The organism is Sporosarcina sp. P26b, from assembly GCF_002743245.1.
In the GTDB taxonomy this organism is placed as follows: Bacteria; Bacillota; Bacilli; order Bacillales_A; family Planococcaceae; genus Sporosarcina; species Sporosarcina ureae_C.
On record NZ_PDYW01000018.1, the window covers coordinates 1 to 53,769 of the forward strand.

Consider the following 53,769-nt stretch of genomic DNA (forward strand, 5'->3'; position numbering starts at 1 on the left):
AAGATCTTACCCTTTTAATCAAGCTAGTAAACCATGGATAGTGCATGGGATGCGGGTTATAAATTTACTATCAATTCTTAAGTTGACAGCTATGGGCTCAAGCCACGCCCACCGGAAAGCGTCCCCAGCTGGAGCTTCAATCCCGAACCACTAGCCAAATTAACTCTTTCCTCCAGACAAAAAAGCCGCGAACAGTTGCGTTCGCGGCTTCGTAATTATTTATTATACTTCAAAAAATGCTGCGCGCTTGTCGGCTTCTAGAATCGTACCGATGAAGAACGAACCGAACACGCCGTAGCGTGCGCTGACTTCGTCAAAACGCATTTCGTACACGAGTTTCTTGAACTGCAACACGTCATCAGAGAACAACGTGACGCCCCACTCGTAATCATCAAAACCGACTGAACCGGAAATGATTTGCTTCACTTTTCCTGCATAGCCTCGGCCAATCATGCCATGGCTGCGCATTAAACTCTTACGGTTGTCCATGTCGAGCATGTACCAGTTATCGTCGCCTTCGCGCTTCTTGTCCATCGGATAGAAACAAATGTATTGGCTACGTGGCAATTCAGGATACAAACGTCCGCGCACATATGGATTCTGGTACGGGTCTTCGTCCGACTCGCCTGCAAGGTAGTTCGACAACTCGACTACGGATACATAAGAATAAGCTGGGATCGTATAATCGGCGATCGTTAATTTATTGAATTCTGCCTCTAATTGTTGAAGATCATCCATTGTTGGACGTAATGTCATAAGCATGAAATCTGCTTTCTGGCCAATTACCGTATAAAAAGCATGGCTGCCTGTTTTAGCGTCATCCGCTTCTTGCATACGGTCCAAAAATGTTAGAAATTCATTGACTGCTGCCTGGCGCTCTTCTTTTGAAATCAGTTTCCAAGAAGCCCAGTCCATCGTACGAAAATCATGAAGTACATACCAACCGTCTAATGTAATAGCTGCTTCGTTCACTTGAATTCAGTCTCCTTTTAAATCAAAGTAGTTTCTTTTTCAAGTGTATCATAAACGGTCTGTGGTCGTTAAGGAATAAGATGGCGCGTACGTTATATACGATAAAAATATGCACTAATCCGACAACTGTCTGAAAACTTGGAATTTCTTAGTGAATTAATTTAGATTTTCAGGTATGATGAATAGGAAAATATAACAAAGGGTGGGAATTACACATGGCAGATCTTTTTGAAGGTATTCGTAAAACGTTGGAAGGCAAAGGAAAGACCATTGTATTGCCTGAGGGGGAAGACGTTAGAATACTAGAAGCGGCTGTACATCTTCAGCAAGAGGGGATCATTACACCGGTATTATTAGGTAATGAAGAGACCGTAAAAAAAGTGGCGCAAGACGGTGGTTTCGATATTTCCGAAATTCAGTTGATCGATCCTGCAAGCGCTTCCTATTTTAATGAGTTAGCGGAAAAGTTCGTGGAACGTCGTGCTGGGAAAGTCACAATTGAACAAGCACGCGAGCAATTGAAAGATGTAAACTATTTCGGAACTATGCTAATCTATACAGGACGTGTAGACGGTTTGGTGAGTGGGGCTGCACATTCGACGGCAGATACAGTTCGTCCGGCATTGCAGATCATCAAGACGAAACCTGGCATTACTAAAACAAGCGGTGCTTTCATTATGATGAAGGAAGAAGAGCGTATGATCTTTGCAGATTGTGCTATCACGGTAAATCCAACAGCGCAAGAGTTAGCTGAAATTGCGGTGGAAAGTACGAAGACGGCAAAGGCATTCGGAATCGATCCGCGTGTGGCAATGCTTTCATTCTCGACTAAAGGTTCTGCTGTAACAGAAGAAACGGAAAAAGTAGTAGAAGCCGCTAGAATTGCAAAGGAATTGGCACCTGAACTATTGATTGACGGAGAATTCCAATTTGACGCAGCGTACGTACCAAGTGTAGCCGCGAAGAAAGCCCCTGAATCCGTCATCAAAGGCGATGCAAACGTCTTTATTTTCCCAACTTTGGATGCCGGCAACATCGGCTATAAATTGACTGAACGTCTTGGTGGATATGAAGCGATTGGACCGATTCTTCAAGGCTTGAATGGTCCTGTCAACGATTTGTCACGCGGCTGTTCTGCAGAAGACGTGTACAAATTGTCTATCATCACAGCAGCTCAAAGCCTATAATTACAGGCTCCAAGTTTGTGAAACGTCTACATACAATCCAGATTAACAACTATAGGAGAACTAGACATGTCACAAGATAAACATTTATTGAATCAACCGGCTTGGCGCTTTATCGACGAATCGATCTCGGCGCGTAATCGTTCAGCGCTTGAATCTTTCGCCATGGACGATACATTATGTCAATTAGTCGGACAGCAAAAAAGTGTCCCCGTCGTTAGAACATGGGTGCACGATCATACAGTGGTCTTAGGAATTCAAGATCATCGAATGCCTTACATCCAGCAAGCAATGGAAGGAATAGCGCAGCACGGCTATCAGTCGATTGTCCGAAATTCAGGTGGCCTTGCCGTGGTATTAGATAATGGGATATTGAATATCTCGCTCATTTTTTCGGAACAGAAATCTTCAATTGATATTCCCGTAGGTTACGAAGCGATGCTGTCGCTAGTTCAGTTGCTATTTCCAGAACTCGGCGAACGGATTAAAGCTTATGAAATCGTTGGTTCGTATTGTCCAGGTTCATACGATTTAAGTGTGGATGGCAAGAAGTTCGCAGGCATTTCCCAACGTCGTCTACGCCAAGGAGTCGCTGTACAAGTGTATTTATGCATAGAAGGCAGTGGATCTGAACGTGCGGAGATGATTCGAGAAGTCTATGAGACGGGATTGCAAGGTGAGCAGACAAAATTCAGCTATCCTGTGATTCAGCCTGATACTATGGCGTCGTTATCAGAAATTCTTGATACGCAATTGACCGTCAATGAAGTAGTCATTCGCCTACAGTTATTATTGCGTTCGTTGACAGACGATGTGCGGCATGGCGGCTTGACGGATGAAGAAATGGAATTGTACGGCTTTTATTTGCAACGGGTCTTTGAACGAAATCAAAAGATGTTATCATAGAACGAAAAAAGCTGCCAATCAGTTATCGATTGGCGGCTCTTTTGATGCGACTAAATTTCCATTTGGCTCCATTTTAAATAACGGTGCGATGTGTTCGCTTTCTTCATTCAATGCGATTAGTCTACGTGCTCGGTTCATGATCTGGACGAATTGCTCGTAATCTTCTTTCAACGTTTTGTTCTCTTTTTTCAGATTGTCTATTTGTGTTTCCAGCGTTTTCATTTGCTCGGTCGCTGTTTTTGCCGTCTGTCTCCAACGAAGTGCATCTGTATCTGCACCACCGTTATGATGCATGCGAATTAAATACGCGATGACGGTATCGAGGGATAGGGCGGATAGGGGAACCTGGATTTTTTCCTGGCCATCCGGACCTGCTTCTGGGTTGTACATTTGCTGGTTGCGTCTTTTAAAATCTGTACCTAGCACACGCAACGTTTGCTTTCTCTCTTTCTTTGCTTCGGCGAGTTCTTCCTCGTATTCTCTTCGTACGACAGCGTTCCATCTGAATCCGCAAGCCGCGGCTGTTCGGTTTAGTGCGTCGCCTACTTCCTCAAATGCACCAAGCTGTGTACTTCCTTCTCTTACATGTCGTAGCACCGTCTCTGCCAATAATTCATCGTCCCGTTCTAACCAAGCATCTTGTCTAACTTTCACCATCTCCATGCCTCCTGTCTTGTACTCTCTTTCTACTGCCATTATGACCACGAAACGAATCTTTTATTCAGAGAGTTACAAAATTCTATGAAGATGGTAATAAAATGGGCAGATTTTTTGGATGAGTGGGAGTTAAGTAAAGTTAGCGGGGGTAGGCTGGCGGGGTGTTGGGGAGGGGATTTGCGCTCTAGGCGGACGCGTTCGGGAGGGTGGGCGGTGAACCACACCCCTAGTGCAAAGATGTGCTCCTAACGCTACGCTTTTACTCGCAAAAGCCGTACTACGCTACGGCTTTCGCTTCGCTCGCCGGGTGTTTCACCTGTCCCACTGATCCTCCCCGAGTCGCCGCCTCCTAGTGCAAAGATGTGCTCCTAACGCTTCGCTTTTACTCGCAAAAGCCGTCCTCCGCTACGGCTCTCGCTCCAATCCCTTACGTTGTAAGCGGGTGATACTTCTTGTTGTGCATTGAAGTTGGGATTGTAATCTGCTTAGAACTTGAACTTAAATAGGTTTAGTCACAATAATAACTTACATATTAACTCCAGGGAGCAATCTAAGTAACTCCCACTCAATAGGTAGGATGGAAGCGGAAGCTGGTGGCGACTCCTGATGGATCAGCCCGATCAGGTGAGACAACTAAAGGAACGCAGTGACTAGTTGGCTCACCGCGGGCCCATAGGAAAGCGTCCGCCAGCTGGAGCTTCCATCCCAAAGTAGACACTAAGTCACTCTCTTCTATAAACACATTCCAACACCAACCGTTTAAAATCCGTCATAGAGTACTATGTCACCTCACGTCGTTTTTTGTTATACTGTAACGAATGAAGGATGAGGTGACGACATGACGTACCAATACGAAAAATTGCCCGAGGAGAAAGTGTTCAAAGACCCCGTGCACCGCTACATACACGTCCGCGACCGCGTAATCTGGGACCTGGTCAACACGCGCGAATTCCAGCGCCTGCGTAGGATCCGCCAACTCGGCACCACGTACCTAGTGTTCCACGGCGCAGAACATAGCCGCTTCCAGCACTCGCTTGGCGTCTATGAAATCGTCCGACGCATTCTTGACGACGGCTTCAGCTTAAGAGAAGAGTGGGACGAAGAACAACGACTCGTTGCCCTATGTGCAGCGCTGTTGCATGACCTCGGACACGGTCCGTTTTCTCACGCATTTGAAAAAGTATTCAATCTGGATCACGAACAATTCACTCAGAAAATTTTATTGGAACAGACAGAAGTCCATGAAGTGCTGCGTCGTGTGTCGCCAGATTTCCCACAAAAAGTTGCAGATGTCATTGACAAAACGTACCCGGATAAATTGGTCGTTAGCTTGATTTCCAGTCAAATTGACGCGGACCGCATGGATTATCTTCAGCGCGATGCGTATTACACAGGCGTTTCGTACGGCCACTTCGACATGGAACGTATTTTGCGCGTCATGCGTCCAACTGAGGAACAAGTAGTCATTAAACATAGCGGTATGCACGCAGTGGAAGATTATATTATGAGTCGTTACCAAATGTACTGGCAAGTGTATTTCCATCCAGTGTCACGTAGCGCAGAAGTGATTCTGATTAAAATTTTGCATAGAGCGAAGTTTTTATTCGAAAACGGGTATGCATTTAAGCAAGAGCCGATGCATTTCATTTCATTTTTCGCGCAAGAGTTCAAATTGAAAGAGTACATAGCCCTTGATGAGGGCGTGTTATTGACGTATTTCCAGCTGTGGATGGAAGAGAACGATACGATTTTAGCTGATTTATGCGATCGTTTCGTGAACAGACGTTTATTTCAGTATGCGGAGTTCGATCCGGCAGTGCAGTATATGAAATTCGGAGAACTCATCACGCTATTCAAAGAAGCTGGGCTCGATCCGGAATATTATTTGGTGACGGATTCTTCATCTGATTTGCCTTATGACTTTTACCGTCCGGGTGAAGAGAATGAGCGTGTTCCGATTTATTTACAACTAGAAAATGGTGATTTGCGTGAACTGTCGCGCATGTCGGATGTGGTAGAAGCGATATCAGGAAAACGCAGAACAGACCATAAAATTTACTATCCTGAAGATTTGTTGATAGATGGAAACCCGTTGCATGAGAAGATTTTGGAATTGTTGAGAGGTTAAGAGAGGGGTTGCGGGACTTGCTGCAAGAGCATGCAAAAATCGTTCAGTTTATATCGTTGGCGAATGAAGTAAATGGCCGTAAGAAGATGCAAAAGATGGTGTATATATTGAAAAAGATGAATTTCCCTTTCGCGGAGAAATACGAACTCCATATGTACGGTCCTTATTCGGAAGAACTGACATTGCGAGTGGAAGAATTATGCGAGATGGGTTTTTTGGCAGAACGCTTTGAGGACAAGGGGTCATATAAGCAATATTGCTATCAAGTGACGGATGAAGGCTCTAAATTCATTTCGACAGCAGACGCACCAAAAGAGCAGCTGCCGGGTTGTATTGAGCGATTGAATGAAAAGTCGTCTCGATTTTTGGAACTTGTTTCGACGTTGTTGTTTTTCGATCAACTCGATAAAGAGGATCAAATTGCTAAAGTACGTATTGTGAAAAATAAATTGAACTTCACCGATCAGGAAATGGAACAAGCTTTTGATTTCATTGAAGAGATGCAAGTAAGTTCAGTAGGTTACATGTAGCAATAAAAAAGGATTCTCACGATGAGAATCCTTTTGCTGATTTTACTGTTCACTCATAAGTTTTCCATTTTTAAAAAGATGGTTTTTTGGCATTTCTTCAATGAAAACTGTTACGCTATCAGTAGTAGCACCAGTTGTTTCTACAACCGCTTGTGTAACCTTTTCACATAGTGCACGTTTTTGATCGTCTGTGCGACCTTCAAGCATTTTTACCGTTACGTATGGCATTTCATTTCCTCCTTAGCAGAAAATTCAGGTATAGTACATATAATAACAGAGACGGAGGGCGATTTACATGGCAAGTGAACAAAATTCAAAACCGAAGTTAGGTTTTACTATCATAAAAAATGACCCGACAGACGGTCATAAGGGATTCGGTATCGGGTCACTATCATTGGAAAACATCTCACCCGTGATCATCGATGTCGAAGAAGGTACAGCGCAAGTGGAAATGGGCGCTATGCATGCTCGCAGTGATACGGAGCGCGGAATCAAATTTACGACAGATCGCAAAGATTCTGAAGGTGGAAAGCCGTACTGGTTAGTTTGGGTTACCATTGATTACCGTGAAGAAGGACCGTATTATGCAGGAATTACGGCTTGTGAGATGGTGGTCAACCGTGAAAAGAGACGCGGCTATAAATTACTGGCAGATCACGTCAACCGCATGGACAAATCAATGAAGCGTAAAATCATGGTAGACGATATGGATGATCGTTCAAAAAAGATCTTGAAGGACTTCCTACAATCGCATAATGCGGAACTATGGGAACGCAGTACACCTGAATTACACGAAGGTTTACGCACAGAGTAAGTTATAAATTTATTGGAATCAAAACTTCAAATCTCGTCAAATAAGTCAAAAATGTGACAATTTGCATTACCTACTCTTTGAGGTTGAATGTCTGCATAAAAGGAAGTAAACTAAATATACAGCTTTGCGCTGTAATCTAGGACACCCGTTATGCAGACAATTGTTTGATAAAACACAAACCCAAGCAGTGCGGATTCATTCGATCACTGCATATCGGTCAAAAAAGCCACACTCTCCGCGGATACGGAGAATGTGGCTTTTTTCAATGGATAGAGAAGTGGGGCGCTATTGCTACTGCTACTGCAAATGCTCAATCGGAGGCTTTATCCGCCCTATCACGGCCGCTAACCGCCCTATCAGAGCGGCCGAGCGCTCTATCAAGCCTGCTATTCGCTCTATCAGCCACGTCGACGGCTCATACAGCACGCGCAACCGCTCTTAGCTCATCCCATTCTCACTATCACTTCACTCATCATCACTCAAAAAACGAAAACGGGAACAACTCCATTTTAGAATTTTCCTCTTCTCCAGAATGTTGTTCTCTCAACGAGCGATCCGTACATAACTTTTTCGGAACATCCTTATCCTTCACATAGACTAATCGTTGTTTTGGACACTCATTGACTGCAATTCCGCCAGTTTCGATATCGACAATGACACCTTGCACGCCAGAAGGGGGGAGGAATGGCTGTGGGGCTGTCCCTTCATGCGCGGCTTCCATGAAATCAATCCAGACTTTTTTGGAGACAGACTTATCTTCCAAGTCCTCGAGCTGTTTGCCGCGGTCGAAGCCTGTCCAGATGCCCGCTGTCAAGGTGGGAGAGAATCCAATTAAATACTGATCGGATATCGTTGTTCCCGACTTCGCTGCATAAGGTCGTGTTTGTTTCGGGCGCATCGACAAGCCTGTAGAAGTTAAATAATCATTAAAGACGGGGTCGAACATACCTGTCATTAAATGCGTCAGCACAAACGTGTCTTGTTCCGACATCACTTGCTTCGGTTTCTTTGAAGAATGCTCATAGACCAGTTTTCCGTTCGCATCCGTAATCGATAGAATCAATTGAGGTTCGACTTGTTTACCTTTTGACGCAATGCGATTATACGCTGTCGTCATCTCAAGCAATGTCACATCGGAAGTTCCGAGCGCGACCGCTGGGGATTCAGGAAACGCGACATCGACGCCAAGTCGCTGCGCCATTTTCGTATATGGCTTGTAACCGACTTGCTCAAGCGTTTTGACTGCATAAATATTATCCGATATCGCAATCGCCTGTGCTAATGAAATCGGCTTCGCCGCAAATTCTCCGTTAATATTGCTCGGCTCGTAGGTTGAACGACCGTCATCATACGTAAATAGCGTCTTTTCTGCCGTCATGAAGGTTAACGGATTCATCCCTTTTTCGAGTGCAGCCGCATAGAGAATCGGCTTCATCGCAGATCCTGGCTGACGTTTCGCTTGTGTCACACGGTTGAAGGAGCTATCACCAAAATCCACACCGCCGATCATCGACGTGACGAATCCTGTGTCAGCAGCCATAGAAATGAATCCAACTTGCAGATCATTTGCTGGCATTGCTTGTTTAATGGCTTGTTCCGCCGCTTGCTGGTGCTGTTGATTCAACGTCGTTCGGATTTGCCAGCCACCTTCAGCAGGTACTCGCCCTTTAGACGCGAGGATGTCTTCCGCCTGTTGCCATGCAGCATCCAAAAAGTATGGAGCCACTTGTTTCATATCTTTCCAACTCTCTGTCTTCAGCACGATTCTTTCTTCGACCGCGCGTTCCTTTTGCGCAGTTGAAATATAATCATATTCCTCCATTTGATCAAGTACGAGAAGTTGGCGGTTGCGAGAATTCTCTGGGTTATCTAAAGGTGAATAAACGGAAGGTCCTTTTGCGATGGCTGCAATCGTAGCGGCTTCTTCCAATGTCAGCTCTTTCGCGGCTTTGGAGAAATAAAATCGACTAGCAGCTTCCACGCCGTACATTCCATGCCCGAAGTAGACGGTATTTAAATAACCTTCCAAAATCGTATCCTTGTCATAGAAAATTTCCAGTCGATAAGCAAACAGCGCTTCATGGATTTTCCGTGTCCAAGACTTTTCGTGCGTCAAATACAAATTCCGCGCATATTGCATAGTAATCGTACTCGCACCTTGTGCCTTACTCATTGTTTTGACGTCTTTTAGAACTGCACCAGCAAGTCGTTTATAATCGAATCCATTATGTGAATAAAATTTCTTGTCTTCCGTTGCTACAAAAGCTTCCGTAAGAAAAGGAGATATATCGGACAGCTTCATCCAATAACGTCTATGTTGTGAAAAATGATCCCCGATCTGATGTCCACTATGATCGAGGAACAATGAAGCCTTTGGTACGCTCAGTGAAGGCGCACCAAGTACTTGAGCATATATTCGAAGGGCGATTAAGACAGTTACGATTGCAGCTATGGACGTGATCGACAGGGATAATGCAACCCTTTTCCACTTTCTGCGATTTGTTGATTTTATATAATCGGTACGTTTCATTGCTCATCACATCCCGTTCCATTCAGTGTCTTTTGACAGTATGGTACGGTTCTGGACGGATTAAACGGACTGTGAGAAAAGTTTAGATGCGTAACATTGAAACTGGTGTCGGAAGAAGTGTATAATGAGTGGATATATTTACTTAAGGCGGTGAACGAATGGAAGCGCTAAAAATGCAAGTTCAGCTCCGTTCCGTTATTCAACATCCAGATCAGCAAGCAGAAACGCATACGATGCAGGCAACTGGTGAAATCATTGAGAAAAAAGGACAGGCGTATTTATTATTTGAAGAACGAACTGAAGGTATGCCAGCAGTCCGGACGACCGTGAAATTACATGCTGAAGATGCCTTCATCATGCGCAAGGGCGGCGTACAGATGCGATTGCCTTTCAGACAGGATGACATACGCTTCGGTACATATGGCAATGGTCCTGCAGTTATGGATTTAGCCGTTCGTACGAATCAACTGGAGTGGGTACCTGGACGCTTTACGGTAGCGTACGACTTACATTCAGATGAAAGTTTATTAGGGAAATACCATTTGACAATAACCTACTCGGAGGTAACACAATGAATGCAGTAGAGCAGATTCAACATGAAATTAAAGAAGCATTGCACCAAGCCATTGAAAAAGCACAACTAGTAGAAGGTGCAGATATTCCAGAAATCAAACTGGAATCACCAAGAAGTAAAGAAAATGGAGACTATGCAGCGAACATTGCGATGCAGTTGACGAAACTAGCGAAAAAACCACCACGTGCAATTGCGGAAAGTATTCTAGAGAACTTGGATACGACGAACACCGCAATCGACTCTATCGAAATTGCTGGACCTGGTTTCCTCAATATCCGTTTGAAAACAGACAGTCTTGGAGATATCGTGAAATCTGTCCTTGACCAAGGAGCAGATTACGGACGTTCAGACAGCGGACAGCAACAGAAGATCCAAGTTGAATTTGTCTCAGCAAACCCAACAGGCGACTTGCACTTAGGGCACGCACGTGGGGCTTCACTAGGGGATTCATTGTGTAATATTCTCGATAAAGCAGGCTATGACGTAGCGCGCGAATACTATATCAATGATGCGGGTAATCAAATAAATAACTTAGCGTTATCTATTGACGTTCGGTATTTCGAAGCGCTTGGATTAGAAAAAGAAATGCCAGAAGACGGCTATCGCGGTGCAGATATCATCACAATCGCAAAAGGCCTGGTTGAACAATATGGCGACAAGTACGTCCATGTGTCAGAAGAAGAGCGACTTGCATTTTTCCGTGAGCACGGCTTGAATATCGAATTGGACAAACTGAAAAAAGACTTGGCAGATTTCCGCGTTCATTTCGACCACTGGTTCTCGGAAACGTCACTATATAACAACGGCAAGATCGAAGTTGCGCTTACTAAACTTCGTGAAAATGGCCATGTCTATGAAGAAGACGGTGCAACTTGGTTCCGCTCGACTACATTTGGTGACGACAAAGACCGTGTACTGATCAAACAAGACGGTTCATTCACATACTTAACTCCGGACATCGCTTATCACCAAGATAAACTGAGTCGCGGATTTGATAAACTCATCAACATCTGGGGAGCAGACCACCATGGCTATATTCCGCGTATGAAAGCAGCGATTCAAGCACTTGGCTATGACCGCGATACGCTAGAAGTAGAAGTGGCACAAATGGTTCAGCTCTATAAAGACGGAGAAAAGTTCAAGATGAGCAAGCGCACAGGAAAAGCGGTCACACTACGTGAACTCGTAGAAGAAGTCGGCCTAGACGCTGTACGTTATTTCTTCGCGATGCGCTCAGGTGATGCACAAATGGACTTCGACTTGGACTTGGCTGTTTCCAAATCCAATGAAAACCCTGTGTACTACGCACAATATGCGCACGCGCGTATTTGTTCGATCTTGCGTCAGGCGAAAGAGCAAAACGTCGTGGCGTCGACAGAGAACGTCACGCTATTGCAAGATGAAAAAGAATTAGAGTTGTTGAAGAAGCTTGGAGATTTCCCAAAACTCATTAGCGACTCGGCTCGCATGCGTGCACCGCACCGTGTGACGACGTATATCCAAGAGCTAGCAGCAAGCTTCCATAGTTTCTATAATGCGAACAAAGTGTTGGATCCTGAGAACAAGGAGCTTTCCGAAGCACGCTTGGCTTTGATTACGGCAACGAAAACGACGATTGCGAATGCGTTGAAATTGGTAGGCGTCGAAGCACCTGAAAGAATGTAATATGTTGAAAGTGGCCAAGCGGGTTTACTGCTTGGCTTTTTTGTTTTCGCTTTTTGAGGAGGAAGGGGAGAGCAACGTTTCGCTGCGTTCCAGGCGGACGCGTTCGGGGGGCTCATCGCGGCCCCTCAGGAAAGCGTCCCCCTGCTGGAGCCTCACTCCCATACCCCATCCAATCTCCGCCTAACCCCTGTACAACCAACACTATTATCGCTATAATAAGTCATAATTACATATCTTTCGAAAAGGTTCTCTAATTAACGAGATGAAAAGCGAAATCGGTTCAAATCCGATGCGGTCCCGCCACTGTACGTGCTATGCACAAGCCAGGTCACCTGCCTTTTTAAGAAAATGAAGTTCCGCAGCAACCTACGAGGATAGGTACAGTGGAAGAAATCACACCCTGATTTCATCCCACCTCATCCTTCGACCTATCGAAGGGTTTTTTTAATGTCTGCGGATCGCGTAATGAAACACACATATCAAAGGAGGAACACACATGAAGAAGTTTTGGCAACTTTTGCTGATGGCGATGCTTGCGGTACTTGTACTTGCAGCATGCGGCAACGACAGCAAAAAAGAAGAAACACCGGCAGATGAAAATCCAGCTGGCGAAGAAACGAAAACAGATACACAATCAACGGATACAACAAGTTATCCATATACGCTGACAGATGCAGCGGGCGAAGAAATTACATTGGAACAAGCACCTGAAACTGTAATTTCATTAATTCCAAGCAACACAGAAATTTTATTTGGTATCGATGCAGGAGATAAAGTAATCGCTGTAACAGAAAACGATGACTTTCCTGAAGAAGTAGCAGAACTTGATACAGTAGGGAACTTCACGGTCAATGTGGAAAAAGTGATTTCATTGCAGCCAGAAGCAGTATTTGCACACGAAATGATGATGGGTTCAAGTGAAGAAGGTTTGAACCAAATTCGTGACGCTGGCATTCCAGTGATCGTCGTTCCGAATGCGGGTACATTTGACGAGACGTATGCATCGATTGAAATGATTGGTGAAGTGATGGACAAAAATGCAGAAGCTAATCAAATCGTCGAAGATATGAAAACAAAAATTGCAGATATCGAAAAGAAAGCAGCGGATATTACAGACAAGAAGCGCGTGTTTGTTGAAAACTCCGATGCACCTGAGATCTATACACCAGGAAAAGGGACGTTCCCACAGCAATTCTTGGATATGATTCACGCTGAAAACATCGTGACAGAAGAAGGTTGGATTATGATCAGCCCTGAAACGATTGTAGATGAAAATCCGGATGTTATTTTGGCTATGTATAGCTACGTTCCAAACGTTGTAGAAAATATTAAAACGCGTGACGGGTTTGATGCGGTGACTGCGATCAAAGAAGATCAAGTCATTCAACTGGATGAAGATATCACAAGCCGTACAGGTCCACGTTTAGCTGATGGATTAGAATTATTTGCGAAAGCAATCTATCCTGAGGTATTCGGTGAATAAAACCGCTCTCGCCTATGTCGTGTCGATTGCCACATTGCTTGTGGCAATCTGGCTCGGCGTATCGATCGGTACAGTGAAAATACCAATAGAGACGCTATGGAATCATTCAGATGCGACTGCAAGTAATATATTGTGGAAGATCCGGATGCCGCGTGTATTACTGGCAGGAATTGTCGGTGCATCACTTGCTATTTCAGGAGCCGCTTTCCAAGGGCTACTGAAAAATCCATTAGCTGATCCTTACACCCTCGGAGTGTCATCCGGTGCCTCTGTCGGCGCCGTGATCACACTCTTTTTTGGTATTTCGCTACCGGTACTTGGCGCATTCACCTTACCCGTATTTAGTATGATCGGTGCCGCAGTGACGATGTTTCTAGTAATCGGTTTCGCGCGTCTGGTTGACCGTTCAATGAAAATGGAAACGATTATATTAACAGGAATCATATTTGGTTCATTCCTTGGCTCGGTACTGTCGCTGATGATTGCATTAACGCAAGAAGAACTCCGCCAAATTGTAGGTTGGTTGCTTGGTAGCGTATCGATGCGTGGATGGAAATATATTACGATGGTTCTGCCATTTTTCATCATCGGATCGTTCATGTTGTGGCTGAATCGTCGCGAATTGAATGCTTTACTATTTGGTGAAGAACGTGCGCATCACCTTGGAGTCAATGTAAAACAACGTAAGTTAATGATTCTGCTTGGTGGTTCGGTGTTGACGGGTTCTGCCGTGGCGGTGTCGGGAACAATTGGTTTCGTCGGCTTAGTTGTACCGCATATGACACGGATGCTTTGGGGTTCCGATCATCGACACGTTCTACCGTTATCTTTATTCAATGGGGCCTCGTTACTCATCATTTGTGATCTTGTGGCACGAACGATTATTTCGCCGGCTGAATTACCGGTCGGTGTCATTACGGCATTCATTGGCGCTCCGGTGTTTGCTTATATCTTTTATAAACAGCGTAGAAAAGGAGCGATGTGACCATGTTGCAAGTGGAAAATTTATCGGGAGGCTACGGCAAGGAACCGATTGTGCGAAATGTGTCGTTCCACGTGGAAAAAGGAGAAGTTCTTGGGATTCTAGGTCCGAATGGTAGTGGTAAATCTACGTTATTGAAGATTATTTCGGGAATTTTGCCGAAACAAAGCGGCAAGGTAATGATAGCTGGAAAGCCTTCTGGCGCGTATACACAAAAGCAATTTGCCCAACAAGTAGCGGTCCTTCCACAACTCCATGCCCATGCGTTTTCACATACAGTGAAAGACACCGTGGCACTTGGCCGTTATCCATACCAGTCCGGAATTTTCTCGAGTTGGTCGGAGCTGGACGAGCAAGCTGTACAGGAAGCGATGCACCATACAGGCGTCACACGATATGAAAATACTCCAATTGAATTATTATCAGGGGGCGAGCAACAGCGCGTATTCGTTGCCCAAGCACTCGCTCAGCAAGCGCCTATTTTATTATTGGATGAACCAACGAACCATCTTGATATCGCGCACCAGCAACAATTGCTCGATACAATCCGCAATCAAGCAAGACAGAAGGGGATCACGGTCATCTCGGTCTTTCACGACATTAACTTGGCTGCTCTCTATTGTGATCGCTTGTTGTTGTTGAAGAACGGGGAAGTCGCATCGATCGGCGTGCCGCAAGATGTCGTACTCGAACAAGAAATTCATGAAGTGTACAATGCACGCGTTAAAACACAGCCACACCCCGAAATGCCGAAGCCTCAAATGACGCTATTGCCGAACTTGCAAGAAAAGGTGGAGCTGTTTTGTGTAAAGAAAGCAGACGTTTCGATTCAGCGAGATCACGTATTATTGCAATCAAGCCAGCCGCTAAAGACGATTTCCTCTGCAGTACATAATGCAGGCCTTGGCTGGTACCGGACGTTTGTCAATCGAGGTGTACGTGCGGATTATATGATCGATGATGTACAGCGCGAGAACACCGAATACTTGCGCGCGCTAGGTTATCATCTAACAGACACGGTCGCCATGATGACTGCAGTCAGTCCTGAACATGTTGAAGTCGAAGAATACGAAGGGGAATTCGGTTCAATCGTTGTAGTAGTAACAGCGGGTATTGGAAACGCTGTCGACGTCTCGAAGTCTTGGTTACGAGAAGATATTCCGTACATCGGTACAATCAATACGTGGGTATTCATTAATGGCGAATTAAGTGAGGAAGGGTTCGTTCAGGCGTTGATCACAGCGACCGAAGCGAAAGTGAAAGCACTGCAAGACGAGAAAGTGAAGGATCCCGAGTCTGGAACGCTAGCAACCGGTACATCGACCGACAGTCTGTTGATTGCGTCTACACAGCAAGGAACGTATTTGCCTTATGCCGGACCGATTACGCAACTCGGAAAACTGATTGGTAAAGGCGTTTACGAGTGTACAGTTCGGGCTATTCACTCCTATCGTTTAGCAGTAGGTGATGACAGATGATTCCTGCTCATTTCATTGCGATCGCGATCGGCATGGTGCTCGACCGTCTCATCGGAGATCCACCCAACTGGCCGCATCCCGTGAAGTTGCTCGGTACGACAATTGGAAACTTGACGAAGCTGTTGAATAAAGGTCGCATGCGTACAATTAAAGGTGCCATACTCTGGCTGTTTGTTTGCATGACAACGTTTCTACTCGTAATCTGGCTCGTCAGTATCGCCTATCGTCTTCATTTGCTAGTAGGTATCGCAGTCGAAGCGTTGCTTATTGCGGCAGGACTTGCACAAAAAAGTTTGCGTGATGCAGCGCTTGAAGTTTACAAACCATTACAATCTAAAGGTTTGAAAGAAGCACGTGAGAAACTAAGTTGGATTGTGGGTAGGGATACGAAGAAGCTCGATGAGAGTGAAATATCACGCGCCACGATCGAAACTGTTTCAGAAAACACGTCTGACGGTGTCACCGCTCCGTTATTTTGGGCATTCTTGCTTGGTGCGCCTGGCTTGTGGCTATATAAAGCGGTCAATACACTCGATTCCATGATTGGCTATAAAGATGAGCGCTATCGTGAATTTGGAAAAGTTTCAGCGCGTATGGATGATCTCTTTAACTGGATCCCTTCAAGAATTACAGGATTGCTCATTCTATTATTCACTCCGAATGAAGGCGGGCATTCATTGAAACAGCGGATTAGCGGTTGGTTAGGTGATGCCAAAAAGCATATGAGCCCCAATAGTGGCTATTTGGAAGCGGCTACTGCTTGGCAACTCAATATTCAGTTAGGCGGTAGTAGTACATATCGAGGTGTAGTATCAAAACGGGCGATACTTGGTCCGGCAGTCATTGCGAATAAAGAACATATCCGCTCCGCTACCTATCAAATGCAACTTGTGTCTTGGACATTCTGGTCGCTAGGCACAGTACTAGGAGGGATTTTCTATGCGATTGCCTGAACATGGCGCGAACAGCAAACGATTATATGCATCAATGAATATTCCCCTGCCTGAAGAAGTGCTCGATTTTAGTGAAAACTGTAATCCGGTAGGGCCACCGCCATCCATAGTGGAGGCTTGGCCAGAATTACTCACTACGCTCAACAGCTACCCAGATCCGGACGGACAGCCTTTCCTTTTTGCGGTTTCGACTTTTCATCAAGTCGAAGAACGACAAGTACTCGTTGGTAACGGTGCAGCGGAACTTCTATCATTATTAGCGGGCCATTACCGAGGGAAACGAGTATTGCTGATTGATCCCACGTTCTCTGAGTATCGTGCTACGCTTATAGCGAACGGAGCGGAAGTAGTATCGCTTCAGGCTAATGAGACAGACGGTTTTCAATTGCCAATGCAGCGTATTCTTGAGTCGTTACCAAAAGTGAATGCAATCTATATTTGCACACCGAATAATCCGACGGGTATATTGCCTACAAAAAGTGAGTTACTGAAGATTATAGAAGCCGCTAAAAAGAGTGGAACAGACGTCGTTCTGGATGAAGCATTCATTGATTTCGTCGATGAAGCAAAGTCCTTCATTTCGCAAGTGGCTAACTATCCGAACTTGTTGATAGTACGTTCGATGACGAAAATGTACGCGATACCGGGCATCCGTTTAGGATATTTGATCGCCCATCCTAAGCGTATCGAATCGCTGAAACTGCGGGCGTCACATTGGCATGTGAACGGGCTCGCCGCTGAAATCGGTGTATGGTGTTTGCGTGAAGACGCTTATCGTGAGCAAGCGATTCAACACGCACAAAGAGAACGATTGAAAATGAAACAGTTTTTGCGCTCACATGATTGCAAAGTACTTGATTCCTCAGCAAATTATCTCGTCATGAAACCGAAACAAGATGGGAAAAAACTTTATCACGATTTATTAAAACAAGGCATCGTCCTTCGCCATTCGGAAAACTTCCGCGGGATGGATGGACGCTGGTTACGTATTGGCATGAAGTCCGAAAAGATGATGGACACACTGCGGGAGGCGATGGATCAATGGTTCAAGGAACAGTAACATTCATCAGTGGTGGAGCGCGTAGTGGGAAAAGTGCGTATGCAGAACGTCTTCTTACGGATCAATCAGCAGGCCGTCTTGTCTATATCGCATCCGGCATAGCATCTGATGACGAAATGAAGCAACGGATCGATAAGCATAAAGAAGATCGCCGAGACGCGGACTGGCTGACGATTGAACAACCGAAGAATCTCTATGAAGCGTTGCCGTTTTTGCAACCGGGCGATCTTGTACTCTGGGATTGTCTGACGACTTGGCTCGCCAATGAATTGTACGAAGGATACGATGAAGGCACACCTTGCGTTCATCGACCAGGGTGCTTGGAACAAAAACAGAAACAATTACTTCATACGATTGGACAAATGAACGAAGTCGTCGCTCATCTAGTCATCGTATCTAACGAAGTCCTCGATGAGTGGGTGCAATACGGAGAAGAGACGGAAATCTACCGCCAAACGATCGGCACATTGCATCAGCGAATCGTTGAGCTAGCAGACCAGGCGATTGAGATGGACCACGGGATTCCAATTGTTTGGAAAGGTGAGAAGCTATGAACGGATTAATGATCGTCGGCACAGCGTCAGACGTCGGCAAGACGATGATTTGCACTGCACTATGCCGATTGTTTTCGAATGAAGGCGTTCAAGTAGCACCTTTCAAATCACAAAACATGTCAGGCTTCTCCGAAACACTAGCAGACGGACGTGAAATCAGCCGATCTCAATTTCAGCAAGCAGAAGCGGCTCGCACGGAACCGATTGTTGAAATGAATCCTATATTGATGAAGCCAGGAGAAGACATGAAGGCAGATGTTCTATTTATGGGCGTACCACTCGAGAGGGTAGACGGACAATACTTTCGAAAAGAGTGGTTCGATAAAGGACTCGAAACCATTCAGCAAGCGCTAGATTATTTATCCGATCACTACGACATGCTAATTATTGAAGGGGCAGGAAGTACTGCAGAAGTGAATTTGATGGATCGTGAGCTAACGAATATGCGCGTAGCGGAGCTCGCGGATGTACCGGTCCTACTCGTAGCGGACATTTCTAAAGGCGGTGCTTTTGCATCGATTATTGGCACACTGCAATTACTATCGGAAGAACGACGTCGACGCATCAAAGGTATAATCATCAATAAGTTTTATGGGGACGCCTCTTATTTCGAAGGTGGGGTACAGTTCATTGAAGACTATACAGGTATTCCCGTTGTAGGGGTCATACCCATCCTAGAAAATCATGGCATACCAGAAGAGGACATGAACCGGGAGACGCTTCCCGCATTGGAAGGTATAGACGTTTACGAACAATGGGCTACTCACGTAAAAAAACATATCAATTGGCCGTTAATTCAGACCATGTTGGAGTAAAGGGGCGAGAAGATGAATAGCATTTTACTAGCGCTCCAATTTTTCACGTCGCTGCCTGTCCATAAAGAGTTACCGCTCGGGAAAAAGGAAGTATCGGGCATGTATATCGCTTTGCCGTTTGTCGGTGGTGGTATTGGAGTGTTACTCGCGGGAGTTGCATACATAACGAGTGATTTCAATAGTTTTCTTGCGGCTGTACTGATCTTGTTGGCAGGACTGATTGCAACGGGCGGCTTACATGTAGATGGCTTTGCTGACCTTGGCGATGCGTTCTTTTCCTATCAGGATCGGGAAAAACGTCTGACGATTATGGATGACCCCCGGCTCGGTGCGTTCGGCACGTTGTCGCTACTCGTTTTACTCTGTTTGAAAATCGGTCTGTTCATTGAAATCCTACAGCTCGCAAACGGTTGGGTATTGCTCGTGGCGGTGCCGATTCTTTCTCGCGCAGCTTTAGTCGCGTATTACACGCTGACGAAAACCGCAAAAACAAGTGGTATAGCATACTTTTTCAAAAAACATTTCCTACGTGGACGCATGTTGCTCGCTTCAAGCACAATCAGCATCGTGACAGTGGTTTTAGTAAGTATTCAATACCGTTCATTTGTACTAATTCCCGTCTTGCTACTCGTGATTTGCTTGTCTATTTGGCTATATAATCGCTGGACGATCAAACATTTTGGCGGTGTTACAGGGGATCTATGCGGTGCATTTATTGAAGGAATGGAGGTTTTATTATGGCTCGTCCTTATCGTTTATTTCTCATCCGGCATTTAAAATCGACTTCGAACGGAAATGGGCAATACTGCGGCTGGACGGATTGTGATTTGATTTCAAATGAAGGAGATCCAATCGAATTTCCGGTCGCTGTGCCGCATGTTTTTTGCAGTGATTTAAAGAGAACGATTCAAACGGCCGCCATCTATTTCCCACAAGCGACTTTTGAAGCGGATCCGCGCGTAAGAGAATGTAATTTCGGAGATTTTGAAGGCAAGACTTATGCGCAATTAAAAAATGATCCCGACTATCGTAATTGGCTGAATGATCCGTGGCATGTACCGCCACGCAACGGCGAAAGCTTGGGACACGTAAAGTCACGCGTGCTGGATGCGTTAGCCGAATTACCAAGTGACTCGGTTGTCGTGACACATGGCGGCGTGATCCGGGTAGTGCTTGATACGTTCACGCAAGACGACCGATCATTTTGGGACTGGGATGTATCGAACGGCTCAATCTGGCAACTCGAGTGGGCTAGTAAGGAAGAGTTCAAGGAGGGGAAGCCATGCACGTCTTTATCGGAGGTGCCTATAACGGCAAAACAGACTATGTAAGACGTTGGATTGGTGACAAGGCGGCATGTTTCTGTACAATGGATACAACCGCGACGGCCAAGCCTAGTGAATCACTTGTTATTAGTGGCTTACATGAGTGGTTGATGCATACCGATAAAACGGAGGCAGAAGCACGCGATGCTGTACAGCAAATAATTAGCTCCGACACAGTTTTTATTCTAACCGACATGGGTCGTGGCATCGTTCCTCTTGACGCCAAACAGCGAGACCTTCGCGATCGGTGCGGCCGGTTATATCAACACTTATTTGCGGAAGCAACAAACGTCACAAGAATTTGGTACGGTATTCCACACACAATCAAAGGAGTGAAGTGAAATGAAAATTTATACGAGAACGGGCGATAAGGGAACGACGGCTTTAATTGGAGGACGCGTAGCAAAAGACGACTTGCGCGTCGAAGCATACGGCACGATCGATGAACTGAATTCATTCGTCGGCAAGGCGATGACGGAACTCGACACAGAGAAATTCGCGGACATCCTAACTGACCTTGAAACTATCCAAAATGAATTATTCGACGGTGGCGGTGACTTGGCGAACGTCATGAAAGAACGCCACTACAAGCTCGACGAAGAGCCGATTACAGTTCTCGAGCAACGAATCGACAAGTTGATGGAAGAAGCACCTGAACTCGAACGCTTCATCCTTCCCGGAGGATCACCAGCTGCTGCAACATTGCACATCGCGCGTACCGTAACCCGCCGAGCAGAACGCGTGACGGTTACACTAATGAACGCAGCAGACGACGTTTCACCAGTCGTCGTGCGCTACTTAAACCGTCTTTCGGATTACCTATTCGTAGCGGCACGCATTGTAAACGCACGTCTAGGAATTGCAGACAACGAATATGTCCGCAGTGCCAAAGTATTCCGCACAAGTGAGAAAAAAGATAAGTAATTGCAGGGGAAAAGGGATGACAGGCTGAAGCTGTCATCCCTGTTTTTGTGTGTCGCTCTATTGAGTGGCGTGACCGCTCTATGCGGACGTTTGAGTGCTCTATCCGGCCGCGTGACCGCTCTATGCGGATGTTTGAGTGCTCTATCCGGCCGCGTGACCGCTCTATGCGGATGTTTGAGTGCTCTATCCGGCCGCGTGACCGCTCTATGCGGACGTTTGAGTGCTCTATCGCGTCACATATCCGCTCTAAGCCGACGTCCGAGTGCTCTATCAGGCCGCGTGACCGCTCTATGCGGATGTTTGAGTGCTCTATCAGGCCGCGTGACCGCTCTATGCGGATGTTTGAGTGCTCTATCCGGCCGCGTGACCGCTCTATGCGGATGTTTGAGTGCTCTATCCGACCGCGTGACCGCTCTATGTGGATGTTCGAGTGCTCTATCCGGCCGCGTGACCGCTCTATGCGGACGTTTGAGTGCTCTATCTGGCCGCGTGACCGCTCTATGCAGACATCCAAGTGCTCTATCGCGCCACCTACTCGCTCTATCAACTCCCACAATCACACTCGAATCACATCATACAACTTCGCAAACTCTCTCATACTCAAAATCTTCGGCACGGGGTACAACGGATTGGCTTCAGACGCCGCTCGTTCGACCATCAGCGGAATATCTTCCTTCACGATCCCTTCCACCTGCTCAGGGATCCCCATCAAACGGTTCAACATGCGAATTTCCTCAATAAACTTCTCCGCCTTCATTCGTTTCGTATCCGAACGACTCGTAATTCCAATTAAATCAGCCAACTCTGAGAGGGGCTCATAGACAGTTTTTCCATAATACTCGAGCACGTGTGGCAAGATAATTGCATTCGCTAATCCATGCGGCATATTATAAAATCCGCCGAGTGTATGCGCAATTGCATGCACATTGCCTACGTACGCCCGTGTGAATGCCTTTCCAGCCAAATAAGAAGCCCGCTGCATATTTGTTCGTGCAGTTAGATTTTCACCATTACGATACGCTTCATATAAATTTGCAAACACCAACTGCACCACTTCGCGACTATCTTTCCATGTTTCCTTCGTATTACTGTTACCAATATACGCCTCAACTGCATGTGTCAACGCATCAATACCGGTGGCAGCGGTAATCGAAGGTGGCAACTTGATGGTAAGTAGGGGGTCGAGCACTGCGTAATGTGGAATCAATGAAGTATCGCTGATCGCATACTTCTCATGCGTCCTGCTATTTGTCACCACCGCGGCCAATGTTGCTTCGCTTCCAGTACCTGCAGTTGTCGGTACCGTAAACAACGTCGGAATTCGCTTGCGCACATGGAATAAACCCTTCAGTTCGGGAATATGTTTATTGGGTCTGGCAATGCGTGCACCGACCGCTTTCGCGCAATCAATTGGTGACCCGCCACCAAACGCAATCAACGCCTCGCATTCGTTCGCTAGATACAACCCACGCGCTTCCTCAATATTATCAATTGTCGGGTTCGCAACCGTCTTGTCATAGACTAAGTACTTGATGCCGAATGAATCAAGTCCAACGAGCATGACATCTAGTAAACCAAGTTTCGCAATATCACGGTCTGTAATAATCAGCACGCTACCAATTCCGAGACTCTTCACCTTACCGGCAAGCCCCTCCAGGCTCCCAGGACCAATGAGTAGCTCAGGTTCACGCCATGGCAATAAGTACATACCCGCCTTGAGCCCGTTTTGAAATAAACGTGCGTATAATCGATACATAACCAAAACCCCTCTCCAATGCGCACAGCACATTATGAAAACGTTATCATTAATCGGTAAAATTTGCTATATTGATATATAGTGAAAAGCGAATAATTTCAAAAGTGAAGCTGATGGGGGATTTCAAGTGAAAAGATGTGCTTCCAACGCTTCACTTTTACTCGCAAAAGCCGTTCTTCGTTACGGCTCTTCCCGCAAGCCCATGGGAAAGCGTCCGCCAGCTGGAGCTTCCATCCCGTCATACTTACAACTTCACTCACTACTTTCAGCACTCACGGGGTAAAGGATTGGAAAAGTCAACCTACTCAAAGAAAAATAAAATTTCGAAAAACTGTTGACTGAATGATCATTCATTATTACACTATACATAGAATATAATTGAAAGCGGTTTCTCATTAGGGGTTTTACAGAGAAGCAAAGGAAGGGGAGAAAGAGATGAACACACTACTCATCGCAAACTGGGTATTATTTGTAGCAGTCGTCGTATACGGCTTCGGTCTATTCCTATATCTATTAAAAACCCGATACGAATTCATTCGACTGGGGAGAAAAGAAGAATTCGACAACGACATCAAAGCGCGTTTGAAAAAAATCTGGGTCTATGTATTTGGACAAAAGAAACTATTGAAAGATAAAAAGAGTGGGGCTATTCACGTCATGTTCTTCTATGGCTTCCTACTCGTACAATTTGGCGCTATCGACCTGATCTGGAAAGGATTAAAGCCGGGTTCACATCTGCCACTGGGCCCGTTGTATCCAGCATTTACATTCTTCCAAGAGATCGTCGTATTCGTCATACTAGTAGCGGTCGTCTGGGCATTCTATCGTCGTTACATGGAAAAGCTCGTTCGTCTAAAACGTGGTTGGAAATCAGGTCTAGTTCTTATTTTTATCGGACTACTGATGCTCTCCACACTAGTCGCAAACGGCGCGAACATGATTTGGCACAATGAAGGCACGACATGGACAGAGCCAATGGCGTCAATCATCGCAACGGTGTTCAGCGGAGTACCTACAGGCGTAGCCGTCACGATATTCTTTATCGGTTGGTGGGTACACTTACTGACATTGCTGACGTTCTTAGTGTATGTGCCACAATCCAAGCACGCGCACTTGATCGCAGGTCCAGCAAACGTGTATTTCCATCGCTTGGATCACGCAGGTCGTTTGAAGCCTATCGATTTTGAAGCGTTGGAAGAAATTGAAGACGAAGAGGACATGCCACCACTAGGTGTTGGTAAGATCACGGACTTCACACAAGCGCAAATGATCGACTTTTATGCATGTGTAGAATGTGGACGCTGTACGAATATGTGTCCTGCAACAGGTACAGGTAAAATGCTGTCACCGATGGACTTGATCACGAAACTTCGTGACCACCTGACAAACACAGGAGCGATCATGACGAAGCAACAGCCGTGGGTACCTCAACTCATGTTTAAAAACTCACAAGGAAATCAATTGGCACTCGCTGCTACGGCAGAAGGAATGACAATGGATGAACTATACAATCCTTCATTGATCGGCGATGTCATCACAGAAGAAGAGATCTGGGCATGTACAACGTGCCGTAACTGTGAAGACCAGTGTCCGGTTATGAATGAACACGTAGATAAAATTATCGACCTTCGCCGTTATCTTGTTATGACGGAAGGGAAGATGAACCCGGATGCACAGCGCGCGATGACAAACATCGAACGTCAAGGTAATCCATGGGGTCTTAACCGTAAAGAGAAAGAAAACTGGAGAGATGCACGTCCAGACTTGCACATCCCGACAGTGAAAGAAGCGAAAAAAGCTGGAGAAGACTTTGAATACTTACTATGGGTAGGTTCCATGGGAGCATTCGATAACCGCTCACAGAAAATTGCTCTATCGTTCGCACATTTATTGAATGAAGCAGGGGTAAGCTTCGCGATTCTTGGTAACAAAGAGAAGAACTCTGGGGACACACCACGTCGTCTCGGAAATGAATTCTTATTCCAAGAGCTCGCTACAGCGAATATCGCAGAATTTGAAAAAGCGAACGTTTCAAAAATTGTTACAATCGATCCGCACGCTTACAATATTTTCAAAAATGAATACCCTGACTTCGGTCTGCAAGTCATCGTGAAACACCATACTGAATTACTTCATGAATTGGTGATGGCAGGCAAACTAGTACCGAAACATGCAATCGATGAAGTGATCACATTCCATGATTCTTGTTACTTAGGACGCTACAACGATGTCTATGATCAGCCGAGAGAAATACTTAAAGCGATTCCAGGTGTTACACTCGTTGAAATGGAACGTAACCGTGAAGACGGTATGTGTTGTGGAGCTGGTGGCGGAATGATGTGGATGGAAGAAGACACAGGGCAGCGCGTTAACGTTGCACGTACTGAACAAGCGCTGGAAGTCAGCCCAGGAATCATCTCTTCTGGATGTCCGTATTGCTTGACGATGCTATCCGACGGAACGAAAGCAGTTGAAGTCGAAGATCAAGTCGGCACTTACGATATCGCCGAACTATTAGAACGCTCTATTTTTGGAGAACACGAAACAGTGGCTGAACCTGAAGTGGAAGAACCTGTAGTAGAGGAAGAAGTAGTTGTACAAGAAGAAGTGCTTGCAGAGCCTGAATTGGCTGTAACGGTTGAAACAGAGGATGAAGCACCGAAAAACGACGATGGAAAACAAGATTAAAATTATTGCGAATACCGTGTAAATACCGTACAATTAAGAGTATCTAAAACGCTAACATGCAACTGAATAGATAAATGAGAGGGTCTTCGTGCCCTCTTCTTTATTAAACAAATATCGAGCGAGCGTTCAGTCAGTACACAAAATAGGAGGAATTTGAAAATGAGAACAGTAATCTTACAAGGTGCTAGAACACCATTTGGAAAACTAAGCGGTGCATTGCAGTCCCAAACAGCAAGTGATCTTGGTGGTATCGCAATAAAGGAAGCGCTTTCACGCGCTGGAGTACAAGGCGATGAAGTAGACGAAGTCATCATGGGAACAGTATTGCAAGCAGGCCAAGGTCAAATTCCTTCCCGTCAAGCAGCTGTCAAAGGCGGCATTCCATACGGCGTTAAAACAGAAACAATTAACAAAGTATGTGCTTCAGGCATGCGCAGTATCACACTCGGAGATCAGCTCATCCGTCTTGGCGATGAGACGACAATCGTCGCAGGCGGTATGGAATCTATGACCAATGCACCGTATTATGCAAATGTCCGTTCAGGTTTGAAAATGGGCGATAGCACATTGGTAGACGGCATGATCTATGATGGACTGACATGTTCATTCTCCGAAGGCAATGTCCACATGGGCACATACGGAAACAGCACAGCAAACGACTTCTCTGTGAGCCGTGAAACGCAAGATAAATGGTCACTGCGCAGTCATGAACGTGCGCTTGCAGCAATCGATAACGGATTATTCGCAGAAGAAATCGTTGGAGTCAGCATTCCACAACGTAAAGGCGATCCGATCGTTGTAACGGAAGACGAAGGTCCACGTAGAGGTAGCTCGCTTGAAGCGCTAGCCAAATTGCGTCCGGCTTTCGGTAAAGAAGGCAGTGTCACAGCAGGAAATGCACCAGGCATCAATGACGGAGCGTGCGCGGTTGTCTTAATGAATGAAGAAGAAGCGAAAAAACAAGGCAAAGAGCCACTTGCGGTCATCCTCGGGCACGCAGAAGTCGCGATCGAACCAGAACGTTTCCCTGAAACACCAGGTCACGTCATCAAGGCATTACTTGAGAAAACAGGTAAAACTGCAGACGAAATCGATCTATACGAAATCAATGAAGCATTCGCAGTCGTTGCGCTGGCTAGCTCACAAATCGCTGGGCTCGATGAAGAAAAAGTGAATGTCAATGGTGGAGCAGTCGCACTAGGACACCCAATCGGTGCGAGTGGAGCGCGTGTTGTGCTTACACTAGCGAATGAATTAAAACGTCGTGGTGGCGGAATCGGTATCGCAGCAATCTGTTCAGGTGGCGGTCAAGGGGATGCCATCATGATCGAAGTACCTAAAACTAACTGATTGGGGGATTCCAAATGACAATTGAACATGTATTCGTAATCGGTGCAGGACAAATGGGTGGAGGAATCGCCCAGGTCTGTGCACAAGCGGGCTATCAAGTGACACTTCATGATCTAAATGAAGAAGCGTATGATCGAGGTTTTAAGGTCATCACGAAGAACTTGGAACGCAATGTGGAAAAAGGTCGTATGACAGAAGAAGAAAAAGAAACGGTTCTAGGCCGTTTCACGAAATCGACTGATATGCAAAATGCCAAAAATGCCGATATCGTCATCGAAGCGGCAGTTGAAAATATGGCGGTTAAATCAAAGATCTTTGCAGAACTGGATGAAATTACGCCAGAGCATACAATTCTTGCGACCAATACGTCTTCGTTGCCAATCACAGAAATTGGTGCAGCAACAAAACGCCCAGGTAAAGTAATCGGCATGCACTTCATGAATCCGGTACCGGTCATGAAGCTCGTAGAAGTCATCCGAGGACTCGCAACAGATGATGATGTCTATCAAGCGGTCGAAGACATGACGAAAAAGCTCAATAAAACACCAGTTGAAGTGAATGACGCACCTGGATTTGTTGCAAACCGTGTGCTGATGCCGATGATCAACGAGGCGATCTTTACATTATACGAAGGCGTCGCAACGAAAGAAGCAATTGACGATGTCATGAAAATGGGGATGAATCATCCAATGGGGCCCCTGCAGTTGGCAGATTTCATTGGACTCGATACATGCCTCTATATTATGGAAACACTGTATGAAGGATTCGGCGATTCAAAATACCGACCATGTCCATTATTGCGTAAGTACGTGAAAGCAGGCTGGTACGGTAAGAAAACAGGTCGCGGTTTCTATACCTACGAATAAATTGATTAAGCTGAAAGCAAGAGGTGAGAAGGATGGACTTTACATTAACAGAAGAACAACAAATGATGCGCCAAATGGTTCGTGATTTCGCAAAGAACGAGATCGAACCTTGGATTCCTCGGATGGAAGATGGGGAGTTTCCACGTGAACTACTAGAGAAAATGGGCGAGCTTGGATTGATGGGAATTACAGCGCCTGAACAATATGGAGGTTCAGAAATGGACTTCCTGTCATATATCATCGCGATTCACGAACTATCGAAAGTCAGCGCCGTCATGGGCGTCGTGTTGTCTGTCCATACTTCTGTTGGAATGAATCCAATCCTCTACTTCGGTACGGAAGAACAAAAGAACCGCTACTTGCCGAAGATGGCATCAGGTGAATACCTTGGTGCATTCTGCCTGACAGAAGCATCTTCTGGGTCAGACGCAGGTTCATTGAAAACAAAAGCTAAGCGAGTCGACGACCATTACGTGATCAACGGCTCTAAAATGTTCATTACAAACGGTGGAGAAGCAGATGTCTACATCGTCTTTGCCAACACGGCTCCTGAAAAAGGAACGTACGGCATCACCGCATTCATCGTCGACCGAGATACACCGGGATTATCGATTGGCAAAGACGAAAAGAAAATGGGCCTACATGGATCACGTACCGTCGCGCTGAGCTTCGACAATATGAAAGTACCTGTTGAAAATAGGCTTGGTGAAGAAGAAGGCGGCTTCAAAATTGCCATGGCCAACCTCGACGTAGGCCGAATCGGAATCGCAGCCCAATCACTAGGCATAGCAGAAGCCTCACTAGAAGCCTCTGTAGATTACGCAAAAGAACGCGAACAATTCGGCAAACCAATCGCCGCCAACCAAGGCATTGGATTCAAACTAGCCGACATGGCAACCGCAACAGAAGCGGCCCGCCTACTAGTCTACCGCGCAGCGTGGCTACGAACAGAAGGCAAACCATGCGGCAAAGAAGCCTCCATGGCCAAACTATTCGCATCCCAAGCAGCCGTAGACAACTCCATAGAAGCCGTCCAAGTATTCGGCGGCTACGGCTACACCAAAGACTACCCAGTAGAACGCTACTTCCGCGACGCAAAAGTATGCCAAATCTACGAAGGCACAAGCGAAATCCAAAAAGTAGTCATCGCCAAGCACGTTACGAACTAACAAACTGTCAATGCACGGTTCGACCCTCAATTTAGGCGAACAGCGTAATATTTATTAAAATATACTAATTTCAATGACATTACATTGCTTGATAGATTTATACGTAGGGATTGGAGCGGAAGACGGGCGACTCCTGCGGGAATAGCATGAGCCTTGAGACCCCGCAGGTAGCGAAGCGGACGAGGAGGCTCAAGCCATGCCCGCGGAAAGCGTCCCGTCTGGAGCTCCAATCCCCAACCACTATCCAAATTAAAGCTTTACGTAATCAGAACCGAGATTTTATTAACCAAACATAACAAGGGGTGGGAGAACAATGGACTTTAAATTATCAGAAGAACACGAAATGATTAGAAAAATGGTACGCGACTTTGCACAAAAAGAAGTAGCACCAACCGCAGCACAACGAGACGAAGACGAAACCTTCGACATGGACATCTTCCACAAGATGGCCGAACTCGGACTCACAGGCATTCCATGGCCAGAAGAATACGGCGGAATCGGCAGCGACTTCCTAGCCTACGTCATCGCAGTAGAAGAACTATCCCGTGTCTGCGCATCCACAGGCGTCGTCCTGTCCGCACACACATCTCTAGCAGGATGGCCACTATACAAATACGGCAACGAAGAGCAAAAACAAAAATACTTACGTCCACTTGCAGAAGGTTCGAAAATGGGCGCATACTGCCTAACAGAAGCAGGTTCAGGCTCAGACGCAGGTGGCATGAAAACTACGGCAAAGCTTGACGGTGACGACTACGTGCTAAACGGCTCGAAAATCTTCATCACAAACGGCGGAATTGCCGACACATATATCGTCTTCGCTGTAACGGATCCCGAATCCAAACATAAAGGAACGAGCGCATTCATTGTAGAAAGCACATTCGAAGGTTTCTCTGTAGGGAAGAAAGAGAAGAAAATGGGTATTCGTTCATCGCCTACAACAGAAGTTGTACTCGAAAACTGTCGCGTACCGAAAGAAAACCTTCTTGGGGAAGAAGGCGACGGATTCATTATTGCTATGAAAACACTTGACGGTGGACGTAATGGGATTGCAGCTCAAGCAGTCGGCATTGCACAAGGCGCACTCGACGCTGCTGTCGATTACTCAAAAGAGCGTACACAATTCGGTAAGCCAATCGTTGCGAATCAAGGTATCAGCTTCAAATTGGCGGATATGGCAACTGCGACAGAAGCTTCTCGTCTATTGACATACCAAGCAGCATGGCTTGAATCCAATGATCTGCCATATGGTAAAGCATCTGCCATGGCCAAACTAATGGCTGGCGATACAGCGATGAAAGTGACTACTGAAGCGGTTCAAGTGTTTGGCGGCTACGGTTATACGAAAGATTATCCGGTAGAACGCTATATGCGTGACGCGAAAATTACGCAAATCTATGAAGGTACACAAGAAATTCAACGTCTCGTCATTTCTCGTATGCTGACGAAATAACAGGGGGTCTACCCAATGCCAAAACATGAAGTGAAATCTACTGTCAAAGATGAAGAGCTTATTCAGAGGAGACGCGAACAAATTAGTCGAGGCGCTGTTAAGCTGTTTATCAACAAAGGGTTTCACCGTACGACAACACGTGAAATTGCCAAAGAAGCCGGCTTCAGTATAGGGACGCTGTATGAGTATATCCGGACAAAGGAAGATGTTCTGTATCTCGTCTGCGACAATATTTACAATGAAGTCAAAATCCGTCTTTCCGAACTCGACACGAATGATAAAACGATAGAAGGATTGCGCGTAGCAATTTCGCGGTATTACGAAGTGATCGATCAAATGTCCGATGAGTTCCTCGTCATGTACCAGGAGTCAAAATCCTTGCCGAGAGAAGCATTGCGCTACGTTCTAACGAAGGAGCTGGAGATGGTTGAGCAATTCGAGACAATCATCCGTCGATGCATGGAAGCGGGAAATCTGCGTATTGGACCGGATGAAGTATCGTTGACGGCGCACCATATTTTAGTATCGGGTCAAATGTGGTCGTTTAGAAGATGGGCACTGCGCAAAGAATATTCATTGCAACGCTATATCGATATACAAACAGAGCAAATTATCAAAGGGCTTGAAAAGTAAAACACTTGCAGACTCCGCTGTGACGAGTTCACAGCGGCGGTCGGCATGTACGAAAGGCGGAAGGCAAATGGCAACTGAAGAAATATATAAACCGAAACATCATATTCGTTTTGTGACGGCATCCAGTTTATTCGATGGACATGATGCATCCATCAATATTATGCGGAGAATTTTACAGTCTACAGGAGCAGAAGTCATTCACCTCGGACATAACCGATCGGTTGAAGAAGTTGTAAACGCTGCCATTCAGGAAGATGTACAAGGAATTGCGATGTCATCCTATCAAGGTGGCCACGTCGAGTACTTCAAATACATGTATGATTTGTTGAAGGAACGAGGTGCTTCCCATATTAAGATATTCGGCGGTGGTGGAGGAGTCATCATCCCGAAGGAAATCAAAGAGTTGCATGATTACGGTATTGAGTGGATCTTTTCGCCAGAAGACGGTCGAAAACTAGGTCTGCAAGGTATGATTAATAAAATCATGGAACTATCGGATTTCTCCACGACTCCCGAAAGCGAAGAAGCCAACCTGGAACAACTGACAGCAGAAACGCCAGGTATCCTAGCCAATCTAATCACATATGTTGAAGAAAAACATTTGAATAAAGACGAAGCGACGGAGCAGTTGCTTGATCATGCACGCTCCATGTCGAAGCAAACGCCGGTACTTGGAATCACAGGAACAGGCGGAGCGGGTAAAAGTTCATTGACAGATGAATTGATTCGACGTTTCTTACGCGAATTTCCTGACAAAAAAGTTGCGATTCTTTCCGTTGATCCAACGAAACAAAAAACAGGGGGCGCGTTGCTTGGTGACCGTATTCGTATGAATGCGATCTTCAATAACCGTGTCTACATGCGTAGTCTGGCAACACGAGGATCTCGCTCTGAGCTGACAACTGCCATTCATGATGTGCTCGATGTCACAAAAGCAGCTGGCTATGACTTAATCATCGTCGAAACAAGCGGAATCGGGCAAGGAGATGCGCGCATCACGGATATTTCCGACGTGTCGATGTACGTGATGACGAGTGAATTCGGTGCACCGACACAACTTGAGAAAATCGACATGATCGACTTTGCGGATTTGATTGTTATCAATAAATTCGAACGTAAAGGTTCAGAAGATGCATTGATTCAAGTACGCAAGCAATATCAGCGCAGTCACTTACTGTTTGATAAGGATCTTGAAACGATGCCTGTCTACGGTACGATCGCAAGCCAGTTTAACGATAAAGGCACGAATACATTGTTTGCGGCGCTTGTCGATAAACTGAATAAAGCAACAGATTCCGACTGGACGACAAGTTATACTGACTTCGTCACGAATCAAAAACAAACGGTCATTATTCCACCTGACCGCAGCCATTACTTGCGTGAGATCGCATCTACTATCCGCAACTATCATGCGAAATCCAAGGAACAAGAAGAACTGGCGCGTCGCGTGTTCCAATTAGAAGGTGCTATAGAAGCTGTAAAAGAAGCCGATTCCAATGAAGCACTACTGGATTCATTGAACAGCTTGAAAGCGGGCGTCGAAGAGCAACTGACATCCGAAACGAAGCGCACCATCAAAAACTGGGGGCCGCTGCGCGAGTCTTACGAGCAGGATGAATATATAACCAAAATCCGTGACAAAGAGATACGCACGGCGCTCAACACGATCAGCCTGTCTGGTTTGAAAATCCCGAAAGTGGTCTTGCCGAAGTATAAAGACTATGGAGAAATCCTTCGCTGGGTAAACAGCGAAAACGTTCCAGGTTCATTCCCGTACACAGGAGGCGTTTTCCCATTCAAGCGTGTAGGTGAAGATCCACGTCGTCAGTTCGCTGGTGAAGGAACACCGGAACGTACGAACCGTCGTTTCCATTACGTATCAAAAGATGATGATGCGAAACGTTTGTCTACGGCATTCGACTCCGTGACGTTATACGGTGAAGATCCAGACGAACGCCCTGATATTTACGGGAAAGTAGGAGAGTCCGGAGTAAGTATTTGTACGCTAGAAGATATGAAGAAGCTTTATGATGGCTTTGATCTTTGCTCGCCTATGACGTCTGTTTCGATGACAATCAATGGACCGGCACCGATAGTTCTGGCGATGTTCATGAATGCGGCTGTTGATCAGCAAGTACGCAAGAAAGAAGAAGAATTAGGTCGTACGTTAACGGTAGAAGAGTTCACGGAAGTACGCGAGATGACGTTCCAAACAGTTCGCGGCACTGTGCAGGCAGATATTCTAAAAGAAGACCAAGGACAGAATACATGTATCTTCTCTACAGAGTTTGCTTTGCGCTTAATGGGCGATATCCAGCAGTACTTCATCGATAAAAAAGTTCGTAATTATTATTCTGTATCCATTTCGGGCTACCATATTGCAGAAGCGGGATCGAACCCGATTTCTCAACTGGCTTTCACGCTTGCAAACGGCTTCACATATGTCGAGTACTATTTAAGCCGCGGAATGAATATCGACGACTTTGCACCGAACTTGTCGTTCTTCTTCTCAAACGGTCTTGATCCAGAATACACAGTAATCGGTCGCGTCGCACGTCGTATCTGGGCGATCACAATGCGCGATAAATACGGTGCGAATGAACGCAGTCAGAAACTGAAATACCATATTCAAACATCTGGCCGCAGTTTACACGCGCAAGAAATCGACTTCAACGACATCCGTACGACATTGCAGGCATTAATGGCATTGCAAGATAACTGTAACTCGCTGCATACTAATGCGTACGACGAAGCGATCACGACACCGACGGAAGAATCTGTTCGTCGTGCAATGGCGATCCAGATGATCATCATGAAAGAACACGGCTTGTCGAAAAACGAAAATCCGCTACAAGGCGCATTTGTCATCGAAGAACTGACTAGTCTAGTAGAAGAAGCGGTATTGCAAGAATTCGATCGCCTGAACGATCGTGGCGGCGTACTCGGGTCCATGGAGACTCAATACCAGCGCGGTAAGATTCAGGAAGAGTCGATGTACTACGAAATGAAAAAGCACTCGGGCGAGCTACCGATTATCGGTGTCAACACGTACTTGAATCCGAATCCGCCGTCTGAGGAAGATATTGACAATATGGAAATTGCACGTGCGACTCAGGAAGAAAAGCAGATTCAAATCAGTAATCTGCGTGCATTCCATTCGACACATGCAGACGAGTCGGAGCAGGCACTTGCGAGACTACAGGAAGTGGCGGTCACTGGCGGCAACGTCTTCGCTGAGCTAATGGAGACGGTCAAAGTCGCAAGTCTAGGCCAAATTACCAATGCTTTGTATGAAGTAGGCGGCCAGTACCGACGTAATATGTAACGCGTCTCGAAAAGGGGATGTCACAGAAGCCATAACTTCTGGCGGCATCCTCTTTTTTTAATGGGTATGTACTCATTTAAGTTCAAAAGCAATAGCTTTCGAATAGTAAATGAATTTGTGTGTACGAGGGGATGGAAGCTCCAGTTGGCGGACGCTTTCCCATGGGCTCTCGGTGAGCCGACCAGGTCGCAAGCTCCCTTTTGGTTGTCTCATCTTTCGAGCTGATCCATCGGGAAGAGCCGTAGCGAAGAACGGCTTTTGCGAGTAAAAGCGAAGCGTTAGGAGCACATCTTTGCACTTCGCCACCAACTTCCGCTTCCATCCTACGTCGAGAGTACGGATACTTAGATCACTCACTGTAGGTGGTGTGTAAATTATTGCTTTGTTTTAACTTCTTTAGATTCAAGAACTAATGTTTAGAAGTGTATTACAAAACTTACTTTAATGACTAACAAAAAGTATCAACCACTCTCATTGCAAAGGGATTGGAGCGAGAGCCGTGGCGGAGTACGGCTTTTGCGAGTAAAAGCGCAGCGTTAGGAGCACGTCTTTGCACTAGGAGGGGCGACTCCTGGAGGATCAGTTCGCCGCGAACCCTCAGGAAAGCGTCCCCTCCGAAGCGCAAATCCCCACCCCAACACAATTTCCGCCAATCAATTTCAAAGGGCAGATGTAATCCAATAAATTACTTGAATTTCATTCCAACTCATAGTGGATAAATTAGCAAGTTAGTCAGTATAATGGAAACAACGAAGAAAAGGGGCGTGCTGAATGTGAGATGGTACTACCACGCAATTATAATAACTCTCTTAATTACGCTCACACTCATCTTCTACAACAACGGACTCGGCGCAATCCCCTTCACCATTGCGGCAGTCTACCTGGGGTATTTGACCATATCTGAGTATAGAAATATAAAGAGAAGTAAAAGAATGTAGCATATTGGAAGAAATAACGTATATAATGTACACTATGCTTATATGCTACAAGATAAAAAACGTTGATCGGCCAAATCATTCACTGACTTGGTCGGTTCCGCGTGTGATTGATAGAAGAAAGGACGTGCCATACATTGAATATCCATGACATGACGCAAGAAGAACTACTCGAAGAATCATTAATCAATATTACGCACCAAGTACTAACAGAACGCCGCGAATCCCTCACATTGGCAGAATTGATGGAAGAGTTCCGTAAACTTACAGGTATTACGGAAAAAGAATTGAAGGAGAAAGTTCTTCAATACTATACAGACTTGAACATCGACGGCAGATTCCTAGCTATCGAAGAAAATCGTTGGGGACTGCGTGAATGGTACCCAGTTGACCAGATCGAAGAAGAAACTGCACCAGTTGTAAAAGTACGCAAGAAGAAAAAGAAGAAAAAAGATTATGACGAAGACGATATTGAAGAAGACGATGACGAAGAAGAAATCTTCGATGAAGAATACGTTGAACTTGGCGAAGAAGACGATGACGTGGATGACGAAGAAGATGAAGAGGATGTAGTTGAAATCGAGGAAGATTTAATCGATCCTGATGACGACCTAGAAGTGATTCCTGAAGAAGAACTCGATATCGATGAAGAAGATGACGAGGACGACGAAGAAGACGAAGAGTATGAGGAAGAGAAATAATCGGACTTGACTTTTAGTGCCCAAAAATATAAGATTTGGATGGGCTCCTGAAAAGGACACATGAATTCGTGTATACGCGCTCCTTATTGTAGTTACGCTACAAACGGGGCGCTTTTTTGATTTTATATTGACCCTACTAGCATGGAAAAAGAATAAATGGAGGCACTACACATGACAAAATATATTTTTATTACAGGCGGCGTCGTCTCTTCTTTAGGTAAAGGTATCAACGCAGCATCACTTGGACGTTTACTTAAGAATCGTGGTTTGAAAGTAACGAACCAAAAGTTTGATCCCTATATCAATATTGACCCACGCATGATGAGTCCGTACCAGCACGGTGAAGTTTTCGTAACTGAAGACGGAGCGGAAACGGATCTTGACATCGGTCACTACGAGCGTTTCATCGACATCGAGTGTAACCGTTACTCCAACGTAACGATGGGGAAAGTCTATGATTTAGTATTACGTAAAGAGCGCTCAGGCGAATATAATGGTGCAACTGTACAGGTTATTCCGCACATTACCAATGAAATCAAAGAATTGATTAAACGTGCCGGCCAAACATTGAATGCAGATGTCGTCATTACAGAAATCGGTGGTAGTGTAGGCGATATCGAATCATTGCCGTACCTTGAAGCGATCCGCCAATTGAAGACAGATCTTGCAAAAGATGATGTGATGTACATCCACAACACGCTTATTCCTTATTTGCATGCAGCGGGTGAAATGAAAACGAAGCCGACACAACATAGCGTAAAAGAATTGCGCAGTCTCGGAATCCAGCCGAACATGATCGTTGTGCGAAGCGAATATCCAGTGCCACAAGAAATGAAAGACAAGATTGCGTTATTCTGTAACATCAAATCAGAAGAAGTAATCGAAGCTCTTGATGCGGAAACATTATACGAAGTACCTCTTCGTTTGCATGAGCAAAACATGGATCAGCTAGTTGTGGATTACTTAGGTCTTGAAACACCACAGCCTGAACTTTCTGAAGTGGAAGAACTAGTGAAGTTGGTTAAATCACTGAAAGAAACAGTGAGAATCGGTTTAGTTGGTAAGTATGTAGAATTGCAAGATGCATACATTTCCGCAGTAGAAGCTATGCGTCATGCCGGATATGCATTCGACGCGGACATCGATATTAAGTGGATCAACTCTGCAGATGTGACGTCTGAAAACGTAGCAGAACTTCTTGGAGATGTTGACGGAATTCTAGTACCAGGCGGCTTCGGAGATCGTGCTATCGATGGTAAAATCGAAGCTATCACGTATGCACGTGAACAGAAGATTCCATTCTTCGGTATTAGTTTAGGCCTACAGTTGGCGGCTACTGAAATCGCACGTAATGTGATTGGGCTAAAGACTGCTCATTCACTCGAGTTCGATACAGAGACAGAGCACCAAATGACAACGTTCCACCCAGATTGTCGTACAGCACGCGAAGCGGACAGCACATTACGTTTGGGTGCTCATCCATGTAAGGTGTCTGATAACACGAAGGCTTCTGCGGCATATGGTGAAGAGTTAGTGTACGAGCGTCACCGTCACCGTTATGAAATGAACTTGGCGTACCGTGCGCAATTGGAAGAGGCAGGTTTCATCGTTTCGGGAATCAGCCCGGACGGTCGCTTGATCGAAATTATGGAATTGAAAGATCATCCATACTTCGTCGCGTGCCAGTTCCACCCAGAGTTTGCATCACGCCCGAATCGTCCATCACCACTAATCCGCGAATTTATTCGCGCGGCGCTTGAGCATAAAAACTAAAAAGTATGCCCACAGAAGATTTTTCTTCTGTGGGCATTTTTGACTTTGGGTATTTAGAATCTTTGTAGAAGTTAGGGATAGTTTGAGAGTGCGAGGGGATGGAAGCTCCAGCTGGGGGACGCTTTTCCCAAGGGATCGCGGTGAGCCAACCAGTTCGCTAGTGCAAACGTGTGCTCCTAACGCTTCGCTTTTACTCGCAGCAGCCATCCTTCGCTACGGCTCTCGCTCTCTTTTGGTTGTCTCACTTGATCGAGCTGAACCATCACGAGTCACCGTCAGCTATCCGCTCATAGAATCCGTTTAAGCGCTCATAGAACACATTTTGCGCTCTATAGCACGCGCTGTCCGCTCTTTCAGACGCTACGAGTGCTCATGGATTCATCTAAGTGATCATAGAACCTTGATAACCGCTCATAGCCTCGAAAGTTCAACACCTTGCCAGCTACTATACGTCTACTCACTCAGATTTTGCACTACAATCTTAACTTCAATGCACAACAAAAAGTATGATCCACTCACCTTGCAAACCCTTACCCCATATCACAGCTCGTCATCTTCATCCGCCAACATATCATCAATCGACAGCTTCACTGCCTCATAAACAAACAACGCAGCAAGCGCATGGGGCTGGACAATTCTTTCGCCAGTAGGACCCGGAATCAGACCCTTTTTCAAACCTGTCGAAATATACGTATACGCAAGAGAAGCGAGCTCATTGTCGTCATCTTCCTTATCAGCAGCCAACACAGCGAATGGGATGAACTGCTCCGCCAGCTCACGTGCCAGCTCAAGCGCAGCAGGGTGATCGGCCTTTCGCACAAGCAACCACACGCGGTCAGCCGGTGTTAATGCCAACTCTTTTGTGTAACGAATCGCATCATCCAACGGTTCGACACCATCCAGTGCAGTCGCAGTAACAGCTTCCAATTCATCAAAAGCTGCTAAGACAATTCGTCCTTCGCCTACTACCGCTTGCGCCAATAAACGAGCAGTTTCTTCCATCGATTCTTCTTGACCTTCTGCAATTCTCTCCAGAAGACCTCTAATTTGTGTAGTTAATATTTTCACGAAAATCCCTCCAAAAGCTCAGTATATGGGAGAAAAGGAAGAAGTGCAAAATAGTTGACGAAAAATAGAGGAGTTGTTGGAATTTTCTTGAATAACATTACATAGACAAATAAAGTAGAGAAATAGAACCACACACAATTTTGCTGAAAATGAAATATCTTTGTATACAGACCGTAATAGTCGGGTTACAATAAAGTTTACAAAATTAAACAGGGGAAATAAGGTGATGGGGGATATGAAGATGAAACATTTACTAATTGTGGACGACCAGCCGGGGATCCGATTATTACTAGAGGAAATATTCAAACCAACGGGAATAATGACAGCGCTTGCATCGAATGGAAAAGAAGCGTTGGAAAAAGTCAGCGAACAACAACCTGACTGCATTTTGCTTGATATGAAGATGCCAGGCATGAATGGTGTCGAGGTCCTTCGAGAAATCCGAACCCTGTTGCCAGACGCGATTGTCATGATGATGACAGCGTATAGTGAAACCGAAATGCTGGAAGAAGCTAATAAACTAGGTATCGAACAACACTTTACTAAACCATTCGATATATTCGAAGTGCGTGATAGCGTGTTAAAAAGGTTGGAGTTACTAGACGTCTGATAGTAGTAATCATCGCATGAATTTGATATGCTAGTGGATAGAAATTAATATAATTAAAACACATAAAAAATTCGTGGAAACTCAAGGAGGAATTATACATGCCACTCGTCTCGATGAAAGAAATGATGATTCAAGGTAAAGAGCAAGGATATGCAATTGGTCAATTCAACCTAAATAACTTGGAATACACGCAAGCGATTCTACAAGCTGCTGAAGAAGAGAAATCGCCTGTTATTTTAGGTGTTTCAGAAGGCGCTGCACGTTATATGGGCGGATTTAAAACAGTCGTTATGATGGTCAAAGGACTAATGGAAGAATACGGTACGACTGTGCCAGTAGCGATTCATTTAGATCACGGTTCTAGCTTTGAGAAGTGTAAAGAAGCGATTGAAGCAGGCTTTACTTCTGTTATGATCGACGCATCTTCTAAGCCACTTGAAGAAAACATTGAAATCACGAAAAAAGTGGTAGATTTCGCACAGCAACATAATGTATCAGTAGAAGCTGAACTTGGCGTAGTAGGCGGTCAGGAAGACGACATCATCGCAGACGGCGTTATTTATGCAGATCCGGCTGAATGTAGAGAGCTTGTAGAAAAGACAGGTATCGATTGTCTAGCACCTGCACTAGGTTCTGTACACGGACCGTATAAAGGCGAACCGAATCTTGGATTTGAAGAAATGGAAGAAATCTCGAAACAAGGAGATATTCCACTCGTGTTGCATGGCGGTACAGGCATTCCGACGAAAGATATTCAACGCGCCATTTCACTTGGTACGTCTAAAATCAACGTCAACACAGAAAATCAGATTCAAGGTACAAAAGCTGTACGCGACATCTTAAACGAAGATTCCGAAGTGTATGATCCACGTAAATTCCTCGGACCTATGCGCGAAGCAATCAAAGCAACTGTAATTGGTAAAATGCGCGAGTTCGGCAGTTCGAAGCAAGCGTAATTATAGATTGAAGATAGAACAGAGGAGGAGCGCAATACGTCTCCTTCTTTTGCATTTAGCTAGATGAATTAACTACAACTAGGGGGACAATACACGTGAAATTTTTTATAGATACAGCCAATTTTGAAGAAATCAAGGAAGCGCACAGCTGGGGAATTATCTCTGGGGTTACAACTAACCCATCCCTAGTCGCGAAAGAAAATATTTCATTCCATGATCGTTTGAAAGAAATCACGGCACTCGTACCAGGTTCCGTCAGTGCAGAAGTTATCGCTTTGGATGCAGAAGGTATGATAGAAGAAGGGCGTAAGCTAGCAGCTCTTGCAGAAAACATCACGGTGAAATTACCGATGACACCTGAAGGCTTGAAAGCTTGTTCTGTATTTGCATCAGAAGGAATCAAAACGAACGTTACGCTAGTGTTCAGTGCCAATCAAGCCTTGCTTGCAGCACGTGCAGGCGCGACATACGTTTCACCATTCATCGGACGTTTGGATGATATTGGTCAAAATGGCGTCGAATTAATCGAAACGATTTCAGATATCTTCACAATCCATGACTTGGATACACAAATCATCGCAGCATCTATCAGACACCCACAGCATATTACGGCTGCTGCACTTGCTGGAGCACATATTGCGACAACTCCATTTAACGTACTTCAGAGTCTGTTTGCACATCCACTAACTACTAAAGGAATCGATCAGTTTTTGAAAGACTGGGAAACTAGAACGAATAAGTGATAGAACAAAAGGAGCTTGAAATGGACGTTTATAAAATCAAAGGTGGAAAACGACTGCAAGGAACGATCAGAGTAAGTGGAGCGAAGAATAGCGCAGTGGCTTTAATCCCTGCCGCTATTTTAGCTGACTCGCCTGTCACCATTGCAGGACTTCCAGAAATTTCAGATGTCTATACATTGCAGGCGCTCGTCGAAGAAATCGGCGGTAAAGTGGAAATGAAAGATGGTACGATGATCATCGATCCAACTGAAATCATTTCTATGCCATTGCCTAACGGTAACGTCAAAAAACTTCGTGCATCCTACTATATGATGGGAGCGATGCTTGGTAAGTTCAAGCACGCTGTCATCGGATTACCTGGAGGTTGTCACTTGGGTCCACGCCCGATTGATCAACATATTAAAGGCTTTGAAGCTCTAGGCGCAAGAGTCGAAAATGAACACGGCGCTATTTATTTGCGTGCAGAAGAACTATACGGCGCGAAAATCTATTTAGACGTCGTCAGCGTGGGTGCTACGATCAATATCATGCTTGCGGCTGTTAAAGCAAAAGGTAAAACGATTATTGAAAACGCAGCGAAAGAACCTGAGATTATTGATGTCGCGACTTTGCTATCCAATATGGGCGCGAATATTAAAGGTGCAGGAACGAACGTTATTCGTATCGAAGGCGTGGAAACATTGCACGGTACGAAACACACAATCATTCCGGACCGTATTGAAACAGGTACGCATATGATTATGGCTGCTGCAATTGGCGATGGTGTCACAATTGATAATGTCATTCCTTTACACGTTGAAGCTGTCACAGCGAAGCTTCGCGAAATGGGCGTGAAAGTAGAAGTCGGCGAAGAACAGATTTTCATTCCGAAAACTGAAAAACTTCATGCGGTGGATGTGAAAACTCTTGTTTATCCAGGATTCCCGACAGACTTGCAACAGCCATTCGGTGTATTGTCGACACAAGCGGAAGGCTCATCTATCCTAACAGACACGATTTATCCAGCACGCTTCAAACAAATCGATGAGCTTCGTCGAATGAATGCAGACGGCCGTGTAGAAGGTCGATCAGCTATCATAACAGGTCCTACTCCATTGCATGCAGCAACGGTTGAAGCATCAGATTTACGCGCGGGAGCCGCATTATTAATTGCTGGATTATTGGCAAGTGGAGAAACAGAAATCCGTGAAATTGAACATATTGAACGTGGTTACGGCAAGATCGTTCAGAAGCTACAAAATCTTGGAGCAGATATTAGAAAAGTGGAAGTACTCACACCGACTTCGATTTCCGAGTGACGCTAATTGCCAAAACGTGTATAATAGACTCAAACGACACATCCACTATCTAGAAAGTAGTCAATGGATGCGGACGTAGGCAAATGAAAGGTAATACGCAATACGCGCCTTACCGCAAACAGGAGGAACAAAACATTATGGAACGTAGTTTATCGATGGAATTAGTGCGTGTAACAGAGGCGGCAGCCGTAGCGGCAGCTCGCTGGATGGGACGCGGTTTGAAGAACGAAGCAGACGACGCCGCAACAGAAGCAATGCGTACAGTATTCGATACGATCCCGATGGAAGGTGTAGTCGTCATCGGTGAAGGTGAAATGGACGAAGCACCTATGCTATATATTGGTGAAGAACTTGGGACAGGTCATGGCCCCGCTGTAGATATCGCTGTCGATCCAGTCGAAGGTACGAATATCGTAGCGGCAGGTGGATGGAATGCACTAGCTGTTCTTGCGGTTGCAGATAAAGGTAATTTGCTAAACGCACCGGATATGTACATGGACAAAATTGCAGTAGGTCCTGAAGCAGTTGGTAAAATTGATATCGACGCAAGCGTTACAGATAACTTGAAGGCTGTAGCAAAAGCGAAAAACAAATCAGTATCTGACCTAGTAGCATCTGTTTTGAACCGCGAACGTCACGCAGATATCATTGCAGAAATTCGTGAAGCAGGTGCTCGTATCAAATTGATCGAAGATGGCGATGTAGCGGCAGCTATTAACACAGCCTTCGATGACACAGGTGTGGATATTTTATTCGGAAGAGGCGGTGCACCTGAAGGGGTAATCGCAGCAGTCGGATTAAAATGCTTAGGCGGAGAAATTCAAGGGCGTCTCGTACCTTCAAATGATGAAGAGAGAGAACGTTGCATCAAGATGGGTATCGACGTAGAAAAAGTTCTATACATGGACGATTTGGTAAAAGGAGACGACTGTATTTTCGCAGCAACAGGCGTAACAGACGGCGAATTGATGGATGGCGTACAGTTTAAAGGTACGTATTGCCGAACTCAGTCGATCGTTATGCGCTCGAAATCAGGAACTATTCGTTTCGTAGAAGGTCGCCACAGCATGAAGAAAAAACCTCTTCTCGTCATGCAAGACTAACTCCCTCAACACCCGGTGTCACAGCCGGGTCTCTATTTCCTAAAAACTATTCAGATCCATAATGTCCGGCTATTAAAGGAAAGGAAGTACACAATGTACTATCCTTTCTATTTACTATGCCAAATTTCCCTACAATAAATGAAGAGTGGTGTACGCATAGATGACGATGATTACGCTTGCGGACCTCGAGAATATGACGCTCAAAGAGCTTTACTCTCTAGCTAAGCAATTTAAAATTACTAACTATAGCAAACTGACAAAGAAAGAATTAATTTTTGCTATTTTGAAATCACGCGCCGAACAAGAAGGCTTCTTTTTCATGGAAGGCGTTCTCGAAATTATACAATCTGAAGGATATGGCTTCTTACGTCCTATCAATTACTCATCCAGTTCAGAAGATATTTACATTTCTGCATCCCAAATCCGTCGCTTTGATCTACGTAACGGAGACAAGGTAACAGGTAAAGTTCGTCCACCAAAGGAAAATGAACGCTTCTATGGATTATTGCAAGTCGAAGCAGTCAATGGACAAAATCCGGAAGTCGCACGCGAACGTGTTCATTTCCCGGCATTGACACCTTTATATCCTGATCGTCAAATTAAATTAGAAACATCGAGAAATAACGTGTCTACACGCATCATGGATCTCGTCTCGCCTGTTGGATTTGGTCAACGTGGATTAATCGTCGCTCCTCCTAAAGCGGGAAAAACGACGTTGTTAAAAGAAATTGCTAACTCCATCACTACAAACCATCCTGAAGCTGAACTAATCGTTCTATTGATCGACGAACGTCCAGAAGAAGTAACGGATATCGAACGTTCTGTTAAAGCAGATGTTGTCAGTTCGACATTTGATGAAGTACCACAAAACCACGTGAAAGTAGCGGAACTAGTACTCGAACGCGCAATGCGTCTAGTAGAAAGTAAACGCGACGTCATCATCTTGATGGACTCCATCACACGACTAGCACGTGCATTCAACCTAGTGATTCCACCAAGCGGACGCACATTATCCGGAGGAATCGACCCGGCAGCCTTCCACCGACCCAAAAGATTCTTCGGTGCAGCACGTAACATAGAAGAAGGCGGGAGCCTAACAATCCTTGCCACAGCTCTAATCGAAACCGGCTCACGCATGGACGAAGTCATCTACGAAGAATTCAAAGGAACCGGCAACATGGAACTGCACCTAGACCGCAACCTAGCCGAACGCAGAATCTTCCCAGCACTCGACATCCGTCGCTCCGGCACACGAAAAGAAGAACTGCTCATCCCTAAAGAAAACCTAGAAAAACTGTGGGCTATCAGAAAAACCTTCTCAGACTCCCACGACTTCACCGAACGCTTCATGAAAAAACTAAGCCAATCCGATAACAACGAAGAATTCTTCGACAAGCTAAACGAAGAAATGAAGGCGAAAAAGGGTAAAGGTCTTATCTGATTTTCTAACGTATTTTTTATATTACGCTTTTAAACCAGCATAAAAAGGTGATGTGCGTACTCAAAAGGTAAGATTGCAGCGGAAGCCGAGGGGCGACTCCCAGAGGATCAGCTCGACAGGTGAGACAACCAAAGAGAGCAAAGCGAACTGGTTGGCTCACCGCGAGCCCTCTAGGAAAGCGTCCCCTCGGCTGCAGCGGAAATCCAACCCCTAACTAAGTCAGCTTATGCCCATTAAATACCCAAATCAAACACTTGCGCAACGTATCGAATTTTGCTATACTAATCAAGTACAGTTTTTCTGTACACCGCATATACGGCTGACAAACACGGGTCGTGTACGGCATCGATCGTTTTATAGGCAAATGGCCAATAAAACATCCAGAATTTCACACTCTGTTCCAGATGGTTCAGGGCGAAAGGAGAGATATCGATGAAAGCAGGAATTCATCCCGATTACAAACTTGCAACAGTAACTTGCTCATGTGGCAATACATTTGAAACAGGTTCTGTAAAAGAGGATATTCGAGTGGAAGTATGCTCAGAATGTCACCCATTCTATACTGGCCGTCAGAAGTTTGCTACAGCAGATGGACGAGTTGACCGTTTCAACAAAAAATACGGCATCAAGTCAGAAGAACAAGAGTAATAAAAGCCAGATACCCGTCAGGTGCAGTCGTGCCAGACGGGTATTTTTATTAATTTATTGCAGATACTAGAGACGGTGTGCTCATAGAAGTCGCCCGAGTGCTCTATCGCTGGCGTCAACCGCTCATAGAATGAGGTTGATCGCTCTATCTGTGCCCGTTTACGCTCATAGCAGTGGTATAACCGCTCTATCGGAGCCCACAACCGCTCATAGGATTAACACACAACGCACAAACCACATACATAGCACGACATCGAAAGGAGATTGACCATGTACGTTTCAATGCAAGGCGGCTGGATGGAAGTCATCTGCGGCAGTATGTTTTCAGGTAAATCGGAGGAGCTTATTCGCCGAATTCGACGCGCGGAATTTGCCAAACAAAAGATTGCGGTATTCAAACCGGCAATTGATGATCGGTATAGCGAAGAGGCAGTTGTGAGCCACGACGGTGCGTCCACGATCGCTAATCCTATTTCCAAAGCGAGTGAAATACCAAATCTCGTTTCAGATGATTTCGATGTGGTCGCCATTGATGAAGCCCAATTTTTCGACGACGATATTATAGACGTTGCGATCATGCTTGCGGATCGCGGCTTTCGTGTGATCATTGCAGGACTCGATCAAGACTTTAAAGGCGAACCATTCGGACCGATGCCTGAATTAATGGCTGTGGCAGAACTAGTGACGAAACTTCAAGCAGTTTGTACTGTGTGCGGATCGCCTTCAAGCCGAACACAACGATTAATAGACGGACAACCTGCATGTCAGGATGACCCGATCATTCTAGTTGGCGCATCCGAAGCTTATGAACCACGTTGCCGCCAGCACCATGAAGTCCCTGTTAGCCGTATGCAACATGTAGAATAAACATATTTCCGTCTATCCGTAAGCAAGAAAGGATAGGCGGTTCTGCTATATACTAATATAGAAACCACTATTTCAGAAGAGGTGAACCGACTATGTTCGATAGACTACAAGCAGTTGAAGACCGTTATGACCGACTGAATGAACTACTTAGTGACCCCGAAATCGTTAATGATTTGGACAAATTACGCAGCTATTCAAAAGAACAATCCGATTTACAAGACACCGTCGAAGTATACCGTGAATATAAACATATCCATGCGCAATATAAGAATGCCAAAGAAATGCAAGATGAACCGCTTGATGATGACATGAAAGAATTAGTCAAAATGGAAATTGATGAACTCGAAGACCAAATTGAGTCGCTTGAAGAACAGTTAAAAGTATTACTCATTCCAAAAGATCCGAATGACAATAAAAGTGTCATTATGGAAATCCGTGGTGCAGCAGGAGGAGACGAAGCAGCTTTATTTGCGGGTAGTCTTTATCGGATGTATACACGTTTCGCGGAAATGAATCACTGGAAAGTGGAAGTGATTGATTCATCACCGACTGAACTCGGCGGCTTCAAAGAAATCATCTTCATGATTGATGGAAAAGGGGCCTACTCGAAGTTGAAGTACGAAAACGGAGCACACCGCGTGCAACGTGTACCGGAAACTGAATCAGGCGGACGAACTCATACGTCTACTGCTACTGTTGCGTGTTTGCCGGAAGCGGAAGAAGTAGAAATTGAAATTCACGATAAAGATATCCGTACCGATACATTTGCGTCATCTGGACCAGGAGGGCAATCCGTCAACACGACGATGTCTGCAGTACGCCTCACGCATTTACCGACAGGAACTACAGTATCGATCCAGGATGAAAAATCCCAAATTAAAAATAAAGAAAAAGCCATGAAAGTATTGCGTGCACGAGTGTATGATAAATTCATGCAGGAAGTACAAGCTGAATATGATGAAAAACGAAAATCTGCAGTTGGATCAGGTGACCGTTCCGAACGTATTCGCACGTATAACTTCCCACAAAACCGTGTCACGGACCATCGAATTGGTCTGACGATACAAAAGCTTGATCAGATTATTGAAGGGAAGCTGGATGAAGTCATCGACGCATTAATTATTGAAGAACAGGCACATCGCTTGGAAAGTTTGGATCGCAATGACTGAGACAATGCTCGAATCTGTGCAACGAGCACAACAATTGCTGGACGCACGCGGTATGGACACGCATGCTGCTGAACTTGCCATGCGCTCTGTCACGGGTAAAAGCCAAGCTAACTATTTAGCTAGTTTGCGCGAACAAGTTCCGCATGAACCGTACTCGAAATTCTGGTCCATCATCACAGAACTTTTGACCGGCAAGCCAATTCAATACATCCTTGGTGAAGAATCCTTTTACGGCTATTCATTCGAGGTCAATGAACACGTACTGATTCCTCGTCCTGAAACGGAAGAACTCGTACATTATGCGTTGCAACGTGCTACTCAATTATTTGGTGAACGAATGATTCAAGTAGCGGATATCGGAACAGGCAGTGGAGCGATCGCGATCGCATTCAAAAAAGAAAGACCGACTGCGGAAGTGACAGCGACTGATTTTAGTGAATTAGCGCTCGAAGTCGCACAACGTAATGCACAACGCAATGAAGTCAACGTGACCTTTTTACAAGGGGATATGGAAGAGCCGTTGAAACATCAGAAGTGGGATATCATTCTATCTAATCCACCGTATATTGCAGATTATGAAAAAGTTGATATGTCGCCAACTGTCTATGATTTCGAACCGCAAACTGCGCTATTTGCGGAAGAAGACGGTCTCTATTTCTACCGTAGACTAGCAGAGAATCTATCGCCTCTGATGAATCGACCTTCACTGATCGGTTTTGAAATAGGCTATCTACAAGGCCCGGCAGTGCAAAAATTTCTTGAAGAAGCCTTTCCGGAAGCGACTGTTGAAGTCATCCAAGACATCAATAAAAAAGATCGAATGATATTTTGTGAGATTCGATGAATAAAACTCCCTCCTGCGGGTCAAGATAGAGTGCAGGAGGGGATGACATGTTACAAGATTATCCGATAAATCAACAACCGACTCAAACTTCGAAACTAGTGGCATTTATAGAATTCGTACTTATATTACTAACTATTCAAGCGGTGTTACTCGTATTCGGTCAACAAACAAATGCTAGTGAAGCGACGCAATTTCGTATTCTTGCAAACTCGAATACCGTAGCGGATCAGCAAGTGAAACAAAACGTTCAGGAAAAAATCGCGCCATTGCTAGAGAAAGCTATTAGCCAATCTATGAACACACAGCAAATCAATGCTAATCTTCAAGTGTTGGAGCCGAAGATACTTGAAATCGCCAAGACACAAGTAAACGGCGCACACGTAACGCTTGAACACAGTGCGGCAATGATCCCGCCAAAACGCGTAGGATTTTTCATTCAGCCGCAGGGTGTTTACGATGCATATGTTGTCAAAATCGGTGCAGGTAGAGGGGATAATTGGTGGTGTTCACTGTTTCCTAACGTTTGTTTCCCTGAAGAGGCAACAGTCGCTGAAACAGAAGAAGAACCTGTTACATTCTTCATTTGGGAGTGGATAAAATCACTGTTCAAATGAAACTATTCACACATTTTGTGGATAAAGTCACCGAAATGTGTATAAAGAGGGGTTGAGCAAGTGGACACTACACAAGAAATAGTGGATAACCTAGTGGATAACGATAGAATCTATGAACAAGCTGTGGATATCCTTAAATCTGGAGGTATTGTTGCCTTTCCGACTGAAACAGTTTACGGATTGGGAGCGATCGCGACAGATGGGCAAGCAGTACAGCGGATCTTTGAAGCAAAAGGTAGACCTTCAGATAATCCGCTAATCGTACATATTGGGAACCAGTCAGACATCGAGAAATATGCGACAGACATCCCTGAAATTGCAGAAGTCTTAATGAAAGCTTTTTGGCCGGGACCGTTAACGTTAATCATGGAAAAGAAACCGGGCGTTATTGCAGATGTTGTCACAGCTGGACTTAGTACCGTAGCCATTCGTATGCCAGACCACTCGATAGCGTTGGAGTTGTTACGAAAACTCGATCAGCCATTAGCTGCACCAAGTGCAAATCGAAGTGGAAAGCCGAGCCCGACGGAAGCGGATCATGTCTATCACGATTTACTAGGTAGAGTACCGTTAATTCTGGATGGTGGAGAGACAGGAGTTGGCTTAGAATCCACAATCTTGGATATCACAGTCACGCCACCTGTCATTTTGCGTCCCGGCGGCATAACGAAGGAGCAGTTGGAAGACTTGATTGGTACCGTCCACATGGCGACGTTACCCACAGATCAAACGTCAGCACCGCGCGCACCGGGAATGAAGTATACACATTACGCACCCGAAGCACCGCTATTCGTCATTGGGCCGAATGCCGATACTATTGCGCATGCGCTAGAGACCATTCACCAGCAAAACAAACGTGTGGCCATCATTGGACCTGATGAGTTATACACAGAGCGCGCGGATTGGTACTTTTCCACAGGTCCGATCAATAGTCGTGAAGCGATGGCGTCAAGCTTGTACAAAGCGATTCGTCAATGTGACAATACCAAAGCCGACATTATCTTAGCCGTTGAGACAGACCTTTCGGGTATTGGGGCAGCGGTCATGAACCGACTCGATAAAGCATCAGACGGCAAGCGTTTCATGGAATAACATTTCAATAACGATGAATAGCCCCCTTCAGCATCCGCATAAGATGAGTACATGCGACTTGCAAGGGGGCTTAGTCTTTGATAGAAATCATATCAGCTATCGTGACAACTATCGATATTTTGATTGTCTATACATTTTTGCAACTACGGCGAGGTCGATTGATGATTATGCTGTGGACTACTATACTGAATATGCTACTTCCACTCATTGGCTTCTACGCAGGAGAATGGGTGATGTCCTATTTCGTAGGATGGAGTCATTTGCTTTCGGGTGTACTGTTATCACTCATCGGCCTTCATATTTTACTTGCCGACAGTGAAGAGCAATCCATCGTAGAGATGATTTCACCATTTTTCCTAGCGCTGATCGTCAGTCTAGATGCGTTCGCCGTCAGTGTGACATTCGGTATGATGCAGTTGAATAAATGGCTATTCATCATGGCATCAGGTCTCTTCTCATTCGTCTTTTCGGGCATTGCGTTTTTATCCGCAGGCCGTCTACGTTTAATAAATGGAACATTCATTAGACGTCTGACAGGTATTGTTTTCATCTGTATAGGTGTATTGTCCTTTATATTTTGAAGAATAGTGTTTCTTTTTCCTCATAAATCCGGTATTCTGTAAAGTAGGTGAAGAAAATGAATATTTATTTTATATGTACAGGTAACACATGTAGAAGTCCTTTGGCAGAGGCGTTAGTTAATCATGCCAATGTACCAGGGTTTACTGCGAAGTCCGCTGGCATTCATGCGATAGATGGATTACCCATCTCCTCGAATTCAGCGCAACTGTTGAGGGAAGAAGGAATCTCTTTCTCTCCCTACTCCAATGAAGTTAAGTCATCTGAGATGGAATGGGCTGATATCGTGCTGACAATGACAGCAAACCATCGCGATTTACTGCACAGCCGCTTTCCGCACATGAAAGAGAAAGTCTTTACATTAAAAGAGTACGCGGGCATAATGCCAGGTCTTGATGTACATGATCCATATGGCGGAGATTTGGCTACATACCGCACGACATTCAATGAGCTGACAGAACTCATTAACTCAGTCATCCGAAAGTTAGCGGAGGGGAACTTATGAAAGAACCGAAAAAAGTAGGGCTGCGGGCGAAACTCGTTCTATTTATCGTGATTCTCGCAGTCATTACGTATACTACCAGTGCTGTATTCATTAACTGGGTACAGCCAACGTTCTTCCCGAATGTACAACCATTCATTTTTCAATTGCTAACATATGCGATGGGCGTCATGTGGTCAGGTATTTTAGCGGCCATGTTCAGCGTTATTTTGACCAAGCCATTGCAACGTTTGGAAACAGCCGCGATGAAAGTGGCGGACGGAAAAATCGGTACGGACATTCAATTGCCAAATTCTTCGGATGAAATCCATTCCGTCTCCAAAGCATTCCAGCAAGTGGTCGTTAATTTGCGTAATATTATTGAGCAAATTGAATCGAACTTTCAAGCAACTGCTCAATCAGTCGATGAATTGACTAAGGAGACAAGCGCTGCATCCGGTCAATCGGACGCCATCGCGCGCACGATCGGAGAAATCTCCAATGGTGCAGAACATACGTCAGAGGCGATTCGTGAAACCGTCCATGCGATTGAAGATATCCGGCAACTCGCGATGGAAGTCAATAGTCGGGCGGATCAATCTTCAGAGCAGTCTAAAATGATGTTACGAGAATTGCATGCGACAACCGAGATCTTCCAATCCGTATTAGCAGGAATCCATCAAATGAGCAATCAAAGTGAACATTCATTGGAAACGATTCAAGTACTCGATGAAAATGCCCATAAAATCGGTGAAATCGTGGAACTCGTAGGCAACATAGCGGGTCAGACAAACTTACTCGCACTTAACGCCTCTATAGAAGCGGCGCGAGCAGGGGAACATGGTAAAGGCTTCGCCGTCGTCGCGGAAGAAGTCCGCAACTTAGCTGATGAAAGCGCAAAAGCAGTGCAGATGATTTCGGGGCTTGTCCAAACGATCCAGGCAGACGTTAAACGAGTAGTGTCTGAAATGCAAAAACAAGTAGAAACGGCATCTACTGAAGCCAAACGCGCAACAAAAACGAATGAAAATGTCGAGACCATGACCGACACAATCCATACAATGGCGCAATTTGTAGAGGAAATCACTGATATCGTCGGCAATCAAATGCGGACAATCGAGCGCACAGCCAAGCAGTCGATGGAAGTAGCCTCAATCGCAGAGCATACCTCAGCGGGTGCGGAAGAAGTCCGCGCGGCTACGGACGAACAGGTGGCGTCGATAGACCAAACGAAGACGAAGGCGTTAGAGTTGAAGGAGCAATCGGAAGAGCTGTACAAAGTCATCCGAAAGTTCGACCGCACGACAGTATAATAAGCAAAGACGATCCAGAGGCATTTCGTGCTCGGGATCGTCTTTTTTAAATGGAGGGGTAGAGCGTTTGTTTTAAGATTCTTTGCAGGGGGCGTAGTAAGCGGCGTGGGTAGCTGTTCTTGCAGGAGCGTTTTCTGTTTGGGAGATTAAATATAGGTAGTGGTTTAGCCGGCAAAGTAAGTGGGGCGATCATTGACCCCACTTCGGCGGTGGTGGATGGCTTCCGCAATGAGCCAGACAGGAAGTACGCCTGGCTGTCTCATTACTACGCCTACCACTGGCAGCCGCCTGCGTTGGATAGTGTGTGAGGCAGTTCAGGTACTTGTTTTTCGAGTACGCGGATAATTTGTTCGTACAAGTAAGTAGGATACGATGTTAGGTTATAGTTTTTGCACCTCCTTGCTCTTCCTTGTTTTGTGCAGAGGTAGTAGTTTGACTGGCTATGTAAGTGGGGCGGTCATTGGCGCCACTTCGGCGGTGGTGGATGGCTTCCGCAATGAGCCAGACAGGAAGTGCGCCTGGCTGTCTCATTACTACGCCTACCACGTGCAGCCGCCTTCGTTAGATAATGTGTAGGACGGTTCGGATTCTTCTTTTGCAAGGATAGGAACTAGTACTACCCAGTGACTGGTTTTATCTACTATAAACCACAACCTGACATGGTAAGTACTTAGCAGCGCAGGCACAACTGCGGGGTAGGCCGTGGCCATGAGACAGCTAGCAGCTCCACCGCTAGTTGGCTCATGGCTGGAGGCAATCC

General features: G+C 45.4%; 50 protein-coding genes and 1 riboswitch. Of the genes, 42 read left to right on the plus strand and 8 right to left on the minus strand.

Translation table 11 applies throughout. The features are described from left to right. Positions 1-222: 222 nt before the first annotated feature. Complete coding sequence (gene hemQ / locus CSV69_RS12845; RefSeq protein ID WP_085428102.1) at positions 223-972, minus strand: hydrogen peroxide-dependent heme synthase; 750 nt, start codon at positions 970-972, stop codon at positions 223-225. A 215-nt stretch (positions 973-1,187) separates the two neighbouring features. Between hemQ and pta the strand changes: the two genes are divergently transcribed. Both pta and lipL read left to right on the plus strand, forming a co-directional pair. Then, entirely contained in the window at positions 1,188-2,159 is a 972-nt protein-coding gene (gene pta / locus CSV69_RS12850; RefSeq protein ID WP_085428103.1) for a phosphate acetyltransferase, read from the plus strand. Between the two features lie 66 nt (positions 2,160-2,225). Continuing rightward, positions 2,226-3,062, plus strand: coding sequence for an octanoyl-[GcvH]:protein N-octanoyltransferase (gene lipL, locus CSV69_RS12855; protein ID WP_085428104.1), 837 nt, complete (start codon positions 2,226-2,228; stop codon positions 3,060-3,062). Positions 3,063-3,080: 18 nt separating this feature from the next. Here the strand turns inward: lipL and CSV69_RS12860 are convergent, their stop codons facing one another. After that, entirely contained in the window at positions 3,081-3,719 is a 639-nt protein-coding gene (locus CSV69_RS12860; RefSeq protein ID WP_085428105.1) for an RsfA family transcriptional regulator, read from the minus strand. Positions 3,720-4,557: 838 nt separating this feature from the next. On the opposite strand from CSV69_RS12860, the gene CSV69_RS12865 reads away from it, so the two are divergent. Continuing rightward, positions 4,558-5,847: an HD domain-containing protein gene (locus tag CSV69_RS12865; protein WP_085428106.1), complete on the plus strand. Its 1,290-nt coding sequence runs from the start codon at positions 4,558-4,560 to the stop codon at positions 5,845-5,847. Positions 5,848-5,864: 17 nt separating this feature from the next. Further along, positions 5,865-6,377 (plus strand): YwgA family protein, encoded by a 513-nt coding sequence (locus CSV69_RS12870; RefSeq protein WP_099625019.1) that lies wholly within the window; start codon positions 5,865-5,867, stop codon positions 6,375-6,377. A gap of 42 nt (positions 6,378-6,419) precedes the next feature. On the opposite strand, the gene CSV69_RS12875 is transcribed toward CSV69_RS12870, so the two are convergent. Next, positions 6,420-6,605: a 2-hydroxymuconate tautomerase gene (locus CSV69_RS12875; protein ID WP_085428108.1), complete on the minus strand. Its 186-nt coding sequence runs from the start codon at positions 6,603-6,605 to the stop codon at positions 6,420-6,422. A 67-nt stretch (positions 6,606-6,672) separates the two neighbouring features. Between CSV69_RS12875 and CSV69_RS12880 the strand changes: the two genes are divergently transcribed. After that, positions 6,673-7,191: a YwhD family protein gene (locus CSV69_RS12880; RefSeq protein WP_099693621.1), complete on the plus strand. Its 519-nt coding sequence runs from the start codon at positions 6,673-6,675 to the stop codon at positions 7,189-7,191. A gap of 475 nt (positions 7,192-7,666) precedes the next feature. Here CSV69_RS12880 and CSV69_RS12885 read toward each other — a convergent pair whose 3' ends face one another. Continuing rightward, the gene (locus CSV69_RS12885) at positions 7,667-9,721 is read right to left on the minus strand and encodes a transglycosylase domain-containing protein (protein ID WP_099693622.1); all 2,055 of its coding nucleotides are present in this window, start codon (positions 9,719-9,721) and stop codon (positions 7,667-7,669) included. A gap of 158 nt (positions 9,722-9,879) precedes the next feature. Here CSV69_RS12885 and CSV69_RS12890 point away from each other — a divergent pair, with 158 nt between their 5' ends. The 13 genes from CSV69_RS12890 to CSV69_RS12950 all read left to right on the plus strand — a co-directional run bounded on the left by CSV69_RS12890 (position 9,880) and on the right by CSV69_RS12950 (position 21,534). Further along, positions 9,880-10,296 (plus strand): YwiB family protein, encoded by a 417-nt coding sequence (locus tag CSV69_RS12890; protein WP_085428110.1) that lies wholly within the window; start codon positions 9,880-9,882, stop codon positions 10,294-10,296. After that, complete coding sequence (gene argS / locus CSV69_RS12895; protein WP_085428111.1) at positions 10,293-11,960, plus strand: arginine--tRNA ligase; 1,668 nt, start codon at positions 10,293-10,295, stop codon at positions 11,958-11,960. The genes CSV69_RS12890 and argS overlap by 4 nt, the downstream gene beginning before the upstream one ends. Positions 11,961-12,186: 226 nt before the next feature. Continuing rightward, positions 12,187-12,314: riboswitch (cobalamin riboswitch) on the plus strand. Positions 12,315-12,456: 142 nt separating this feature from the next. Next, positions 12,457-13,443 carry an ABC transporter substrate-binding protein gene (locus CSV69_RS12900; protein WP_099693623.1) on the plus strand — a complete coding sequence of 329 codons (987 nt, stop codon included), beginning with the start codon at positions 12,457-12,459 and terminating at the stop codon, positions 13,441-13,443. After that, complete coding sequence (locus tag CSV69_RS12905) at positions 13,436-14,428, plus strand: FecCD family ABC transporter permease (RefSeq protein ID WP_085428113.1); 993 nt, start codon at positions 13,436-13,438, stop codon at positions 14,426-14,428. Before CSV69_RS12900 ends, CSV69_RS12905 begins: the two co-directional genes overlap by 8 nt. A 2-nt stretch (positions 14,429-14,430) precedes the next feature. Then, on the plus strand, positions 14,431-15,903 hold the full coding sequence (locus CSV69_RS12910) for an adenosylcobinamide amidohydrolase (RefSeq protein WP_085428114.1): 1,473 nt from the start codon (positions 14,431-14,433) through the stop codon (positions 15,901-15,903). Then, positions 15,903-16,856: an adenosylcobinamide-phosphate synthase CbiB gene (gene cbiB / locus CSV69_RS12915; protein WP_085429071.1), complete on the plus strand. Its 954-nt coding sequence runs from the start codon at positions 15,903-15,905 to the stop codon at positions 16,854-16,856. The genes CSV69_RS12910 and cbiB overlap by 1 nt, the downstream gene beginning before the upstream one ends. Next, on the plus strand, positions 16,843-17,916 hold the full coding sequence (gene cobD, locus CSV69_RS12920; RefSeq protein WP_099693624.1) for a threonine-phosphate decarboxylase CobD: 1,074 nt from the start codon (positions 16,843-16,845) through the stop codon (positions 17,914-17,916). Before cbiB ends, cobD begins: the two co-directional genes overlap by 14 nt. Beyond that, on the plus strand, positions 17,898-18,470 hold the full coding sequence (locus CSV69_RS12925; RefSeq protein WP_099693625.1) for a bifunctional adenosylcobinamide kinase/adenosylcobinamide-phosphate guanylyltransferase: 573 nt from the start codon (positions 17,898-17,900) through the stop codon (positions 18,468-18,470). The genes cobD and CSV69_RS12925 overlap by 19 nt, the downstream gene beginning before the upstream one ends. Next, positions 18,467-19,285: a cobyric acid synthase gene (locus CSV69_RS12930; protein WP_099693626.1), complete on the plus strand. Its 819-nt coding sequence runs from the start codon at positions 18,467-18,469 to the stop codon at positions 19,283-19,285. The genes CSV69_RS12925 and CSV69_RS12930 overlap by 4 nt, the downstream gene beginning before the upstream one ends. Before the next feature lie 12 nt (positions 19,286-19,297). After that, the gene (cobS, locus tag CSV69_RS12935) at positions 19,298-20,062 is read left to right on the plus strand and encodes an adenosylcobinamide-GDP ribazoletransferase (RefSeq protein ID WP_099693627.1); all 765 of its coding nucleotides are present in this window, start codon (positions 19,298-19,300) and stop codon (positions 20,060-20,062) included. Then, positions 20,023-20,616: a histidine phosphatase family protein gene (locus CSV69_RS12940; protein WP_099693628.1), complete on the plus strand. Its 594-nt coding sequence runs from the start codon at positions 20,023-20,025 to the stop codon at positions 20,614-20,616. The genes cobS and CSV69_RS12940 overlap by 40 nt, the downstream gene beginning before the upstream one ends. Beyond that, the gene (locus CSV69_RS12945; RefSeq protein WP_085429072.1) at positions 20,568-20,951 is read left to right on the plus strand and encodes a bifunctional adenosylcobinamide kinase/adenosylcobinamide-phosphate guanylyltransferase; all 384 of its coding nucleotides are present in this window, start codon (positions 20,568-20,570) and stop codon (positions 20,949-20,951) included. The genes CSV69_RS12940 and CSV69_RS12945 overlap by 49 nt, the downstream gene beginning before the upstream one ends. Position 20,952: 1 nt before the next feature. Then, positions 20,953-21,534, plus strand: a complete 582-nt coding sequence (locus CSV69_RS12950) for a cob(I)yrinic acid a,c-diamide adenosyltransferase (RefSeq protein WP_085428120.1) — start codon at positions 20,953-20,955, stop codon at positions 21,532-21,534. Positions 21,535-22,090: 556 nt separating this feature from the next. On the opposite strand, the gene CSV69_RS12955 is transcribed toward CSV69_RS12950, so the two are convergent. Further along, positions 22,091-23,290: an iron-containing alcohol dehydrogenase gene (locus CSV69_RS12955; RefSeq protein WP_099693629.1), complete on the minus strand. Its 1,200-nt coding sequence runs from the start codon at positions 23,288-23,290 to the stop codon at positions 22,091-22,093. Between the two features lie 435 nt (positions 23,291-23,725). On the opposite strand from CSV69_RS12955, the gene CSV69_RS12960 reads away from it, so the two are divergent. The 9 genes from CSV69_RS12960 to CSV69_RS13005 all read left to right on the plus strand — a co-directional run bounded on the left by CSV69_RS12960 (position 23,726) and on the right by CSV69_RS13005 (position 38,183). Beyond that, a complete protein-coding gene (locus CSV69_RS12960) occupies positions 23,726-25,978 on the plus strand; it encodes a (Fe-S)-binding protein (RefSeq protein WP_099693630.1) in 2,253 nt (750 codons plus the stop codon). 159 nt (positions 25,979-26,137) lie between these two features. Continuing rightward, a complete protein-coding gene (locus CSV69_RS12965) occupies positions 26,138-27,328 on the plus strand; it encodes an acetyl-CoA C-acetyltransferase (protein WP_085428123.1) in 1,191 nt (396 codons plus the stop codon). Between the two features lie 14 nt (positions 27,329-27,342). Further along, complete coding sequence (locus CSV69_RS12970) at positions 27,343-28,194, plus strand: 3-hydroxybutyryl-CoA dehydrogenase (RefSeq protein WP_099693631.1); 852 nt, start codon at positions 27,343-27,345, stop codon at positions 28,192-28,194. Between the two features lie 32 nt (positions 28,195-28,226). Further along, positions 28,227-29,363 (plus strand): acyl-CoA dehydrogenase, encoded by a 1,137-nt coding sequence (locus CSV69_RS12975; protein ID WP_099693632.1) that lies wholly within the window; start codon positions 28,227-28,229, stop codon positions 29,361-29,363. 313 nt (positions 29,364-29,676) lie between these two features. Continuing rightward, a complete protein-coding gene (locus CSV69_RS12980; RefSeq protein ID WP_085428126.1) occupies positions 29,677-30,816 on the plus strand; it encodes an acyl-CoA dehydrogenase in 1,140 nt (379 codons plus the stop codon). A 15-nt stretch (positions 30,817-30,831) separates the two neighbouring features. Beyond that, positions 30,832-31,449, plus strand: coding sequence for a TetR/AcrR family transcriptional regulator (locus tag CSV69_RS12985; RefSeq protein ID WP_085428127.1), 618 nt, complete (start codon positions 30,832-30,834; stop codon positions 31,447-31,449). Positions 31,450-31,516: 67 nt separating this feature from the next. After that, positions 31,517-34,774 carry a fused isobutyryl-CoA mutase/GTPase IcmF gene (icmF, locus tag CSV69_RS12990; RefSeq protein WP_099693633.1) on the plus strand — a complete coding sequence of 1,086 codons (3,258 nt, stop codon included), beginning with the start codon at positions 31,517-31,519 and terminating at the stop codon, positions 34,772-34,774. Positions 34,775-35,846: 1,072 nt separating this feature from the next. Then, positions 35,847-36,410, plus strand: a complete 564-nt coding sequence (gene rpoE / locus CSV69_RS13000; RefSeq protein WP_085428129.1) for a DNA-directed RNA polymerase subunit delta — start codon at positions 35,847-35,849, stop codon at positions 36,408-36,410. Positions 36,411-36,581: 171 nt separating this feature from the next. Beyond that, positions 36,582-38,183, plus strand: a complete 1,602-nt coding sequence (locus CSV69_RS13005) for a CTP synthase (protein WP_085428130.1) — start codon at positions 36,582-36,584, stop codon at positions 38,181-38,183. Between the two features lie 540 nt (positions 38,184-38,723). Here the strand turns inward: CSV69_RS13005 and CSV69_RS13010 are convergent. Continuing rightward, positions 38,724-39,251, minus strand: a complete 528-nt coding sequence (locus CSV69_RS13010; RefSeq protein ID WP_099625036.1) for a DUF2529 family protein — start codon at positions 39,249-39,251, stop codon at positions 38,724-38,726. A gap of 241 nt (positions 39,252-39,492) precedes the next feature. On the opposite strand from CSV69_RS13010, the gene CSV69_RS13015 reads away from it, so the two are divergent. From CSV69_RS13015 to CSV69_RS13085, 15 genes are all read left to right on the plus strand, one after another. Further along, positions 39,493-39,861, plus strand: coding sequence for a response regulator (locus CSV69_RS13015; protein WP_085429073.1), 369 nt, complete (start codon positions 39,493-39,495; stop codon positions 39,859-39,861). Positions 39,862-39,959: 98 nt separating this feature from the next. Further along, positions 39,960-40,817 (plus strand): class II fructose-bisphosphate aldolase, encoded by an 858-nt coding sequence (locus CSV69_RS13020; protein ID WP_085428132.1) that lies wholly within the window; start codon positions 39,960-39,962, stop codon positions 40,815-40,817. Between the two features lie 95 nt (positions 40,818-40,912). Next, a complete protein-coding gene (fsa, locus tag CSV69_RS13025; RefSeq protein WP_085428133.1) occupies positions 40,913-41,560 on the plus strand; it encodes a fructose-6-phosphate aldolase in 648 nt (215 codons plus the stop codon). Positions 41,561-41,580: 20 nt separating this feature from the next. Beyond that, positions 41,581-42,858 (plus strand): UDP-N-acetylglucosamine 1-carboxyvinyltransferase, encoded by a 1,278-nt coding sequence (locus CSV69_RS13030; protein ID WP_085428134.1) that lies wholly within the window; start codon positions 41,581-41,583, stop codon positions 42,856-42,858. Positions 42,859-42,995: 137 nt separating this feature from the next. Continuing rightward, positions 42,996-43,961 carry a class II fructose-bisphosphatase gene (gene glpX, locus CSV69_RS13035; protein ID WP_099625038.1) on the plus strand — a complete coding sequence of 322 codons (966 nt, stop codon included), beginning with the start codon at positions 42,996-42,998 and terminating at the stop codon, positions 43,959-43,961. Between the two features lie 160 nt (positions 43,962-44,121). Next, a complete protein-coding gene (gene rho / locus CSV69_RS13040) occupies positions 44,122-45,402 on the plus strand; it encodes a transcription termination factor Rho (RefSeq protein WP_085428136.1) in 1,281 nt (426 codons plus the stop codon). 432 nt (positions 45,403-45,834) lie between these two features. Then, complete coding sequence (rpmE, locus tag CSV69_RS13045) at positions 45,835-46,050, plus strand: 50S ribosomal protein L31 (RefSeq protein WP_085428137.1); 216 nt, start codon at positions 45,835-45,837, stop codon at positions 46,048-46,050. Between the two features lie 270 nt (positions 46,051-46,320). Continuing rightward, positions 46,321-46,917 (plus strand): thymidine kinase, encoded by a 597-nt coding sequence (locus tag CSV69_RS13050; protein WP_085428138.1) that lies wholly within the window; start codon positions 46,321-46,323, stop codon positions 46,915-46,917. Positions 46,918-47,009: 92 nt separating this feature from the next. Further along, positions 47,010-48,086, plus strand: a complete 1,077-nt coding sequence (gene prfA / locus CSV69_RS13055; RefSeq protein ID WP_099625039.1) for a peptide chain release factor 1 — start codon at positions 47,010-47,012, stop codon at positions 48,084-48,086. After that, positions 48,079-48,930: a peptide chain release factor N(5)-glutamine methyltransferase gene (gene prmC / locus CSV69_RS13060; RefSeq protein ID WP_099693634.1), complete on the plus strand. Its 852-nt coding sequence runs from the start codon at positions 48,079-48,081 to the stop codon at positions 48,928-48,930. Before prfA ends, prmC begins: the two co-directional genes overlap by 8 nt. 47 nt (positions 48,931-48,977) lie before the next feature. Next, positions 48,978-49,544: a stage II sporulation protein R gene (locus CSV69_RS13065; protein WP_099693635.1), complete on the plus strand. Its 567-nt coding sequence runs from the start codon at positions 48,978-48,980 to the stop codon at positions 49,542-49,544. A gap of 60 nt (positions 49,545-49,604) precedes the next feature. Next, a complete protein-coding gene (locus tag CSV69_RS13070) occupies positions 49,605-50,636 on the plus strand; it encodes an L-threonylcarbamoyladenylate synthase (RefSeq protein WP_099693636.1) in 1,032 nt (343 codons plus the stop codon). Between the two features lie 77 nt (positions 50,637-50,713). Then, on the plus strand, positions 50,714-51,217 hold the full coding sequence (locus tag CSV69_RS13075; RefSeq protein ID WP_099693637.1) for a manganese efflux pump MntP: 504 nt from the start codon (positions 50,714-50,716) through the stop codon (positions 51,215-51,217). Positions 51,218-51,273: 56 nt separating this feature from the next. Further along, positions 51,274-51,720 (plus strand): low molecular weight protein arginine phosphatase, encoded by a 447-nt coding sequence (locus CSV69_RS13080; RefSeq protein ID WP_085428144.1) that lies wholly within the window; start codon positions 51,274-51,276, stop codon positions 51,718-51,720. Continuing rightward, positions 51,717-53,009: a methyl-accepting chemotaxis protein gene (locus CSV69_RS13085; protein ID WP_099693638.1), complete on the plus strand. Its 1,293-nt coding sequence runs from the start codon at positions 51,717-51,719 to the stop codon at positions 53,007-53,009. The genes CSV69_RS13080 and CSV69_RS13085 overlap by 4 nt, the downstream gene beginning before the upstream one ends. A 375-nt stretch (positions 53,010-53,384) precedes the next feature. Here CSV69_RS13085 and CSV69_RS16895 read toward each other — a convergent pair whose 3' ends face one another. Both CSV69_RS16895 and CSV69_RS16900 read right to left on the minus strand, forming a co-directional pair. Continuing rightward, positions 53,385-53,555 (minus strand): hypothetical protein, encoded by a 171-nt coding sequence (locus tag CSV69_RS16895; protein WP_158232673.1) that lies wholly within the window; start codon positions 53,553-53,555, stop codon positions 53,385-53,387. Further along, a partial coding sequence (locus tag CSV69_RS16900) for a hypothetical protein (RefSeq protein ID WP_158232674.1) occupies positions 53,549-53,769 on the minus strand: 221 nt, incomplete at its 5' end. The genes CSV69_RS16900 and CSV69_RS16895, both read right to left, overlap by 7 nt.

Excerpts from the sequence above, each read along its gene's own strand:
- pta (WP_085428103.1), top strand. The coding sequence starts at position 1,188 with ATGGCAGATCTTTTTGAAGGTATTCGTAAAACGTTGGAAGGCAAAGGA.
- lipL (WP_085428104.1), top strand. The coding sequence starts at position 2,226 with ATGTCACAAGATAAACATTTATTGAATCAACCGGCTTGGCGCTTTATC.
- CSV69_RS12860 (WP_085428105.1), bottom strand. The coding sequence starts at position 3,719 with ATGGTGAAAGTTAGACAAGATGCTTGGTTAGAACGGGACGATGAATTA.
- CSV69_RS12865 (WP_085428106.1), top strand. The coding sequence starts at position 4,558 with ATGACGTACCAATACGAAAAATTGCCCGAGGAGAAAGTGTTCAAAGAC.
- CSV69_RS12875 (WP_085428108.1), bottom strand. The coding sequence starts at position 6,605 with ATGCCATACGTAACGGTAAAAATGCTTGAAGGTCGCACAGACGATCAA.
- CSV69_RS12880 (WP_099693621.1), top strand. The coding sequence starts at position 6,673 with ATGGCAAGTGAACAAAATTCAAAACCGAAGTTAGGTTTTACTATCATA.
- CSV69_RS12885 (WP_099693622.1), bottom strand. The coding sequence starts at position 9,721 with ATGAAACGTACCGATTATATAAAATCAACAAATCGCAGAAAGTGGAAA.
- CSV69_RS12890 (WP_085428110.1), top strand. The coding sequence starts at position 9,880 with ATGGAAGCGCTAAAAATGCAAGTTCAGCTCCGTTCCGTTATTCAACAT.
- argS (WP_085428111.1), top strand. The coding sequence starts at position 10,293 with ATGAATGCAGTAGAGCAGATTCAACATGAAATTAAAGAAGCATTGCAC.
- CSV69_RS12900 (WP_099693623.1), top strand. The coding sequence starts at position 12,457 with ATGAAGAAGTTTTGGCAACTTTTGCTGATGGCGATGCTTGCGGTACTT.
- CSV69_RS12910 (WP_085428114.1), top strand. The coding sequence starts at position 14,431 with ATGTTGCAAGTGGAAAATTTATCGGGAGGCTACGGCAAGGAACCGATT.
- cobD (WP_099693624.1), top strand. The coding sequence starts at position 16,843 with ATGCGATTGCCTGAACATGGCGCGAACAGCAAACGATTATATGCATCA.
- CSV69_RS12925 (WP_099693625.1), top strand. The coding sequence starts at position 17,898 with ATGGTTCAAGGAACAGTAACATTCATCAGTGGTGGAGCGCGTAGTGGG.
- CSV69_RS12930 (WP_099693626.1), top strand. The coding sequence starts at position 18,467 with ATGAACGGATTAATGATCGTCGGCACAGCGTCAGACGTCGGCAAGACG.
- cobS (WP_099693627.1), top strand. The coding sequence starts at position 19,298 with ATGAATAGCATTTTACTAGCGCTCCAATTTTTCACGTCGCTGCCTGTC.
- CSV69_RS12940 (WP_099693628.1), top strand. The coding sequence starts at position 20,023 with ATGGCTCGTCCTTATCGTTTATTTCTCATCCGGCATTTAAAATCGACT.
- CSV69_RS12945 (WP_085429072.1), top strand. The coding sequence starts at position 20,568 with ATGCACGTCTTTATCGGAGGTGCCTATAACGGCAAAACAGACTATGTA.
- CSV69_RS12950 (WP_085428120.1), top strand. The coding sequence starts at position 20,953 with ATGAAAATTTATACGAGAACGGGCGATAAGGGAACGACGGCTTTAATT.
- CSV69_RS12955 (WP_099693629.1), bottom strand. The coding sequence starts at position 23,290 with ATGTATCGATTATACGCACGTTTATTTCAAAACGGGCTCAAGGCGGGT.
- CSV69_RS12960 (WP_099693630.1), top strand. The coding sequence starts at position 23,726 with ATGAACACACTACTCATCGCAAACTGGGTATTATTTGTAGCAGTCGTC.
- CSV69_RS12965 (WP_085428123.1), top strand. The coding sequence starts at position 26,138 with ATGAGAACAGTAATCTTACAAGGTGCTAGAACACCATTTGGAAAACTA.
- CSV69_RS12970 (WP_099693631.1), top strand. The coding sequence starts at position 27,343 with ATGACAATTGAACATGTATTCGTAATCGGTGCAGGACAAATGGGTGGA.
- CSV69_RS12975 (WP_099693632.1), top strand. The coding sequence starts at position 28,227 with ATGGACTTTACATTAACAGAAGAACAACAAATGATGCGCCAAATGGTT.
- CSV69_RS12980 (WP_085428126.1), top strand. The coding sequence starts at position 29,677 with ATGGACTTTAAATTATCAGAAGAACACGAAATGATTAGAAAAATGGTA.
- CSV69_RS12985 (WP_085428127.1), top strand. The coding sequence starts at position 30,832 with ATGCCAAAACATGAAGTGAAATCTACTGTCAAAGATGAAGAGCTTATT.
- icmF (WP_099693633.1), top strand. The coding sequence starts at position 31,517 with ATGGCAACTGAAGAAATATATAAACCGAAACATCATATTCGTTTTGTG.
- CSV69_RS13005 (WP_085428130.1), top strand. The coding sequence starts at position 36,582 with ATGACAAAATATATTTTTATTACAGGCGGCGTCGTCTCTTCTTTAGGT.
- CSV69_RS13015 (WP_085429073.1), top strand. The coding sequence starts at position 39,493 with ATGAAACATTTACTAATTGTGGACGACCAGCCGGGGATCCGATTATTA.
- CSV69_RS13020 (WP_085428132.1), top strand. The coding sequence starts at position 39,960 with ATGCCACTCGTCTCGATGAAAGAAATGATGATTCAAGGTAAAGAGCAA.
- CSV69_RS13030 (WP_085428134.1), top strand. The coding sequence starts at position 41,581 with ATGGACGTTTATAAAATCAAAGGTGGAAAACGACTGCAAGGAACGATC.
- glpX (WP_099625038.1), top strand. The coding sequence starts at position 42,996 with ATGGAACGTAGTTTATCGATGGAATTAGTGCGTGTAACAGAGGCGGCA.
- rho (WP_085428136.1), top strand. The coding sequence starts at position 44,122 with ATGACGATGATTACGCTTGCGGACCTCGAGAATATGACGCTCAAAGAG.
- rpmE (WP_085428137.1), top strand. The coding sequence starts at position 45,835 with ATGAAAGCAGGAATTCATCCCGATTACAAACTTGCAACAGTAACTTGC.
- CSV69_RS13050 (WP_085428138.1), top strand. The coding sequence starts at position 46,321 with ATGTACGTTTCAATGCAAGGCGGCTGGATGGAAGTCATCTGCGGCAGT.
- prfA (WP_099625039.1), top strand. The coding sequence starts at position 47,010 with ATGTTCGATAGACTACAAGCAGTTGAAGACCGTTATGACCGACTGAAT.
- prmC (WP_099693634.1), top strand. The coding sequence starts at position 48,079 with ATGACTGAGACAATGCTCGAATCTGTGCAACGAGCACAACAATTGCTG.
- CSV69_RS13065 (WP_099693635.1), top strand. The coding sequence starts at position 48,978 with ATGTTACAAGATTATCCGATAAATCAACAACCGACTCAAACTTCGAAA.
- CSV69_RS13080 (WP_085428144.1), top strand. The coding sequence starts at position 51,274 with ATGAATATTTATTTTATATGTACAGGTAACACATGTAGAAGTCCTTTG.
- CSV69_RS13085 (WP_099693638.1), top strand. The coding sequence starts at position 51,717 with ATGAAAGAACCGAAAAAAGTAGGGCTGCGGGCGAAACTCGTTCTATTT.